The 56,429-nt window shown below is 48.1% G+C and carries 61 protein-coding genes (1 of these 61 cut by a window edge); 43 read left to right on the top strand and 18 right to left on the bottom strand.

Going from position 1 to position 56,429, the window contains the following annotated elements; all coding sequences use genetic code 11:
• The 26 genes from map to ACUUHJ_RS27225 form a co-directional block, all read left to right on the top strand.
• Positions 1-64 carry the 3' portion of a type I methionyl aminopeptidase gene (gene map / locus ACUUHJ_RS27350; protein ID WP_289674665.1) on the top strand. 680 nt of this gene lie to the left of the window's left edge, so only the last 64 of its 744 coding nucleotides appear in the window; the start codon falls outside the window, past its left edge; the stop codon is at positions 62-64.
• A gap of 123 nt (positions 65-187) precedes the next feature.
• Positions 188-745: a DNA-3-methyladenine glycosylase I gene (locus tag ACUUHJ_RS27345; RefSeq protein WP_015893337.1), complete on the top strand. Its 558-nt coding sequence runs from the start codon at positions 188-190 to the stop codon at positions 743-745.
• A gap of 28 nt (positions 746-773) precedes the next feature.
• Positions 774-1,250, top strand: a complete 477-nt coding sequence (locus ACUUHJ_RS27340) for a DinB family protein (protein WP_016741321.1) — start codon at positions 774-776, stop codon at positions 1,248-1,250.
• Positions 1,251-1,624: 374 nt separating this feature from the next.
• Positions 1,625-1,963 (top strand): sigma factor-like helix-turn-helix DNA-binding protein, encoded by a 339-nt coding sequence (locus ACUUHJ_RS27335; protein WP_289674664.1) that lies wholly within the window; start codon positions 1,625-1,627, stop codon positions 1,961-1,963.
• The gene (locus ACUUHJ_RS27330) at positions 1,909-2,136 is read left to right on the top strand and encodes a hypothetical protein (protein WP_088909490.1); all 228 of its coding nucleotides are present in this window, start codon (positions 1,909-1,911) and stop codon (positions 2,134-2,136) included. Before ACUUHJ_RS27335 ends, ACUUHJ_RS27330 begins: the two co-directional genes overlap by 55 nt.
• Entirely contained in the window at positions 2,133-2,330 is a 198-nt protein-coding gene (locus ACUUHJ_RS27325; protein WP_017251814.1) for a hypothetical protein, read from the top strand. The genes ACUUHJ_RS27330 and ACUUHJ_RS27325 overlap by 4 nt, the downstream gene beginning before the upstream one ends.
• A gap of 257 nt (positions 2,331-2,587) precedes the next feature.
• Positions 2,588-3,241 carry a hypothetical protein gene (locus ACUUHJ_RS27320; protein ID WP_289674662.1) on the top strand — a complete coding sequence of 218 codons (654 nt, stop codon included), beginning with the start codon at positions 2,588-2,590 and terminating at the stop codon, positions 3,239-3,241.
• Positions 3,242-3,612: 371 nt separating this feature from the next.
• Positions 3,613-4,110, top strand: coding sequence for a hypothetical protein (locus ACUUHJ_RS27315; protein WP_472300531.1), 498 nt, complete (start codon positions 3,613-3,615; stop codon positions 4,108-4,110).
• Positions 4,110-4,301, top strand: a complete 192-nt coding sequence (locus tag ACUUHJ_RS27310) for a hypothetical protein (protein WP_289674660.1) — start codon at positions 4,110-4,112, stop codon at positions 4,299-4,301. Before ACUUHJ_RS27315 ends, ACUUHJ_RS27310 begins: the two co-directional genes overlap by 1 nt.
• A gap of 2 nt (positions 4,302-4,303) precedes the next feature.
• Positions 4,304-5,641, top strand: coding sequence for a phage tail sheath subtilisin-like domain-containing protein (locus tag ACUUHJ_RS27305; protein ID WP_289674659.1), 1,338 nt, complete (start codon positions 4,304-4,306; stop codon positions 5,639-5,641).
• The gene (locus tag ACUUHJ_RS27300) at positions 5,642-6,094 is read left to right on the top strand and encodes a hypothetical protein (RefSeq protein ID WP_016741306.1); all 453 of its coding nucleotides are present in this window, start codon (positions 5,642-5,644) and stop codon (positions 6,092-6,094) included.
• A 14-nt stretch (positions 6,095-6,108) separates the two neighbouring features.
• On the top strand, positions 6,109-6,495 hold the full coding sequence (locus ACUUHJ_RS27295; protein ID WP_472300530.1) for a phage tail assembly chaperone: 387 nt from the start codon (positions 6,109-6,111) through the stop codon (positions 6,493-6,495).
• A 227-nt stretch (positions 6,496-6,722) separates the two neighbouring features.
• Positions 6,723-8,939, top strand: a complete 2,217-nt coding sequence (locus tag ACUUHJ_RS27290; protein WP_472300529.1) for a hypothetical protein — start codon at positions 6,723-6,725, stop codon at positions 8,937-8,939.
• Complete coding sequence (locus ACUUHJ_RS27285) at positions 8,936-9,526, top strand: hypothetical protein (RefSeq protein ID WP_472300528.1); 591 nt, start codon at positions 8,936-8,938, stop codon at positions 9,524-9,526. The genes ACUUHJ_RS27290 and ACUUHJ_RS27285 overlap by 4 nt, the downstream gene beginning before the upstream one ends.
• A gap of 13 nt (positions 9,527-9,539) precedes the next feature.
• Entirely contained in the window at positions 9,540-10,493 is a 954-nt protein-coding gene (locus ACUUHJ_RS27280) for an XkdQ/YqbQ family protein (RefSeq protein ID WP_472300527.1), read from the top strand.
• Positions 10,494-10,496: 3 nt separating this feature from the next.
• Positions 10,497-10,745, top strand: a complete 249-nt coding sequence (locus tag ACUUHJ_RS27275; RefSeq protein ID WP_064202087.1) for a hypothetical protein — start codon at positions 10,497-10,499, stop codon at positions 10,743-10,745.
• Entirely contained in the window at positions 10,745-11,179 is a 435-nt protein-coding gene (locus ACUUHJ_RS27270; protein WP_472300526.1) for a DUF2634 domain-containing protein, read from the top strand. Before ACUUHJ_RS27275 ends, ACUUHJ_RS27270 begins: the two co-directional genes overlap by 1 nt.
• Positions 11,167-11,982: a baseplate J/gp47 family protein gene (locus ACUUHJ_RS27265; protein WP_472300525.1), complete on the top strand. Its 816-nt coding sequence runs from the start codon at positions 11,167-11,169 to the stop codon at positions 11,980-11,982. Before ACUUHJ_RS27270 ends, ACUUHJ_RS27265 begins: the two co-directional genes overlap by 13 nt.
• Positions 11,979-12,551: a hypothetical protein gene (locus ACUUHJ_RS27260; protein ID WP_472300524.1), complete on the top strand. Its 573-nt coding sequence runs from the start codon at positions 11,979-11,981 to the stop codon at positions 12,549-12,551. The genes ACUUHJ_RS27265 and ACUUHJ_RS27260 overlap by 4 nt, the downstream gene beginning before the upstream one ends.
• On the top strand, positions 12,548-12,865 hold the full coding sequence (locus ACUUHJ_RS27255; RefSeq protein WP_472300523.1) for a hypothetical protein: 318 nt from the start codon (positions 12,548-12,550) through the stop codon (positions 12,863-12,865). Before ACUUHJ_RS27260 ends, ACUUHJ_RS27255 begins: the two co-directional genes overlap by 4 nt.
• A complete protein-coding gene (locus tag ACUUHJ_RS27250; protein WP_472300521.1) occupies positions 12,866-13,138 on the top strand; it encodes a hypothetical protein in 273 nt (90 codons plus the stop codon).
• 62 nt (positions 13,139-13,200) lie between these two features.
• Positions 13,201-16,692 carry a hypothetical protein gene (locus ACUUHJ_RS27245; RefSeq protein WP_472300519.1) on the top strand — a complete coding sequence of 1,164 codons (3,492 nt, stop codon included), beginning with the start codon at positions 13,201-13,203 and terminating at the stop codon, positions 16,690-16,692.
• Positions 16,692-16,886 (top strand): hypothetical protein, encoded by a 195-nt coding sequence (locus ACUUHJ_RS27240; RefSeq protein WP_472300517.1) that lies wholly within the window; start codon positions 16,692-16,694, stop codon positions 16,884-16,886. Before ACUUHJ_RS27245 ends, ACUUHJ_RS27240 begins: the two co-directional genes overlap by 1 nt.
• The gene (locus ACUUHJ_RS27235; RefSeq protein WP_472300515.1) at positions 16,886-17,023 is read left to right on the top strand and encodes an XkdX family protein; all 138 of its coding nucleotides are present in this window, start codon (positions 16,886-16,888) and stop codon (positions 17,021-17,023) included. The genes ACUUHJ_RS27240 and ACUUHJ_RS27235 overlap by 1 nt, the downstream gene beginning before the upstream one ends.
• Before the next feature lie 92 nt (positions 17,024-17,115).
• Positions 17,116-17,571, top strand: a complete 456-nt coding sequence (locus ACUUHJ_RS27230; protein ID WP_472300514.1) for a phage holin family protein — start codon at positions 17,116-17,118, stop codon at positions 17,569-17,571.
• 6 nt (positions 17,572-17,577) lie between these two features.
• A complete protein-coding gene (locus tag ACUUHJ_RS27225) occupies positions 17,578-18,414 on the top strand; it encodes an N-acetylmuramoyl-L-alanine amidase (protein WP_472300513.1) in 837 nt (278 codons plus the stop codon).
• Between the two features lie 60 nt (positions 18,415-18,474).
• Here ACUUHJ_RS27225 and ACUUHJ_RS27220 read toward each other — a convergent pair whose 3' ends face one another.
• On the bottom strand, positions 18,475-18,978 hold the full coding sequence (locus ACUUHJ_RS27220; RefSeq protein WP_472300512.1) for a S4 domain-containing protein: 504 nt from the start codon (positions 18,976-18,978) through the stop codon (positions 18,475-18,477).
• Between the two features lie 489 nt (positions 18,979-19,467).
• Here ACUUHJ_RS27220 and ACUUHJ_RS27215 point away from each other — a divergent pair, with 489 nt between their 5' ends.
• On the top strand, positions 19,468-20,610 hold the full coding sequence (locus ACUUHJ_RS27215) for a sensor histidine kinase (protein ID WP_354142405.1): 1,143 nt from the start codon (positions 19,468-19,470) through the stop codon (positions 20,608-20,610).
• 95 nt (positions 20,611-20,705) lie between these two features.
• Here ACUUHJ_RS27215 and ACUUHJ_RS27210 read toward each other — a convergent pair whose 3' ends face one another.
• From ACUUHJ_RS27210 to ACUUHJ_RS27180, 7 genes are all read right to left on the bottom strand, one after another.
• On the bottom strand, positions 20,706-21,746 hold the full coding sequence (locus ACUUHJ_RS27210) for an acyltransferase family protein (protein WP_472300511.1): 1,041 nt from the start codon (positions 21,744-21,746) through the stop codon (positions 20,706-20,708).
• Between the two features lie 181 nt (positions 21,747-21,927).
• Positions 21,928-22,236: a hypothetical protein gene (locus ACUUHJ_RS27205; protein ID WP_016741286.1), complete on the bottom strand. Its 309-nt coding sequence runs from the start codon at positions 22,234-22,236 to the stop codon at positions 21,928-21,930.
• 84 nt (positions 22,237-22,320) lie between these two features.
• Entirely contained in the window at positions 22,321-22,527 is a 207-nt protein-coding gene (locus ACUUHJ_RS27200; protein ID WP_016741285.1) for a cold-shock protein, read from the bottom strand.
• A 152-nt stretch (positions 22,528-22,679) separates the two neighbouring features.
• Positions 22,680-25,568 (bottom strand): ATP-binding protein, encoded by a 2,889-nt coding sequence (locus ACUUHJ_RS27195; protein WP_472300510.1) that lies wholly within the window; start codon positions 25,566-25,568, stop codon positions 22,680-22,682.
• Positions 25,565-25,927: a response regulator transcription factor gene (locus tag ACUUHJ_RS27190; protein WP_015893307.1), complete on the bottom strand. Its 363-nt coding sequence runs from the start codon at positions 25,925-25,927 to the stop codon at positions 25,565-25,567. The genes ACUUHJ_RS27195 and ACUUHJ_RS27190 overlap by 4 nt, the downstream gene beginning before the upstream one ends.
• Before the next feature lie 12 nt (positions 25,928-25,939).
• Positions 25,940-27,562: a response regulator gene (locus ACUUHJ_RS27185; RefSeq protein WP_289674643.1), complete on the bottom strand. Its 1,623-nt coding sequence runs from the start codon at positions 27,560-27,562 to the stop codon at positions 25,940-25,942.
• A 110-nt stretch (positions 27,563-27,672) separates the two neighbouring features.
• Positions 27,673-28,152: a hypothetical protein gene (locus ACUUHJ_RS27180; protein ID WP_289674642.1), complete on the bottom strand. Its 480-nt coding sequence runs from the start codon at positions 28,150-28,152 to the stop codon at positions 27,673-27,675.
• 78 nt (positions 28,153-28,230) lie between these two features.
• On the opposite strand from ACUUHJ_RS27180, the gene ACUUHJ_RS27175 reads away from it, so the two are divergent.
• The gene (locus ACUUHJ_RS27175; protein WP_016741281.1) at positions 28,231-28,434 is read left to right on the top strand and encodes a YwbE family protein; all 204 of its coding nucleotides are present in this window, start codon (positions 28,231-28,233) and stop codon (positions 28,432-28,434) included.
• A 52-nt stretch (positions 28,435-28,486) separates the two neighbouring features.
• Here ACUUHJ_RS27175 and ACUUHJ_RS27170 read toward each other — a convergent pair whose 3' ends face one another.
• From ACUUHJ_RS27170 to ACUUHJ_RS27160, 3 genes are all read right to left on the bottom strand, one after another.
• Positions 28,487-28,912, bottom strand: coding sequence for an NUDIX domain-containing protein (locus tag ACUUHJ_RS27170; RefSeq protein ID WP_289674641.1), 426 nt, complete (start codon positions 28,910-28,912; stop codon positions 28,487-28,489).
• A 114-nt stretch (positions 28,913-29,026) separates the two neighbouring features.
• The gene (locus ACUUHJ_RS27165; protein ID WP_015893303.1) at positions 29,027-29,584 is read right to left on the bottom strand and encodes a cysteine hydrolase family protein; all 558 of its coding nucleotides are present in this window, start codon (positions 29,582-29,584) and stop codon (positions 29,027-29,029) included.
• Positions 29,585-29,798: 214 nt separating this feature from the next.
• Positions 29,799-30,347, bottom strand: coding sequence for a GbsR/MarR family transcriptional regulator (locus ACUUHJ_RS27160; RefSeq protein WP_064202104.1), 549 nt, complete (start codon positions 30,345-30,347; stop codon positions 29,799-29,801).
• A gap of 259 nt (positions 30,348-30,606) precedes the next feature.
• Here ACUUHJ_RS27160 and ACUUHJ_RS27155 point away from each other — a divergent pair, with 259 nt between their 5' ends.
• The 3 genes from ACUUHJ_RS27155 to ACUUHJ_RS27145 are packed head-to-tail and all read left to right on the top strand — an operon-like array spanning position 30,607 to position 33,619.
• Positions 30,607-31,833, top strand: a complete 1,227-nt coding sequence (locus ACUUHJ_RS27155) for a quaternary amine ABC transporter ATP-binding protein (RefSeq protein ID WP_289674640.1) — start codon at positions 30,607-30,609, stop codon at positions 31,831-31,833.
• Positions 31,830-32,675 (top strand): ABC transporter permease, encoded by an 846-nt coding sequence (locus tag ACUUHJ_RS27150; protein ID WP_289674638.1) that lies wholly within the window; start codon positions 31,830-31,832, stop codon positions 32,673-32,675. The genes ACUUHJ_RS27155 and ACUUHJ_RS27150 overlap by 4 nt, the downstream gene beginning before the upstream one ends.
• A 17-nt stretch (positions 32,676-32,692) precedes the next feature.
• Complete coding sequence (locus ACUUHJ_RS27145; RefSeq protein WP_015893299.1) at positions 32,693-33,619, top strand: glycine betaine ABC transporter substrate-binding protein; 927 nt, start codon at positions 32,693-32,695, stop codon at positions 33,617-33,619.
• A gap of 56 nt (positions 33,620-33,675) precedes the next feature.
• Here ACUUHJ_RS27145 and ACUUHJ_RS27140 read toward each other — a convergent pair whose 3' ends face one another.
• The 3 genes from ACUUHJ_RS27140 to ACUUHJ_RS27130 all read right to left on the bottom strand — a co-directional run bounded on the left by ACUUHJ_RS27140 (position 33,676) and on the right by ACUUHJ_RS27130 (position 37,613).
• Positions 33,676-35,097 (bottom strand): DUF1254 domain-containing protein, encoded by a 1,422-nt coding sequence (locus ACUUHJ_RS27140; protein WP_472300507.1) that lies wholly within the window; start codon positions 35,095-35,097, stop codon positions 33,676-33,678.
• Positions 35,098-35,191: 94 nt separating this feature from the next.
• Positions 35,192-36,676 carry an amidase gene (locus tag ACUUHJ_RS27135; RefSeq protein ID WP_472300506.1) on the bottom strand — a complete coding sequence of 495 codons (1,485 nt, stop codon included), beginning with the start codon at positions 36,674-36,676 and terminating at the stop codon, positions 35,192-35,194.
• Between the two features lie 79 nt (positions 36,677-36,755).
• A complete protein-coding gene (locus ACUUHJ_RS27130; protein WP_289674635.1) occupies positions 36,756-37,613 on the bottom strand; it encodes a helix-turn-helix domain-containing protein in 858 nt (285 codons plus the stop codon).
• Between the two features lie 124 nt (positions 37,614-37,737).
• Between ACUUHJ_RS27130 and ACUUHJ_RS27125 the strand changes: the two genes are divergently transcribed.
• A complete protein-coding gene (locus tag ACUUHJ_RS27125; protein ID WP_289674634.1) occupies positions 37,738-38,349 on the top strand; it encodes a DedA family protein in 612 nt (203 codons plus the stop codon).
• A gap of 10 nt (positions 38,350-38,359) precedes the next feature.
• Here ACUUHJ_RS27125 and ACUUHJ_RS27120 read toward each other — a convergent pair whose 3' ends face one another.
• Positions 38,360-39,901 carry a vWA domain-containing protein gene (locus ACUUHJ_RS27120; RefSeq protein WP_472300504.1) on the bottom strand — a complete coding sequence of 514 codons (1,542 nt, stop codon included), beginning with the start codon at positions 39,899-39,901 and terminating at the stop codon, positions 38,360-38,362.
• 376 nt (positions 39,902-40,277) lie between these two features.
• Here ACUUHJ_RS27120 and ACUUHJ_RS27115 point away from each other — a divergent pair, with 376 nt between their 5' ends.
• The 3 genes from ACUUHJ_RS27115 to ACUUHJ_RS27105 all read left to right on the top strand — a co-directional run bounded on the left by ACUUHJ_RS27115 (position 40,278) and on the right by ACUUHJ_RS27105 (position 44,470).
• Positions 40,278-41,342 carry an AAA family ATPase gene (locus ACUUHJ_RS27115; protein ID WP_472300502.1) on the top strand — a complete coding sequence of 355 codons (1,065 nt, stop codon included), beginning with the start codon at positions 40,278-40,280 and terminating at the stop codon, positions 41,340-41,342.
• Positions 41,343-41,345: 3 nt separating this feature from the next.
• Positions 41,346-43,145 (top strand): vWA domain-containing protein, encoded by a 1,800-nt coding sequence (locus tag ACUUHJ_RS27110; protein WP_472300501.1) that lies wholly within the window; start codon positions 41,346-41,348, stop codon positions 43,143-43,145.
• An 89-nt stretch (positions 43,146-43,234) separates the two neighbouring features.
• Positions 43,235-44,470 carry a chromate transporter gene (locus ACUUHJ_RS27105; protein ID WP_472300500.1) on the top strand — a complete coding sequence of 412 codons (1,236 nt, stop codon included), beginning with the start codon at positions 43,235-43,237 and terminating at the stop codon, positions 44,468-44,470.
• Positions 44,471-44,577: 107 nt separating this feature from the next.
• On the opposite strand, the gene ACUUHJ_RS27100 is transcribed toward ACUUHJ_RS27105, so the two are convergent.
• Entirely contained in the window at positions 44,578-45,867 is a 1,290-nt protein-coding gene (locus tag ACUUHJ_RS27100) for an IS3 family transposase (RefSeq protein ID WP_289673973.1), read from the bottom strand.
• A 443-nt stretch (positions 45,868-46,310) separates the two neighbouring features.
• Between ACUUHJ_RS27100 and ACUUHJ_RS27095 the strand changes: the two genes are divergently transcribed.
• A complete protein-coding gene (locus tag ACUUHJ_RS27095; protein ID WP_472300499.1) occupies positions 46,311-46,910 on the top strand; it encodes a TetR/AcrR family transcriptional regulator in 600 nt (199 codons plus the stop codon).
• Between the two features lie 65 nt (positions 46,911-46,975).
• Positions 46,976-48,205 (top strand): MFS transporter, encoded by a 1,230-nt coding sequence (locus tag ACUUHJ_RS27090; RefSeq protein ID WP_472300498.1) that lies wholly within the window; start codon positions 46,976-46,978, stop codon positions 48,203-48,205.
• A gap of 42 nt (positions 48,206-48,247) precedes the next feature.
• Here ACUUHJ_RS27090 and ACUUHJ_RS27085 read toward each other — a convergent pair whose 3' ends face one another.
• Positions 48,248-49,426 (bottom strand): oxalate decarboxylase family bicupin, encoded by a 1,179-nt coding sequence (locus ACUUHJ_RS27085; RefSeq protein ID WP_472300497.1) that lies wholly within the window; start codon positions 49,424-49,426, stop codon positions 48,248-48,250.
• Positions 49,427-49,579: 153 nt separating this feature from the next.
• Between ACUUHJ_RS27085 and ACUUHJ_RS27080 the strand changes: the two genes are divergently transcribed.
• The gene (locus tag ACUUHJ_RS27080; protein WP_472300496.1) at positions 49,580-50,341 is read left to right on the top strand and encodes a DUF4241 domain-containing protein; all 762 of its coding nucleotides are present in this window, start codon (positions 49,580-49,582) and stop codon (positions 50,339-50,341) included.
• 69 nt (positions 50,342-50,410) lie between these two features.
• On the opposite strand, the gene ACUUHJ_RS27075 is transcribed toward ACUUHJ_RS27080, so the two are convergent.
• Entirely contained in the window at positions 50,411-50,974 is a 564-nt protein-coding gene (locus tag ACUUHJ_RS27075; RefSeq protein WP_173627283.1) for a hypothetical protein, read from the bottom strand.
• Positions 50,975-51,131: 157 nt separating this feature from the next.
• Here ACUUHJ_RS27075 and ACUUHJ_RS27070 point away from each other — a divergent pair, with 157 nt between their 5' ends.
• The 5 genes from ACUUHJ_RS27070 (at position 51,132) to ACUUHJ_RS27050 (ending at position 56,284) form a co-directional block, all read left to right on the top strand.
• Entirely contained in the window at positions 51,132-51,728 is a 597-nt protein-coding gene (locus tag ACUUHJ_RS27070; protein ID WP_472300495.1) for a TetR/AcrR family transcriptional regulator, read from the top strand.
• 185 nt (positions 51,729-51,913) lie between these two features.
• Positions 51,914-54,196 (top strand): DEAD/DEAH box helicase, encoded by a 2,283-nt coding sequence (locus tag ACUUHJ_RS27065; RefSeq protein ID WP_289674620.1) that lies wholly within the window; start codon positions 51,914-51,916, stop codon positions 54,194-54,196.
• On the top strand, positions 54,186-55,562 hold the full coding sequence (locus ACUUHJ_RS27060; protein WP_472300493.1) for a ribonuclease H-like domain-containing protein: 1,377 nt from the start codon (positions 54,186-54,188) through the stop codon (positions 55,560-55,562). Before ACUUHJ_RS27065 ends, ACUUHJ_RS27060 begins: the two co-directional genes overlap by 11 nt.
• Before the next feature lie 18 nt (positions 55,563-55,580).
• Positions 55,581-56,039 (top strand): hypothetical protein, encoded by a 459-nt coding sequence (locus ACUUHJ_RS27055; protein ID WP_472300492.1) that lies wholly within the window; start codon positions 55,581-55,583, stop codon positions 56,037-56,039.
• A 17-nt stretch (positions 56,040-56,056) separates the two neighbouring features.
• Positions 56,057-56,284 carry a hypothetical protein gene (locus tag ACUUHJ_RS27050; RefSeq protein ID WP_472300491.1) on the top strand — a complete coding sequence of 76 codons (228 nt, stop codon included), beginning with the start codon at positions 56,057-56,059 and terminating at the stop codon, positions 56,282-56,284.
• Positions 56,285-56,429: the final 145 nt, after the last annotated feature.

Genomic DNA, 56,429 nt, shown 5'->3' with positions numbered 1-56,429 from the left:
CGTAGCTCAATACGAGCACACCATCGTTGTAACGAAGGGGAAGCCAATTATTTTAACTGCTTGATTGCAGAGAGACCTCGGATGGATGAGGTCTTTTTTTGTGAAGAAAAACTTGCAGAATACCCAATGATTGTATATTCTTTACATAAGAATATATGTTCGTATTTGGTAGAGGAGGATTCTTTCCATGAATCGGTGCGGCTGGGTGAATCAGGACCCTATTTATATGGATTATCACGATCACGAGTGGGGAGTTCCTGTCTATGAGGATCGGTTGCTCTTTGAATATTTGAATTTGGAAGGCGCACAGGCCGGACTGAGCTGGTACACGATCCTGAAGAAGCGGGAAAATTATCGAAGAGCGTTTGATAACTTTGAGGCGGAGAAAATCGTTCAATACGACGAAGCCAAAATCGAGCAATTGCTAACAGACGAAGGCATCGTTCGAAACAGGCTGAAGATTCGCGGCGTCGTGAAGAACGCCCACGCCTATTTGCGGGTTGTGGAGGAGTTTGGGTCTTTTAGCAGCTATCTTTGGTCGTTTGTAGGCGGGAAGCCGATTCATAATCATTTTCAGGAAATGAAGGATGTCCCTGCTTCTACCGAAATTAGCGACAAAATGAGCAAGGACTTGAAAAAGCGCGGTTTTACTTTTGTCGGTTCAACCATTTGTTACGCCTTTATGCAAGCAGTTGGCATGGTCAATGATCACGTAGCGACTTGTGATCTCTATCAAAAAAATTAGACGGAGCTTACGGGGAGGGAAACATGGCATGAACGAAAATGATCTCTTAATCTTAAACTTTGAGGAAGTAAGGCGTAGAAGCATCAAGGTGTGGAAGGCAATTCCTACAGAAATGCTGAACTGGAAGCCTGACGATAAAGCGTTCACATGCGGAGAAATGATTCGTCATGTCATGGAGGGTGAGTTTTTGTATCACCAGATTTTGATCCAACGGGGAAGCGCTGCCCTGTCTGACATCCCCAATCCGTATGAAACCAAAGAGTTTTCAACCGTAGAAGAAGATTTGGCCTTTGCGAAGCCGTATCGAGAAGAGTTTCTCCGCTTCGTCAGAGGGTTGTCCAAGAGCGATTTGGAGAGTGTCCGTATTGATCGATCCGATGTAGGCTATGTCCGCACACTTGGAGACATGCTTCTCCGAATCGCCTATCATGAGTCGGTACATACCGGTCAACTGCTGGATTATATGAGAACGATGGGCGTTGAACGACCGAATATTTGGGATTAAAAAAGTGCGAAAGATAGCAGGCTAGCTCTTCTGTTGTGAATGAGAGAGGAGCTTGCTTTTTTATTTTTATCGTGTTTGTTGTGTGATGGACAGATAAAGCTCGAAAAGTATGGTAATTTTGTACTTTTATCGAGTGGGAACATCCGTTGTGTAAGGATAATTTCATACTTCTACACAAGCACGATCTCCAATGGGGATCGTGTTTTTGACGTTTTATTTGGAATTTATGCAGAAGTTTAACCGGAGAAATCATCTCCAAAAATCTGGTAGAAAGAACTTGAACTTATTACCATAGTATGAGATACTTGTACCACAAAGAGAACGAGTGTTCCTATTTTCGGTTGGATGTTCGAAAAAGACAGAAGGTGAAGCATATGACAGATGAGCAGTTAAAAGAGCATTGCAGAAAGGTGCTCAAAAGGATTGCTTGGCGATTGCAATACGCCGCCAAGAAGCGTTTGTGCAGGGAGACGGTGATCAAAGAAGGGATGCGGGGAACGGAAACGATCGAGGACAATCTGTCCGACCTGTATGTTCAGGAGGTGTTGATGCAGCTCCCAGAAAAAGCCCGGATCATTATCAAGCATGTCGTTATTCAAGGAATGACAGAAGAACAGGTAGCCCAAAAACTGAAAATGACCAGACAAGGAGTGAGTAAATGCAAAAACAAATATTTGCGCCAATTGGCCGAGAAGCTGACTCGTTCAGCTTGATCCTCCAAAAAGCACAGTCAGGGGATAATCGGGCCGTACTGACGATCCTCGACTTTTTGCTTCCTGACATGGAGTACCTTGCTTCCTTTATCAAACTACCTCGCGAAGAGAGCATGCAAGAAATGAAAACGGCGATGCTCGAAGCGATCCGCAGTGGAGAAGTGATGCTATGATGACGATTGATTACGTTCAGGTTCTCGCGGTTGTCGTGTGCTTCCTTGCGCTAATCGTCACGTTTAAGCAGGTGGATTTGCAGATTCGGATCAATAATCTGTTCAACCTGCAATTAAAGGCAAACAAAGAGAAAAAGAAAGAGCAGCTGGAACAAAAAAAGGAGACCCCGACTGACGATCGGAATCCCCATTAATTGCTTGGGGCAAAGAATACAACTGGTGAGTATCCTCTTTGCCCCTTTCCATTATACAAGAAAATGACGATGCAAAGGAGATACGTACGAAATGATAGAAGCAGCATTAATCGGAGCAGTTGTATTATTGGTCGGAGTCATTATCGGACAGATCGGTTTGTCTCAAAGATTAAGAAAAGACGCAAGACTCAACGAAAACCGATAAGCAATAAGCAATCATACGGACTTCATAGATATGACCGAGGGGGAATAGTACCTTGATCAGCAAAGATGTTTTCATGGAAGCAGTATGCGAGGTGTGTCCGGCAACGTGCTGGGGAAAGAAATCACATTGCCAGATTCATGATAAGCACGTAGGAAAAATCGATTCTTGCCCGGAGTGGGACAAGTACATGCGGGATCAAGAGACAAAAGGGCAGCAAAAGACAGTATCCGCAAGAAAAGAAGGTTTTGCCCGGACGAGCGAGCAAGCACCCATTATAGATTTTCTACAAAAGGCGGAGGAAGAAATCCGCGACTACAATTACATGCAGATCGAGATCGTGCGTATCCAGCGTTTTTTGCGTGAAGCAGGGGAAGGAATGGTCGGACAGTACGGACTGGATGCAGGGATGCCGAAAGGAAAAGGCAGCAATGGTGATAAGACGCACGCAGAGGTTGTACGCCGGGAGCGGAAATGGAAGAGGCTACAAAATTTGCAGGATAAAATCGAGCGGATCAACAAAGCGGTTGAGACGATTCCTGGAGAGCAGGAACGCTTGGTAGTCGAAGCTTTGCTGGATGGCGACAAGAACAATTTGATTGCCAAAGAAATCGGTGTGTCCCGACAGCGGTATTATGAAATCAAGCGCAGTGCCGTGATGAAGATGGCATGGGCGATGTATGGAGATCAGGTACAGCAGACTGGATGATGAAAAACAGAGCCCGGCTTAATAGACGAGAAGCTGTCTGGAAGATGACAGCTTCTTTTCATTTTCACAAGTATGTTGAGGCTGACAAAGGTTGACACTTCCTGACACATCGGGTCATTTTCCCGGTTTTTCCTCCGGATCGGTTATACTTGAGTCAAGCGAAACAAGTAAGAGAGATACGAGCCATCCGATGAAGCTGTCGGGTGGCTTTTTATGTACGCCGACGACTCAAATGTCCGGCGAGCGGGGAAAACGGCAATTGACGCCACACGATGTTGCGAGTCAAAGCCAAAGGCACTCGCTCCCTGCTCGGCGGGTATTTGCCGTGGATATCTTGCCAAATGAAGTGAAATAGTGGGGGGAAGAGACATGTGACGAAGACAGACCAGAATACCGCAAGTATGGGAGGTGGAAGCTGGATGGATCGTGAGCTAGCTGTTCTCAGTGAACTGGTGAAGGAAGCGTATCCAGAGCTGTCTACTGTTGTGAATGTGGACGATTGGATGGCGCAGCGATTCCAACCGCCTATCGCGTTTCTTTTAACGCAAGGGGTCCGTGAAGAAGGAAGAAGCCTCACTTCCTATCAGGTGGTCTCAGAAGCAGCCATCGTCCTCCACTATCCAAAGGTAGCGGGCGTCTACCAGCCGTTTTCAGCCGAACCGCTGCGTGAGCTTCTTCGCCAAAGGCAGTTCAGTTATCAAGGTAAGACGTCTGGATTGTCCATCGAGATCGATAGCTCCACCTTGCGTATTTGGCGGGATAAAAAGGACCGGACGGAAATCGCGTTCCAGTTCACCTACAACGTGGCGGTGCAGAGAGCAGTCACAGAAAAAATCAACGAATTTGATGTAGAGGGGGTCCGATCATAGTGGCACGAAAAGAACAACAAGCACAGGCCTCAGAGCTTGTGCAAACCAAACAAGAGTGGATCAAGAGCGCCGCTTACCTTGGAGCCGAACGGTTCGAGGTAGCAGGTGCTCTTTTTTCGGAAGCAGATGATCAACTACTGGCAGAAGGACAAGTGAAGAGCCGACTGACCAAATACAAAGGCGGGGTGTAAGCATGACCATTCAACGTGAACGTCCGGGTGTAACGGTCGAACTGATCGCAAAAGCAAAAGAACGTGTAGTACCGAAGAGCGGTGTCGTACTGGTACCGTATCAAGCGGAGTGGGGGGCGCCAGATGAGCTGGTCAAGCTGGGGAGCTTTGAGGAGCGACTTGCCCAGACATTTGGCAAGGTCGATACTGTAGAGCTGGCAGCAGAAGGTGGCGCGACGATTCTCGCGTACCGCATGACGAATGGCACAGCTACAAAAGCAGCGTATGAGCAAGCCGATGCAATCAGAGTCGAGGCTCTGTATCCGGGGTTGGTAGGTAACGAGCTGAAGGTTACGATCACGGTCTCGACGTCCGAGCCAGGTAAAAAAGAACTTCAGGTAACAGGTCCGCTGCAAACGGAGAAGTTTTCGTTTGCGGATGCAAATGAGCTGGCAGCGAAAACGAGCCAATCCAACTATGTGCGTGTGAAAAAGCTGGGTGAGACTGCCGTTACAATCGTGCCGGAAACAGCGCTAACAGGAGCGAAAAGTGGCACGGTAGCGCTTACCTCAGCTGACTCTACTAAGCTGTTCATGGCTGTGTCCGGAGCTGATTTTGACACGATGTATCTGCCTTTTGACGATGCGGCTGTACAAGCGGCAGCAAAGCAATTCATGAGCGATCGTCGCACACAAAACAAGAAGCTCAGCACGCTGGTAATCGGTGGAAAGGCGGCGGACGACGAGAACATGGCGAAGCACATCGAGCGCTCTGTGGCGCAAAATGCTCGTTTTGTCGTGAACAGTGCTATCGCTGGCCAGCACAACAACGGAAAAGTATACGGCAGCCTGGAGTGGGCCGCATGGGTAGCGGGTATGATCGCCGCGACACCTGCGCATGAATCGCTGACGGCCGTCGTCGTTCCATTGAAAAAAGCGCTCAAGGATTGGGGCCACACGGATATTTTGAGTGCGCTCGGTTCTGGAACGCTGATCGCAACTCGCGACGGAGACGTGTACATCATCGAGAGCGCCGTCAATACGCTGGCTGTTCTGGGTACACATGAGCGCGAGGACTACGGCAAAATCCGTGTCAGCATGACGCTGGATCAGATCGTCAACGACATCAGCCAAGTCGGCAAGAAATACAAAGGTAAGCTCGGCAACAACGATTTGGGCGGCGCGGTGTTTGTCTCTGCGGTCAACGCGTACATGACCGTCCGCGAGCAGCAGGGCGCGATTGATACGGGCTGGACATTTACGGATAAAAAGAATGGCATCGGGGATCGCCGTGGCTTCCTCTTGTCTGCGAAACCGCTTGATGCCATCGAATACTTTGACATTGACTGGGAGGTGCTGTAATTGGCTATTGCACGCGATATTAAACTGAAGAACTGCCAAATTTACGATGAAAACGGAGACCCGATCTTCGGTACCTTGGAAGGTAAAATGGTTCTCAAGGTAGAGTACGGCGACACGAATCGCCTGCAAAAAGGAAAAATCCAAACCGTCAACGACTGGCATGTAGAAGTGACATTGAAAATTACCGCAACCAACGCTGCGTTGAAATACTACTGCGTCGATCAATTGACGCAAGGCAAGACCCCAGTCCTCCCATTCCTGATCGGCGAGACGCTGGACAAGGAAGCCGGCAACTCTGAGCGCGTCCGCATTTCCAACATCGTGCTGAACCCAGATGAGATTACGCTGTGGGAAGCCAAAGCAGACGGCAACGATCATGCGACCTACGATCTGAAAGGGATTTCCATCGAGAAGCCAGACTACCTGGATGAATTGCCAACCTACACGGAATAGGAGAGTGCTTAAATATGAACAAAAACAAACTCGAGAAATTTTTAGCCAAGGCTAATGAACAAGCTCCGCGAAGAGAAATCACCGTCAACATCGATGGTGACGAGTGGAAGGTACGCCAATTGAATTTGTCCGAGCTGCGTGATTGCGAACGCATGGCTGACAAAGGAGAGAAAACGGATTGGTTCCTGTACAACGATGCTCGTTTGGTGAAGGCGACCGAGCACGAATTCCCTTGGAATCAGGAAGAGCTCAAGAAAGCGTACAAGGTTGGCACCAAGTATGAGCTCGTCGAGAAAATTTTCCGCGACAACCCAGAAGGCTACACCAAGCTACTCAATGCGGTCCGTGAAGTCAATGCAGCCCAAACGGAAGAAGAAGCCATTGAAGAAGCAAAAAACTAATCCGATCTGACGGCGAGGCCTGGCATATTTGCCGCGCTTTTCTAAAAGGCAGAGGCCGCCCGTCGGATCTACTCGAGTACGAAGTCGATTTGTACAAGCAGAAGCTGTTTATTTTTGCTTGTCAGTTGATTGAGGCAGAGGATGAGGAAAGGGCTGGGGGGTAGATCTCCCGGCTTTTTTCGGGTTCTGCTGGGTGTAGACATCTGGGAGGACAAGGAGGTGAAAGAATGGCAGGAACAATGATGGAAACGTTTGATGCTTATAGTGGAGTAGTAGGTAAGTATGACGATTTCGCAAAAGGACTCCAGGGCTCACTAACTCCTTTGATCGAAAAGGCTCTTGGAACAACGCTGAGTTCGGTTGCCCAAGAAGCTCAGGCGACAGAAAGAGAACGCACACTTTTTGAAGCTGGTGGCAAAGGTAAGGAGCAACTCCTGAAGATAGAAGAGACTTCCATAACCATACGTGAGCTCAACCCTGATATAAAGAAAGATCAAGCATACAGCCTCATGGCCAAAGCTGAACTTGTGCATGCAACCAATGGTTTAAAGTATGCAGAAAAAGCAGGCATGCTGAAATACACGACGCGGTTTACGGAAGATGACATCATGAAAATGATGAGCTCCATTGAGATTTCTACTGGTGATGAAAGTACCGTTAGGCAGTCAAATGCCGTTCAGTATTTAAGCAACAAGGGAGGGGGAGCCGCGACTGGAAAATTTGTGGAGTCTATGGCTCACTTCAACCTACAGAATGGCAATTTGCTGAATACGCCTGAAAAAATGGCCGCTACCTTTGTCTCAGTTGGGAACCTTTTGAATGATTTTAAAACGTATGGTGCATTGTATGAGAATGCAATGAAGATGTCGGATAATGGTGATCTCGCCGCAATCCTTGAGAAGCATTACAAGGCTCAAAATAAGAAGGATGCAAAGGCCAAGGCCGCCCAGGATATAGCAACGCTGAATAGAAGTCTCGCAACAGGGGAGAAAGAAACAATAAATATCGCCCTTGGAAAACTCCTGATGACTTTTTCTAGCATCCAGGATCAAACGTTACAACAACGTGCATTCGATACTTTGACAGGCGATGCCGGAGTTGACGTGGCGAAGGGTCTGCGAGAAGTAAAAGATACGGCTACAGGGGCTTTTGTGCCGGAAATGGGGAAAGAGAGCGCATATAAAGTCGGGAATGAAGCGGTGAATGCGCATCAACTGTCTGCTCAGAACGATGCTTATTATAAAACTGGGCAGGCACAAGCGATGGCGAGAAACGAGGCCATGGAGATCGCGACTCTGTACGCAGAACAAATGTCTGAGATAAATACAGGGATTTCGGAAGCAGCTGAAGGAGTAATGAGTTCATTTAACTCTTTGGACGAGTCGATAAAAGGTACTGCGATTTTTGTCGGAGGATTACTACTCCTCGGGAATGCTTTGAACATTCATACGACGTCACAACTGAAAAAATTCAGAGATCTTCGGACAACCATAGAAAAGTTTCCTCAAGGAGCGACTGGCGGAAAAGACTGCTGTTGTTGCTGCGATGGCACACAAAGATCTTCTTCTAAAAAGAAATCAAAGAAAAAAAGTTCTCCGGATCGCTCTCCAACAGGAGAAAAATCTGCTTCGAATAGTGGTGGTCCCCAAGGAAAAGCCGGGAAAACAAAAAACAATGCCCCAACAACTTCTACGGCAGGAAAAAAACAACCGGACGCCGGTGGCGGTAATCCGCAAAAAGAAGCAGAGAAAACGGACGGCAAAAACAAAAATCAAAACAGTGCGCCAACTCCCTCTTCTGCAGGAAATCAACCCGGACCAGATAGTGGCGGCAATCATGGTGAGACTGGTAAAGCTGCCAGCAAAGGTGGTTGGAAACATATGCTGAAAGGAGGACTCAGAAGGGTTCCTCTTCTGGGAACTTTACTAGGCGTCACAGCTATTGCAGGCTCAGCGAACAAGCTGGATACTGCAGCACAAGTGGGGGCAGAAGCACTTGGTGGCTGGGGAGGGGCAGCAGCGGGAGCGGCTACTGGAGCAGTTATTGGTTCGGTGTTACCTGGGATTGGTACAGCAATCGGAGGGATAGTTGGTGGCTTTATTGGTGGCATGGGTGGATCAGCGGCGGGTGGTGCCCTATACGATGGGATCAAGTCGTGGTGGCAGAACAAGACTCCTGGGCCATCTGCAGCTATGCAACCAGCAATTCAAGCAGGTCCTGCTGCTCCGAATCACTCGCCTGTTGGCAACTCAACTGGGAATCCGCAGCCTGTCTCCATTTCTATTCCGCAAGTTTCGATTCCGCTGCACGTACAAGGCGTACTGCAAGATATCCCAACCATGTTAAAAATGCTCAGCGATCCATCTGTCGCGCAGAGAATCAAGGACATTATCGAGCGATCCCTGCTGGATGCAATAGAGACGAGGGGAGGGGTAACGAGATGATCCGTCTACAAGGAAAATATAGGCTGACGTTTCCGGTTACACCTGCGGAAATCCAGTTTCGTGGCTACGGCAACGACATCGAAAGCTCGACATCGATTACGTTATTGTCCGGCAATCGCATCTCTTCCAGACGTCCGAAGTCGATCTCCTTTGATTTCTTTCTACCCGGAGACAGTACAGCTCCTTACGTCGAGGTGCAAGGCTATCAAGGGCCCAGACAGTGGCTTGCTGGATTGGATCGCTTAACGGGCTCGGAGGCACTTTTGACTATAGACGAGCTTGATTTGGCGTGGAATGTGCTCATCGGGCCATGCGACGGAAAATTCCAAGGAAAAAACGTCGATTTTCATGGCTCGATTGAGCTACCGTTGTTTGTCAAAGATGAATTCATTACGTGGAGCAATCAGACGCAGCTTTTATCCCCGGGTGCGGTCATCACGCGACAGCAGCCAGCTCGTCCGAACACCAGCGGGAAGGTAGCCAAAAAGACGAAGAAACAACAATCGGTCCCCAAAATAGACAGCAGAAAATCCGAGGACAGGCGAATGATGATTCACGAAAAGCTGGAAAGAGAAAACAGAATGTAACGGAGTGGATGGAATGAGAGTCATTTACGGAAAAGAACAGACCCGCTATGACCTGATCCCGGCTGTTACCGAGCTTTCCTGGTCCTCGGCCAGGGGACAAATCGCCCAAAATTGTGATGTGAAAGTCAAGGGAGGCCCGCCGCTACAAACGGCGGGTTTTTTGATGCTCTTTGCAGGTGCGGAGTTAAAAGAATCCCAGCAGCTTTTCCATGGCCCGCTCGTTCGTTTTGACCGGGATGATCGAACGGGCGATTTATCCGCAACAGCATACGAGCTTGGCTGGTATTTGCAAAAAAACGAAGTCTCCAGACTCAAGCTGGACGGGGACGCAGGGACAGAGCTTGCGCGAATCATTAAGTCGGCAGGTATCCATTTTAGCTGCCCGGCATTCGGTTTTACGGTCAAAGAGAGGATCTCGTCCCAATCGTATACGTCTCTCTTTACATCACTGACAGAGCAGGCGTATGAAAAAACTGGCATCCGCTATTTTGTGCAATACCAGCGAGACAAGCTGACGGTACTCCCCGAGGGGAAAAACAGCATCATCCCGATGTTCAAGGCGAGCTTGCTCACAAGCAGCTCGACGGGTGAGAGCATCGAGGATGTATACACCGTCGTGACAGTAGAGCGATACCGAGATGATCGAGTCGTGAGCAGTGCAACGAAATCTAACGATAGCCTGGTCAAACAAATCGGGAGCATGCAAAAAGTCATCGACGCAGGAGAGGACAAAAACGTAGCTGGATTGGCAGCTAAGCAGCTTGCAGAGTTGTCCAAAATCCCAAAGACAAGATTCATTTCGGTCAAGCACGAGGATGAAAATGCTGCGAGACTTCGCGCAGGCTGGCTAATCAAAATCATGGAAAAGGACAATAAATCCATCACGGATTGGATCGTCACCAACTGCCAAGCGCGTTGGCAAGGCGGTCAATACACAATGGATCTCCAATTGGAAAGGAGGATGTAAGGGATGCATTCAGTTATCGCAAAACTGCGAGGGCATGCACAAGACGGCATCGAGAACACCCAAGGGGAATTTGGCAAGCTTTTGTCGCTCTCGCCCTTGTCTGTAAAGCTGGACGAGGATCCGACACCCTTGGAGCCGTATGAGCTGTCTGTACTGCGGTCTGCCCGATTGTTGCAAGAAGATGTGGGTAAAAAAGTAGCCCTGTTGCGATGCAACAACGAACAATACCTCCTGCTTGGGGTGGTGGAGTAATGTTTCCAGAGCTGAACGGAGACGAAACACAACTGGTTCAATCTCAAGATAACCCGATTCCATGGACATACAAATTCGACTGGACCACAAAGCAATTACAGCAAGGGCCTGATGGTCGCTATTTGCGGACGACTACCTATGCGGAGTATCTGGAAGAGACAGCAAAGAAGATCCTGAATACGCGTCGTTTCCGGTACGAGATTTACTCCGAAAGATACGGAGTAGACCTCCTATATGAGACAGGAAGGATGCGCTCGGGCATTTCATTGCCAGCGATTAAGACGCATGCACAAGAGGCACTAGAGGCTCAAAGTGAGATAGAGCGTGCGGAAGTGGTAGACATTCGGTTTGAGGAAAACCGGGTCATTTTTTTACTTGAAATTGAGGGTATGAGAGGGACAACTAGGACGGAGGTGAATACATGGCAACGTTAGACAAACCAGAAATGCCGATTCTCAGGGAAACCCCGGATCAGATTTATCAGCGGATGGCTAATCGGATGGACCAGATAGCGCAAAAGCGTGGAGAGACGCCACCAGCGACGGAAGAGGGAGAAATCTTTTATGACCTCGGCTATCCGATTGCAGAGGAAATCAGCGATCAGCAGCAGTTATTTGAGTACGGCTTTCTCCAACGGTTTCTCCCTTGGGCGGATGGAGAGTTTTTGGATGCCACAGGCGTATTTTTCGGCTTATCTCGCAATGAGGCGGAGACAGACGACGCATATCGGCAGCGCTTAATTGATCGAGCTCGTACAGAAGAGGGAGACGGCAGACGCCAAGACTACGAGCGGTGGGCGCGAAATGTAGATGGGGTAGGAGGAGCAGTTGCTATCGAGAAGGAGCGGCATGACCTATCTATCGACGTGTATATCACAGACCTGACAGGCAACCCTGCGGGGCAGGAACTGGCTAAGAGTGTACGGACGAAACTGGAAGACAAACGCAGGGCCTTGCATGACTTGCAGGTGTTACCCGCGAAAGTGTATCCGGTGACTATCGCTTTAAAACTTACTTTGAGACCAGATGCGGAAATCGAGAAGGTCAAAGACCAAATTACTAAGCAAATCAAAACCTACCTAAAAGGGCGTTCTCAGATCGTGTATCAGCAGATCGGAGCGCTCTTTTTCGTGGATGGGGTAATAGATTTCACAGGCTACACCTTAAACGGCGCGGAATTGAATGTGACTGTTCCTGCTGACTCTGTCTCGACACTAACGATGGCGGTGACAGCATGATTCCAGAACGCTATCGGCGGATGCTGCCGCCGCAATGGTACGAGAATAAAGTGGCGGAATATCACTTTGAAGGTGCAGGGAAAGTTGTAGATGCTTTCAATTTGCAGCGTGAGGACATCCTACAGCAGTTTAGCCCATGGTCAGCTACCTGGGGGCTAGATGTTTGGGATTGGATTTATTTCGGGAGAAAGCAACTGCTGAGTGTGGAGGAACGGCGAAAGAATATCCAGCAAAAGCACTGGTCATATCTTGGATTTACCCCAAGCGTGCTGCGTGCAATTGGTTTGAGTTCCTCGTCATTCAAGCATGTCCAGATGGTCGAGGATTACGGCAAAAAGGTGATTCGGTACGTCTACCCGATTGAGGACCGATTCGATACAAGGAATGCTGTTCAAGCTGTTGAGAGAATCAGGCCAGTTCATTGTAATGGAGTCGCTTTTGAGCCAGTTGTTTCGGAGAAGATCGTGCTGCGAGATGTCTTAGTCGTCGGGATTAAGGAGTACCACAAGGTCAGTGAATTTCGTGTAGGGATGACACCAATCAAGCGTTACGAGGAGGTCGTGAAATGATCCTGCCAAGCTATCTTCAAACCGTCCGGAATGACCTGCTGGCTAGGGTGTCGGGCGGCGACATTTTGATAAACGGCTCAGTTTCAGTGCCTGTACAGGCTGTGGAGATTGCTTCGCATCCGATTGCAGGCATTCAAGACGGGATTGCATTACAAGTATCTGCCCAACATGTCGCCAGCGTCCCAGTAATCACGAGCGCAAAGTTGAGGACCAGAACTGGAGCGATCGTTGCTGAGAAGACAGGAAACATTGAAATGAACGGGGCGCAGTTCATAAACCTAGCCTTTGTTATCGAAGCGAGAGGAGGGGTGTAAGTGTCTTATGTAGCGAAAACGGACTGGAAACACGATGATCCGGTTACCGAACACGACATTAACCGTTGGGAGCGAGGTATTGCGGATGCTCACGCAGAGCTAGCTGTACTGATGGCAGATGTATCAAACCTGAAAGTACGAGTGAATACAATCGAATCCACCTTGCCTGACGGTTTTGTACACAATAATTTTAATGATGACCTGTCTACTATCAGCTCAGTCAGGGTGATTCGGGGCTACTACAATGAAGCTCAGAGTCGATTGGAGGTTTAGGTGGTAGAAACAGGAATGGGGCGCAATAACGGCCATTTGTGGAAGGAAAGGGGGAATGACGAATGGCATCAACAACGGTAGTAAACGCAGCGTACGATACATCGGGCAATGGCGGTCGTAAACTGGTGCGTCTTGCAAACGGATGGCTGATCGCTGGCGCGAGGTCATCTAGCTCGACTATTTCGACGCTTTTCGTCTATGTCTCAAAAGACAACGGGGCTACATGGGTCTTGTTAGGGAATACGTCGGTTATCGTTGGCGACTTTTCACTCGTTTCATATGGTACGAACCTTGTTATTCTCTTCAACAATTCTGATTCTGGCGTCAGTCTTTATAAATTCGATTGCGCGACATGGATTTTAGGGACGCATATTTCTCATACAACTGTCACAATGCAAAACCTCGATACAGGGCAAACGGCGATTAATAAAGTCTCCATCGCGATCAACACAGACGGTACCGAACTCCACGCAGCATGGTCATCAAAAAACAGTACCTACCCCAACTCGTTCAACATCCGTTACGTCAAGGGAACCATCGATGGCAGCGGAAATGTGACGTGGGGTAGTGTGACGCAGGTGACAGTAGATAATGTATCAGGCGCCAATCATACGACCCCGTCGATTGCTGTCGATCCATCAGGTAATTATAAGATTGTATGGCGGTATGAATATGGCGCTACTTATTATATTTACGCTTCTGGTCAAGGTGTAACAAATCCGACTGTATACTACGGAGGGTCTTACGTTCAATCCAACCCTTGCGTAGAAGTAGACGGGAACTCCGTGATTCATGTGACGTGGCAGGGGATGGATGGTACTGATCCTTCGTTTACAAATATCCGATATTCCAAATCTACAGACGGTGGGACAACATGGACACCGCCTATTAAGTTGACAACTGGCAATCAGTATCATCAAGCATATCCTATGATTTCAAGGGACAATAAAAACAACCTCTATGTAATCTTCTACGGTGTAGACAATACGATAAGTACTTTCTACAATATCAGAATGGTTACTTTTAAGGGTGCGTGGGGTCCTATATCCACCCTAACGAACTTAACTGTGGGTGGTGCACACTACCCAAATATCATGGAGAAAGAAATTAACTCCCAAATAGGTTGGGTATATAAGGACGTTCAAGCAGGTGCTATAAAATTCGACTCCATTGTTCTCAATCAAGTACCGACGATCACGCTCACCACACCTTCCAACAATCAGACATTGGCGGAAGGCAGTGTGTACAAGCTGGAGGGCACTGTAACTGATGTAGAGGCTGGGAGCGCACTATTCGTCAAATACTCCGTAGCTGGCGGACCAACTCAGACAATCGTCCTTGGCACATCCGACGGTTCAAATCCGAAGCTATTTAGCAAGATGCTGACCTATTCACAAGGTCGTTTCTGGGATGGTCAGACGGATGTATCCGGTTTGCTACCAGCAGAAGCGTCATCGATTCAGGTTTGGGCGAATGACGGGACGGACGATTCAGCTAAGCAGATGAGGAACTTCAAACTTCAACAAGAGGACGGAAAGATTTACGTACCCATCAATGTGGTATCTTCTGGGTACCTTGTTTCAAAAATGGCAAGACCTACGAGACTTGCCAATGGAAAAATGGCGGGATTGGCTAGGGATTCTAATAAGTGGTACTTGTATCAGTCGCTTGATAACGGAGTAACGTGGTCTCTGGCTTTTTCCTTCAATTTCACATCAATCCAAGGCGTTTCTTTGTCCGCGTATGGAAACTTCATTTACTTAGCGGTTGCTTTCAACAACCAGTATGTAAGGATTTATGCCTATGATAACTTCACCTATGCAGGAGAAGTGTTGGTCGAGTCTGGACAAAACGCCATTGCTTCTGTGAGTACCATTGTAAGTCCAGATGGAACTAAATTGTTGTGGTCAGATACTACAAAAAATGTCACCTATCCCGACAGCTTCAACGTTCGCGCTGGTTCCATCCCAATCAACACCGATGGAACCTTGGGCACACCAAGCGCAACGGTGCAGGTAACATCAATCAATGCTTCTGGATATGACCACACATCTCCTAGTTTGTGTTTTGACAAAAACGGACGACCTGTAATAGCTTATGTGTTCGCATCGGTACATGTGCAAGGGAGATTGTTCAATGGAATTAGCTGGGGGGATTCATTTTCTATTTATAATAGTGTTTCTCACACGCAGGCATCTCCAGAAGTCATCAAATCACCAAATGGAAAACTACACGCCGTATGGCAGGGTATTGATTTTACGAGTCCCGAAATGATTCGATATTCCAATTCCGTTGATGGACCTGCATGGGCGACACCTAAAATACTTGTTGCAGGCAAAAACCCCAGCATCACGTCGGACAAAAACGGCAAATTAACGATCACGTACGAAGATGGTGGATACATCAAGCGGATTGAGTCCAGCAACGAATTCACATCATTCAGCGGTCCGTTTGTAGACGGCGTAGGCACCAATCCAGCAACGTTCTATGACCAGTCGTTTACAACTGATTTCAGCATTCCTCCAACGATCTACCAGACAACAGATGCAGTCAAGTATCGTGGAGTGTTTAATCTCAATAAGCGTCCTGTCGTCACACTTAACACGCCTGACAATCAAACTCTGAAAGAAAACACGACACTCAAGGTATCCGGTCATACTGTAGACGAGGACGCAGGAAACGTCATCACCGTATGGTACAAAGTGAATAATGGACCTGCTCAGGCTGCTGCATCCAGCATATCGGATGGTAGCACGCCTATTTTGTTTGATAAGACGCTAACCTACAAAAACAAGCGGATTTACCTTGGCACAACTGATCTTACTGGGATAGACCTTGCCGAGAATACTGACCACATCCTTACAGTTTGGGCAGAGGACAATAAACAGGGTAAGAGTTTGGAGGTCACCCGCAAGTTCCGAGTTGTCTGGAACCGCCCACCAGTTATTGATGGCGAGAATAAAGATATGGGCGTCTTCATGCAGCCTCCAAAAGTGAACTACTCTGCCACCGATCCAGAGGGCAACGCTTTCACCTTTACCGAGTATCTGAACGGCAAGCAAATCAGGTCGTTTGCAGGCGTAGCCGGACAACAATACACAGTCGAAATTAGCCATGACGCTTGGATTCGATTGGATTTGGACGTACAGCATCAAATCAAGATCGTTGCCACAGATAGCGCAGGTATCTCATCCGAACGGATTTACACATTCACCCGAACAGAGACCCATCTCGAATTTATGCTAGAGTACGGAAATCCTGATATTAAAGCAGACTTTACACTAGATGGGATGCCCTTGCGTGTCCTGGTGACACTTGAAAGATACTTACCAGAAGGCTCGTCCATTGAAAGTGTAAAAGTCTGCAATAACTACTTAGATGAAGTACCTACATGGGAAGATTGCACAGGGGCAGTAAAGGGAAATCGAGGCTACTTGTTTACCAATAAGGTTAAAACTGCTCCCGAATGGGCTATTAATCTATGGGTAACAATCGCCAAAGGAACAGCTAAGGAACGTGTACTTGTAAATGGTTATGGGGGTGCGTTCGATTAATGAAGATGCAAAATAAAGAGGCTATCTCAGCGATTAGAGAACAGCAGCAAACAGATCCAGTTATGACAATGGGACAGGAGCTCTCTTCACTTAAAATTAGCAACATCCAAAAGGATGCGTTAATCCAAACAATGGGAGAGCAGCTAGCCCAAGTTAAGCTTGAGCTCATCCAATTAAAAGGAGGTGCTAACTGATGGCATTTTGGGAGTTGGCATTTAGCATGAATTGGGTCACAGCAGAAAAGCTGCGGCTAGCAGTAAAAACAACATCCAATCCTTTTGGAGAAATCTCGGCAAAGGAATTCAAGCAAATTACCAATCAAGATTTTTAAGCTCCTACTATTTCATACACAGCGAATTGGAGTCAGCCCCGTACCTAGCGGGGCTATTTTTGTCCCCAAAAGGGGCGAGGAGGTACGAACCTATGAAACCCCTACACAACCTAGACACCATCGCAACCCCAGCAAACGCCTGGGCGACAACAGCAGGTGCAATCGTGTCGCCCGCCTTTCATTATCTATACGGCACCAACCGCCAAGACATCCTCATCGTCCTCTTCTTCCTAATCGCCCTCGACTGGATCACCGGCATCTCCGCCGCCAAAAAAGACCAATCCTACTCCTCCGACTACGGCCTATCCCGAATCCCCCGCACCTTATTCCTCATGGCTCTACCAGCCGTAGCCAATCTCTTAGACCGCGTCATGGGCACCCCGGGCTTCTTATTCTACGGCGTCACCTTCGGCCTCATCTACCACACGTGGACAAGCCTGACAGCCAATGCCCACCGCGCGGGCTGGCCGATGCCCAAATCCGTCGAGAAATTAGTCAGCGCCGAAATCAAGGCAAAGGCAGAGCGTGCCAAACGAAAGGAGTCCTAGTAAACAATGAATATCACCGAGATGCTTCTGACCAACGTAAATTCTCGCCCCAAAAAGAAGATCGTTCCAAAAGGAGTCGTCATCCACTGGACGGCCAACGAGCGCAGCGGGGCAAATGCCACCGCAAACCGAAACTATTTCAACAAACCAACGACAGTAGCGAGCGCACACTACATCGTGGACGACAAGCAAATCATTCGCTGCCTGCCCGAGGACGAGATGGGCTACCACGTCGGGGCGCAGACTTATTCACAGGCCGCCTTGAACAAATTGAGCAACTATCCGAACAACTGCACGATTGGGATTGAAATGTGCGTCAATGCAAATGGAAGCTTTGCGAAAATGTACGAGCAAACAGTGGCGCTGACCGCGGATATCTTGAAGCGACATGGCTGGGGAGTCGAGCACCTGTGGCGTCATTACGACATTACGGGGAAAAACTGCCCAGCCTTTTTTGTCGTCAATACGACCGCACAAACCTATACAGGAATGCCAGCGAAGGACGCTTGGGCAAAGTTTCAACAGGATGTCCACAGGTTTCTCACAGCTTATCCACAAAAACCACAGCCTGATGTGGATAAGTGCACGGTTGAGCTGACACTTACTTCTACAGGCAAACTAATCGATGATGTATCCTATGTACCCATCCGTATGATTACGGAAGCAGTCGGTGGAGCAGTGGAATGGGAGCCTTCCACGCAAAAAGTGACCGTGAACGGACAGGAAGTCTCCTATGTAAACGACCAGGGAACTGCTTTTGCGAAAACAAGAGAGCTTGCCGCCTTACTTGGCCTGCAAGTGGAGTGGGACGAGCTGAGAAAAGCAGTCGTATTGAAGAAATAAAAGAAAAGCCGCAGATTCCGTCTGCGACTTTTCCTATACATACTTTTCCCATACATACTTTTACCCAATCCGAATCTGAATGATATCTGCTGCACTCAAGACAACACTTGGCTTCGTCTCCTGCTCATTTAGGCGAATTTGCCCTTCCTTGATCTTGCGGGCAATCTGGCTGCGGCTCCAGCCTTCTATCTGTTCGGACAGCAGCTTGTCGAGGCGGAAGCGGGCCTCTGTACTCTCTATACGAATCGTCACTTCCTGAACGCCCTTTTCCTGGTATTCAAGCAAGGGGAGGATAGGGAGCGGCGCGATCTCTTCACTGAACTCCGTATCTGGCACCTCTCGATGATCTGTAAAGGCTTTATAAATGGCCAACTTTTCGTTCCATGTATGATTTTTTTCGCATTTATAGATAGCGAAGCGATAGATGTTTTTGCCGTTAGCGTTGTGGCGGCGGATGTTGGTATCGAAAAAGAGAACGGTTCGCCCGCAATTGCTGCAATATCGCTGGACTGGCTGATTTTCATGATTTTCACGTAATACCCACGTATGCTCGATGGTATGCATGGTCCTTCACCTCGTATAAAAAGTGAAAGGAACGCACCTGCTATTTGGATGTCCTGTAGGGCAGGCCTGTTTTTGAACACAAAAAAACGGAGATTCCCCATAGCGAACCTCCGTTAGGATATACACCTACAGATTTCGTTACGTTCCTTTGTAATGGGAAAAAAGGGCAGACTGCACCTGTACGAAAAACCGTTTGTTTTCCGAAGGGCAAGCTATCCAGTTTTTTAGGCCATTACAAAGTAGTTGTTGGCATACGTAGTTACCGTACCTTTCCATCCAAATAGACGTGACACCAATATACCAGATAATGGGTCAGTTTCCAAGGGGAATTGTATTGTTGACGACAGGAGGACGAGTGGTTTTGACAAGTAGCTCCTTTCCCCTTACTATTCTTTTTTGCTAAAGTAGTAAAAATATTTAGTTAATTAACAGTAATGATAGTATAATGGGCTGGAAGGGGAGTTTGCCTATAATTCGGAGTGGGGATAGATGCCGATGGATGACTTGGCAGTATATTTGGACGAGCACGAGGCAGCGATCGTAAAAGAATTCAAGCGACGAATTGCCGTTTCGGACAGTGATCAATACAAGGGATTGATCCATCTGAATGGCCAAGCACTGTATCGTATGGTTATTGAATATTTTCGTTCGGAAATCACTCTTGAGGATATTAAAGAATTGGCTTACAAGGTCGCATATGAACGAAACCGGGCAGAGACCAACATTGGCGATTTTGTTTCCAACGTGTGCATGGGCCGGGAAATGGTTATCGATCTTCTCCAAAAAGGTCCGTTTACGCCTGCCACTTTAATGCCTGCCCTATTGAAAATAAACGAATGCTTTGATGTCTTTTTGGTACACGCTGTTTTCAAATACACTGACCTCAAAGACAACGATTTAGAAGAGAAGAAGCTATTTATCGAGCGTTCTCACAAAGACAGGCTCACGATTCTAGGGCAAATGGCATCCAGCTTCGTCCATGAATTCCGGAATCCGCTTACTTCCATTATGGGATTCTCGCGTTTGTTAAAAGAAGATTACCCGAACCTCCCTTACGTAGAGATTATTGAAAATGAGCTGCGGCAATTGAATTACCGGGTTTCGCAGTTTTTGCTGGTCTCGAAAAAGGGAGCGGTCTATAAGCAAATGGAGGTTTTTAGCGTATGGGAGTTGTTCGATGAGATTCTGTCCTTCCTCTATCCGAATATCGTTGACGTAAATGTGGATATCCAATGCAGTATCGATCCTACCTTTCAACTAAAAGGCTACAAGGATGAGATGAAGCAGGTGTTTATCAATATCATTTCGAATGCGCTGGATGCGTTACATAAAAAAACAGGCGATAAGGAGATCGTCATCGAGGTGTCCCAAACGCCTGACAGCTCCTTGATTACCGTGTCCAACAATGGATCGCCAATTCCACCTGACCTGCTCTCGGTTATTTTTGAACCGTTTTTCACGACGAAGGAGCTCGGTACTGGAATTGGCTTATATGTCTGCAAAGAAATCATTGAGCGGCATGGAGGAACGATTACGTGCGAATCTACTGATCTGCAAACGAAGTTTTCCATGCAATTTAAGCCCTGCGACACATGTACAAGTGGCTCGATGTCGATGAGCCATCATATCTAACGCTACAAAAAAAAAACGACCTATTCCTGAAGGCGCGCTCGAGAACAGACGTGCACCATGAATAGGTCATTTTTTGTGAAAAAAGACGTGACTGTTTATTTGCTAGCGTGAAGCGGCCTACGTGTTTGTCGTATGGTTTTGGAGATACGCTCCAGTTTGTTTACCATCCAGACCAGCATAAGCGCCAACAGACAACTACACCCGATAATCAGGAGTAAGTACAGCAGCGAGTACAACGTGTTTTCAAACAGCCAAGCGACCTCGCCGTATTTCGCAAACAAATAATCTTTGAACATGATCAAAAAAGCAGAGTGAAACAAGAAAATAAAATACGTCAGCCCTTTTCGAAACTTGATGTGCAAACGATCGACGCGTTCCAAAAAGAAGACCATGAGCACGAGAAACGACAAAAGCGTGGCGAAGACAAAAGTCAAATGCACAGCCACATACAGCTTGTTTGAGATAACAAAAAACAGCGCAGCCGCAGTAGAAACACCCGTCATCAGTGTCAGGATCGAGCGGTTGTTTCGCAAAAAGGAAAGGATCGATTCACGGTACCAATACAACACGTGCCCCATGTACAGGGTAAAAATCCAGCTCGGAAGCATATGACGCGTGGTGAGCCCGAACCAGCCCTGATGGATGAAGTTGATGTAGACGTACTGAATACCGAGCAGAATCCAAATGACATACAAAATGTTGCGCTTCGTGATCACATTACGAGACAGATAGGCAAAAACGTAATACTGACAAATCATAAACACAAAGTACAGATGGTCACCCGATTTGCCTAAAACAATGTTCGTAAAGTCTTGGGTAGTATGAGGCATCCCTTTTTTCAACAAGTAATGGTACAGGACACCAGATACTAAATAAGGGACAAAAATATACAGAAGCTTCCCTGAAAAAAACTCGCGAGCAGTAGGGCTCTTGGCTTCAAAAGAATAAGCAGTCAAATAACCGGTGGCGATCGTCAACAGGACAGTGCCGTAACGACTGATCTGATTGAGGGCCACGATCCAGAACGGATCTGTAAACGAAAGTGCAGAAGCCGTGAAATGACCGACTACAACGAGAAAACTTGAGAAGAGCTGGATGTAAAACAGAGATTTCAAGATTTTTGAATCTGTATACATTTCGATATTCTCCATTTCATCGTTTGTCGGCTGACGTTGTCGCTCAAACAATAAACTGTGAATGGTTTTATGATAATAAAGTTTTCTTTGATTCGTATTTGGACAGGGGAGGGGGATTCCGGAAAAAAGAAGAAAGCCACACCCGCGCGTGTAGCTTTCGCACGAGAATGGCCTTCATACATTATTTCGGATTCTTTTTCATTTCATCAATGGTCTCACTGACCACAAACGCCAAATCGTCATTGCCAAACAGTGACAATACACCGAGGAGAGTCGCATCAGGAATGTCCTCAGCTTCTTCTTTGGGAACGGTATTGTCCAGCATTTGAGCGAGTAACGTATTTTCCCCTTGAGCGGGATAAGCGCGGCGGTATAATTCGCGTGCATCGAGACCGTGATTCACACACCATTGGGCAAAAACGAGAATCATCATGCCCTCATCGCGCTGGTAGGCTTGAATCACTTGATCTTCCATCTCTTTTCGGTTCATGGGCATACTCCTCTAACATTCGTACGTCATGAGCCTATTGTAGAGAAGAGGAAGAATACCCGCAAGAAAAAAGAAAAGAAGGGCTCAAGAGTTTCGTTTGCTGCTGTGATTGGTTAGGACCGGTAGCATGCGCGTGTCTTTTACCATACGGGCATGGCAAAAAGGGCAGCTCGGGCTCTTATCAAAGGAAAAGTTATCTCTCATCCAGCACGTACAGCCCTCGTTACTGCACGTCCATACATCTGTTTCCTCTTCTTCGATTGGAACGACTGCTTTTTTTGAGAAATACACATGAACTCCTCCTTTGCAGGGCAAAAGTGCACAAAGTAACCTCTATTAATGTGTGATGGAAAGCGCATGAATATACCAAGATTTTCTTTGGCAGAAGATAAAAAAAGAGGCCACGCTTTCATCGACGCAGCCTCTTTTGTCCATTGCCATCTCTACTGTTCGTCGGGAATGTAGATCTGTCCCGTTCCTTCATGATTCGTGATGGCCAGCAAAATCGCTTTAGACAAGGTATCTGGATGATAAGGCTTGATCAGATAGCCAGTTGCTCCCAAATCAAATGCCTTTTTCTTTTCCTCAAAAGCACTGGAGATCACGATCGGAATGGTCCGTAAATCCGGGTTTTTGCGTATTTCCTCAATGACCTTCCAACCACTCTCGCCGTCCTTCAGGATAAGGTCAAGCACGACAGCATCCGGTCGCAACTCCTCGATTGCCGCTACTGCCTCAGACGCTGTAGAGAAGGAATTAACTCGGAAACCAGAGCTCGTTAACTCATCACGCAACAGCTCGGTTAAGTTCAAATCGTCCTCGATAACCACGACGTTTCCATTGCATTGACCAGTTGGAGAGACTGCCTCCTCCGTCCCGGCAAGATAGCCAGAGGATAAAACGTGCTCAGCCAGTGGAAGAGTAACCGTAAATGTACTGCCCTTGCCCGATTCGGACATAACAGCAACTTCACCATGATGCATATGGACGATCTCCCGAACAATGGCGAGACCCAGACCTGTACCGCCGATCGCGCGGCGATCCGAGTTATCTACACGGTAAAATTTGGTAAATAGGTGAGGGATGGCTTCGGAAGGAATGCCTAGCCCTTCATCTTGGACCTCCACGAGCAAGCGGTTCCCATCTTGTCGACAACTCACCCGGACATGGCCGCCATGCGGAGAGTACTTGACGGCATTACTGATCAGATTCACAAATACTTGACGCAGCTTGGCTTGGTCGCCATAAACAACGGTTTGCTCCGTTTGCAAATCGAGTTCGAATCTGTGGAGAGGGGATTGAACTTGATAAATTCCGAAAATATCCTGAATCACTTGATCAACCGCAACGTTCTCTAATTCATAAGACTGTCTCCCGGATTCCATGCGTTGCAAATCCAAGAAATCGTTGATTAGCGCGGTCAGGCGGGTCGCTTCTTGATAAATGGTCGCTAAGTACCGTTGTTGACGCTCGGGCTTGAGCTCCTTTTTTAACAGCAGCTCCGCAAAACCGAGCACACTGGCGAGAGGGGTACGCAGCTCATGACTGACCGTACTGACGAATTCCGATTTCATTTGGTCAATCTCGTATTCTTTGGTGAAATCACGGTAAACGAGCAAGGTACTCCATTTCTCCTGATTCCGGAACAGAGGCTCTGCATAGAGCTGAATATAACGTACTTGCGGTCCGGTCATCTGAAATACAATACTGCCTGAAGGAATGGTACCTTCATCTAAAACGACAGCTCTGACATACTGAATCAGCCGTTCGGGCTCTGAGGTTCGACTTTGCAGATGGGAGACAAACTGTTCCAAGTCAAATCCTTGCGAAGCGAGCTGGTTGTCGTAGGTCAATAGCTCACAGAAATTCCGGTTTACTTGCAGGGTTTCTCCATGAAGGTCGATGAGCTGAATGCCTTCTTGTACAGAATCGAGCATGTCCTGAGTCATTTTGCGCTGTCGCTCCGTCTCTTCAAACATCGCGAGCTTATCGAATGCCAAGGAAATCTGCTTGGCGATTCCGATGATGACTCGTAGCTCCTGATTCGTGAATTTTCGACTGATACGGGAGAGGATGATACATGCAACGATTGTTTGCTGGGCATCGAACACCGGGAGGTAAAGCTCAAATGTTTGTGACATTTCCTCCGTGTAGCCGCGCTCAGCGTCAGTACTTTCACGCATCAGGACATATGGCAGGCCCGTTTCTCTGATTCGCACGAACGGACCATCATCCAATCCTTTGCGCAATTGCTCCAGACCGTTCTGGGAAACGCCAAAGCTAGCTGCATCCCTGTCAGTGTTCAACATGACGATGACACCTTTATCGGCATCCATGACTTCAGTTATATTGCGAATGATACTGGACAGCAGCTCGCTTTTATCCAACGTATTCGACAAAGAGAGGATGAAGCGGTTTTTCTTTTCCAAATACCGTTCATTTTCCTCCATCTTGCCCAGTGCTTCTTGCAACTCTTCCTGCTGCATCATCAGTTCATCCTGCTGGGCTTGCAGCTCTTCGTTTTGCGCCATGAGAACTTCTTCTTTGGCTTGAATTTGCCTGATCAAATAGTCGAGGGAGCGGGAGAGCCTGCCGATTTCGTCAATCCTGTTCAAATCCTGCATAAGAGGCGTACCGCCATTGGCAAACTTCTCAGCATCTTCGGATAGACGAACCAACGGCCTGCCGATATCCCGTGTGGTTTGAATGGTGACTATCACCATGATCACCAGCACCATCAACACGTACACGATAAACCAGGTGCTTTGCTGAGACAGCTCCTGGAACAGTATTTGGTTTTTCGTATACAAAAGCTGATCGTGCTCTTCCTGATACCGCACGGCGTATGTAAGCAGGTTGTTCACTTCCTGATTCACGCCACTGGACGAAGCTTTTCGCAGGGATTCATAGTCTCCGTTCTTTGCATAGCTCGAAAAAGTAGGAAACCCATTGGCGAAAAAGTTCGTGAAGAATGATTCAACCGATGCGACTAGCTTTTGTTCCTCTTGATTGAGCGGCAGCTTTTTGAATGCTTCTACCGCTTGTTCCAGCTTCTTTTTCTCAAGGAATAGCTCATTGTACTCATATGGGCTCAAAAAAGCGTAATAACCCCTTGCGCGAAAAAAGATCTGGTTCGTGTGCTCAGCGATCTCTGCGACTAAATCTTGTTTTTGTTTGGCAGTGTGTATCGCCGTCTGATATTCGGTGAATGCGCTGTTATTCAAATAATGAATGATGCCTGCGCCCGCAATCATCAGTGTCAGAAAGAGAAGCATCATCGCCATGAAGCGACGCGTGATACTTTTTCTGATAAAAGCCCAGAACCCCGTCATGCGAGCATTTCCTCCACTTTCCGGACGAGATCCATCGGGCTAAAGGGCTTCGGCATGAAGTCATCAGCACCAGCTTCACGCATTTTCTCCTGTTCGGCATGTTGACTTTTTGCCGAGAGGATCAAGACCTTGACTGCCTTTTTATCGTCCATCTGTTTGAGCTGCTGCAATACTTCAAAGCCTGTCAGCTTTGGCATCATATAATCTAAAATAATTAAGTCGTACTCATTTTGACCGATTTTTTGCAGGGCTTCCTCTCCATCGCAAGCGATATCGAGCTCGTGTCCCTCGTCTTCGAGCGTGTCGCCGATCAACATGCGCAACACAGCTTCGTCTTCGGCCAGCATAATGGTTGCCATCTTGCTACCTCCTTACAGCATTCGCTTAACCAGTCGCGTAATGCGAGCCTCCAGTTCGCGTGTACGGAATGGCTTGGTCATATAGTCGTCAGCTCCGAGCTGAAGCGCGCGGACTATGTCTTGCTCTTCCGTACGACCTGTTAGCATAATCACCGTATATTTCTTGGCATTCGGCAAATTCCGGATTTTCCGGAGAACCTCGAGGCCATCCATCTGTGGCATCATCCCGTCTAAAATGACCAGATAAGGCTCTTGTCCCTGATGCCAGGTGGAGCCAAAGAAAGCTGCTCCTTCTTCGAAAGTCTGGATGTCGACGTGCATCCAACCGTTAAAACTGGTTTGGATGGAATCGGCAAGCATCACACGAATCATCGGATCGTCATCGATTATCGCGACCTTCAGTTTTACCTTAGGGGAGTCATGTGTCTCTGTGATTTGAGCGGTTTCAATCCGGCGCCGCCCTGCATTTTTGGCTGCATACAAAGCAGTGTCTGCAGCTTCTACCCAATACGTATACGGTCTATGAGGATCATCTACTTGTACGATGCCACCGGAAAAGCTCAAAGAAAACGTTCCTTCAGGAGCATCGAACGTAAGCGAACAAAAAGCAGAGAGCATTTGTTCCAGGCGTATCTTTCCTGTCTGTACAGTCGTACGCGGCATCAACAGGATAAATTCCTCTCCGCCGTATCGGAATAATACATCCTGTTTTTCCGTGCTCTGCCCGATGAAAGCAGCAAAACGAGTCAGCACCTCGTCCCCGATCAGATGACCGTATGTATCATTGACCCCTTTGAAAAAATCGATATCTAAAAATGCCAATGAGAAGGGGGTGTTGGTTCGTTGGGCATCAGAAAGAAGCCGTTGGTATGTATCAACAAAAGAATTGCGATTGTTGACACCCGTTAGCTCGTCCAAAAACAAAATGCTGTTCATCCAGCGCTTCCGGCGAAGCTGGCGTTCAAGGCGTACAACCAGCTCTTCCATATCAAGCGGTTTGCACATGACGTCATCTGCGCCCAAACGATAGGCATTCAGACGGGTCTCCCGTCCGCAATCGATGCTGATAATGGTCGTAGGCACATATTGCTTCTTTATTTTTTCGCTAATCGTCTGTATCACTTGGAAGCCGCCCGTTTCCGGGATGTTCAAATCCAGAATGAAGCAGTCGGGGTTCATGTCGTGAAAATAGTCGAGAGCCATATGAGGATAGACCGTTGCGATGACAGACCAATTGTGGTTTTCTAAATATTCCTTTAGATACATAAGCAGGGTGACGTCATCGTCCAGGATGAGGACCAAAGGCTGTTGCTCACAAGGGGATTCCCGTTGGAGAGTGGGGTTCTCGATAAAAACTTCCTGTTCCGGCCGTTGTTCGTAACACAAGCTGATCAACTCGTGCAAAAACAATCGCCATTCACCGAGTGACCAATCCTTGGCCGGCATGTCATCCATTCGATCCAGGAGGATCTGAGACAGATCAGACAAGTCGGTCAAGCCAATTGTCCCGGATGTCCCCTTCAACGAATGGAGAAAGCGATATAGCTCTTCATGAGAGACGGGGGACTTCTGGGTATACCACGTCTCAATCTGTTTGTGAATATTCGTAAGAAGTGCATCTCTGTACTTGATCATGTCGTACGCCCCCCTGAGTTGGGATGGCGCAAGCGGTCGGATCACCTGCGCCCATTTGATCAAAACGTCTACGATTTGGTATGGTACATGTAGCAGGGAGGAGGAAGGGCTTATTGTTGAACGGAAAATCCTTCTTCAATCAGATACTGCTCCGCTTCTACGTACGATTCAAAGGAAGCTTCCAGGTTCATCCCGTGGTATACGTTCCACAACGCGTCTTCCTGTTGCAGCAAGAGCGTGCGGTTTTGCTTGTCGACCCATGTTTGCTCCAATTGTTCAGCTTCACCAGTCGCTTTTGGAGCTGGTTCACGTTTCACAGAGAGGGACTGGATCGAAGCCTCGACTACCTTGCGCAGCTCGTCCGCAGAGAAATCACGGATGTTGACATAACCCTTGTCGTCTTTTTGGTAGCCCTTCAAAAACGCCGCAAACACAAACCCGTTGCCGTTCGGATGCAGATGATAGACCACTGTCTTTTTATCATGAAGGCTTTCCTCATAATGAAAATTAACCCGTTTCAGGGAGACGTCATTCCGAGTCAGTTGTGGAAAAGATTCAATGATCGCTAGTTTTTCTTCAAAAGTAAGCATGGATTCCTCCGGTGAGATAGATTTGTTTGTAGATTATATCATAGGTGGGACATAGAACGAAAAAAGGAGAAGGGAAAAATGAACGGAAAAAATCGAAAAGACATCACAGCGGGTCTTGAGGTCGAGATTGTATTGAAACAGGACCAACGCACAGGCAAGCGCACCCGTGGAATCGTCAAGGATATCCTGACGAACTCTAGTACCCATCCGCATGGAATCAAGGTCCGTTTGACGGATGGACAAGTGGGGAGAGTGCAAGAGATCATCCGAAAAGGGGAGTAATCTTCTTCAGAAAAAACGGACAGACCCCATGGGCAACTGTCCGTTTTGCTTTTCATGAACGGTTCCGGTTTTGCAAATGCTCAATAGCTGGTACGGCGAAGCAAGCCAGACTCGATGGAAGTGCATCGAGTGAAAACCAGCGCATGTCTCCAATCGCCCCGCCTTCCTCTAAATTGCGTGCTTCTCCACCCAGGACCGTGACTTCGTAAATGACCGACACCCAATGCTCGGCACTTTCCGGGCGGATGGTTTCTGCGGTGCACAGCAGGGACTTTACCTCGACATCGAGATTGACTTCTTCTTTGATTTCCCGGATGACACTTGTCTCCAGTTGTTCATAGGGATCAACTTTTCCCCCGGGAATGCTCCATGTATTCTTCTCTGGATCTCTGTTTCGTAAAACCAGCAAAATCTCATTCTTGTCGTTTAGGATGACAGCTCCTACGCCCAATCTTGGTATAGCGATAGTAGTCGACATGGTTTCTCCTTCGATAGGCAGATTCGTTTCTTCTATTATAGCAAGATCAAATCGTAATCAGGACAAAACAAGAAACCGCCTGAAGAGACGGTTTCGAGAAATTCAGCAAAAACGTTAGCGGTAAGAATCATGGGTAGGGGCGAAGATATCCTCGGTTGATTCCCGCACCAAAATAAATGGCTCAATATTCCCCAATCCATGCAAGCATGTATTATGATGGGCGATGATTTGTTCCGCTGACAGTACCTGATTGTCCGATGTAGAATGCCCGTCTTTGACGAGCGTCACATCATAGCCGAGTGTCGTTGCTTTGCGGCAGGCGCTGTCGATACAATACTCGGTTTTGCACCCTGTGATAACAAGGTGGTTAATTCCGAGCGCTTGTAGCTTTTCGTGCAGGTCTGTTCCGTGAAACGAGTCAGTCGCTAATTTTTGAATCACTGTTTCTGATGGTAAAGGTGCGATCTCAGGGTGGATGGCAAAGTCGTCTGAACCGACTTCCCCGACATCCGCATCCTGAACGTACAGGACAGGAATCCCCTTGCTATAGGCGTCTTCTCTTACTTTTTTCAATGTTTGGACAAGTGTAGACGGCTGAAAAACAGGACCAAGTTGTCCTTCTATAATACCTACTTGCGCATCAATAATCAGTAGAGCTGTTTTCCGAATCAATCCATTTCCTCCTAGGTGAAAGGGGGTTAGCGTTGGTGTTCCCCTTTTTTGTTGTTTGGTACACGCACAGCTTTATAAGAACGTTGATTCCTGTCCTTTTTCATGACTGACCACTCCTTTCATCATAGAAGAGCGTGAATTCGCTCTGGATAATTGTACCACAAAAAGACTCGTTCCTATTGTCAGGAACGAGTCTTTTTCGATTGTGTACTTCTTATGATTCATTTTCCTTTTTCGGTACAAACTGAAAGATATCATGTGATTCGAAGGAGTCGATCAAACGGGACAGCCACAGATAATACTCCAACCCATTTTCAATACGCTTGATACTGAGGTCCACACGCTCGCTGATTTCTTCGGAAAGCTCTTCGGATTGCTGGAGCGCGCGAAGCTCAAGGAGCGACTTTTTCAAGGCGTGTGCATTATGTTCACAGGCGTGACGCCACTTCACGGAAAAGAGGTCGATGAAGTTCTGGTACCAATCCAGATTGACCTCGTAATGATCCTTCCGTGTCCCTTTTTTCCATATCTTTTCTACCATATTTAAGTCCATCAATGTGCGGACGCCAGTGCTCATACTGGTTTTGCTCATGCCCAGTGCTTCGCCCATCTCATCGAGTGTCATTGATTTGTCCTGAAAGAGCAATGTGCCATACAGCAGTCCCGTTGACATGGTGATTCCATACAGATCCATGTTGCGAGCAAGCGTTTCAATCACGCGTTCCTGAGCTTTTTCGAGGATTTTTTCCTGATTGGTATCCATTTTGAAAAAAGCAGCTCCTCTATCATAGTAACCTGACTAGAATTGTACGTCTCCAACTGCAAAAAGTAAATGGAGATGTTGTACAGTATATACGCGATAAACTGAGAATACAGGAAGTAAAGTACGTAAAGTTTTTTCTGAACGCTGAAAATGACGGATTATCATGCCTCACCCAGTTTGAGGTAAAAAAAATGGCTGGTTACAATTGTAAGGGTAAAGAACAGTCCGGATGCCGGGCGTAATAGTTGGAGGTGACCATATGCCCAAGATCAAAGTAGAGAATTTGACCAAAATCTTTGGACGCCAACCCCAACGCGCATTGTCCCAGGTGAAGCAGGGGAAGACCAAGCAAGAAATCTTGAAGGAAACGGGTCTTACCCTTGGGGTGAATCAAGCGAGTTTTGAGGTGCATGCAGGCGAAATTTTTGTCATCATGGGGCTTTCGGGAAGCGGGAAGTCGACCTTGGTTCGATTATTGAACCGGTTGATTGAACCTACAGAAGGCAAGATCCTGATTGACGGTACGGATATCGTCAGTATGAACACCGAGCAGTTACAGGATGTAAGAAGAAAGAAGCTGGGTATGGTATTTCAAAAGTTCGCTTTGTTCCCGCATAGGACAGTACTTGAAAATGCGGAGTACGGTCTGGAGATTCAAGGGATGCCAAAGGCCGAACGTGAGGCAAAAGCGAAAAAGTCACTCGCACTCGTCGGACTCAGTGGGTGGGAAGCAAGCTACCCGGATCAGCTGAGTGGCGGGATGCAGCAGCGTGTGGGCCTAGCCCGTGCACTCGCGAATGAACCCGATGTGCTGTTGATGGATGAGGCGTTCAGTGCCTTGGACCCGTTGATTCGCAAGGACATGCAGGATGAGCTGTTGGAACTGCAGAGCACCATGCAGAAGACCATTATTTTCATTACGCATGACCTTGACGAAGCATTGAAGATCGGGGATCGAATCGCTCTGATGAAAGACGGTGCGATCGTGCAGATCGGCTCGCCAGAAGAAATCATGACCAATCCAGCAAACGAATACGTAGAACGCTTCGTAGAGGATGTGGATCGTTCTAAGGTGTTGTCCGCTGAAAAAGTCATGAAACGAGCAGAGACGATCACACTGGACAGAGGGCCTCGCGTCGCACTCCAAATGATGCGTGAGCGCGGTGTATCAAGTCTGTACGTGGTGGACAAACGAAAAACATTACTGGGTGTGCTGACGGCAGACGCGGTAAATGGAGCCAAGGAAGCAGGACAGTCGCTGGAATCCGTGCTGCGAACAGAGGTACCAACAGTCGGACCGCAGACACTTCTCAATGAGATGTTTGACCTTGTTGCGTTTTCAGATATTCCTGTGGCGGTTATCGGGGAACAAAACCGTCTGTTGGGCGTGATTGTAAAAGGAGCCGTCCTGGGCGGATTGGCAGGAAAAGTAAATCAACAAGTTCCAGAGTCAACGATTGAAGAGGGGCAGGTGAATCCATCATGAGTCAAAATCAATTTTTTCCGAAGCTGCCGCTCGACAGTTGGGTAGAATCGATTGTAGATGGACTAGAAAAGAATTTGGGCTTCTTGTTCGACTTCCTATCAGCTGGAATCGGTGGAACCGTTGACTTGTTTTCGTGGATTCTAACAGGAATCCCGTTTTGGGCCCTGATCATTTTGTTTACGCTGCTGGCGTACCGTGCTGGCAAAGTGGCAATTGCTCTTTTTACCTTCATTGGACTTCTTCTGATTCAGAATTTGGGTTATTGGGAGCACTCAATGGAAACACTTGCGTTGGTATTGACGGCAGGGCTGATCTCGGTGATTATCGGGATTCCCGTCGGTATCTGGTGCGCGAAGAATGATTCTGTGCAAAAGGTCGTCACACCGATGCTTGATTTTATGCAGACGATGCCGGCGTTTGTGTACTTGATTCCAGCTATCTTTTTCTTTGGACTCGGTAAAGTACCGGGGGTTATCGCTTCTGTCATTTTTGCGATGCCACCGACGATTCGTCTGACCAACCTGGGAATTCGCCAAGTTCCTGCTGATCTGATCGAGGCTTCTGAAGCGTTCGGTTCTACCTACTGGCAAAAGCTGACGAAGGTACAGCTGCCGATTGCCAAGACGACAATGATGGCCGGGATTAACCAGAGCATTATGCTCGCTTTGTCCATGGTCGTGATTGCCTCCATGATTGGAGCGAAAGGCTTGGGAGCGGACGTGTATCGTGCCGTAACACAGATCAAGATCGGTGAAGGTTTTGAGGCGGGTCTGGCCATCGTTATTTTGGCGATTCTGCTGGATCGTCTCACGCAAAGTGTTGGAAAGAGAAAAAACGCGTAGGAGGGGTTTTCATGAAAATGAAAAAAGGCGCCTTGAAAGGGCTGGCAGTCGCACTCGGACTCAGTATGGTAATGGCAGGATGTTCAAACGCGGGAACACCGCAGGGAAATCAGCCTGCCGAGGGCAATACGGGTACGTCTGCACCGAATAGCGTTGGAGCACAAGTGGATCATAAAATTATCGGAATCGATCCTGGCGCTGGTCTGATGAAAGCGACGGAAAAAGCCATGAAAGACTACGATCTGAAAGATTGGGAACTGGTGGAGGGCTCCAGTGCAGCGATGACAGCAGCTCTGACGCAAGCCTACAAAGACAAAAAGCCAATTATCGTGACTGGCTGGACACCTCACTGGATGTTCTCTAAATTCCAAATGAAATACCTCGACGACCCGAAAGGCACTTTCGGGAAGGATGAGCAAATTCATACCATCGTGCGCAAAGGACTGAAGGAGGAGCAACCAAGTGCGTATGCGTTCCTCGACAAGTTTTCGTGGACACCTGCGGACATGGAAAAAGTGATGCTCGATATCGAGAGCGGCAAAAAGCCGGAAGAGGCAGCAGCCGAATGGGTGAAAAACAATGAGGCTACCGTCAACAAGTGGGTAGAAGGCATCCAGCCTGCAGAAGGTAAAAAATTGACGCTCGCCTATGTCGCGTGGGATTCGGAGATCGCCAGCACGAACGTGGTGAAAACGGTCCTGGAGCAAAAGCTGAAATACAAAGTGGAGCTTAGCCAAGTAGAAGCTGGACCAATGTGGGTCGGTGTATCGAACGGCGATGTGGATGGAATGGTAGCAGCTTGGCTGCCAACGACGCACGCAGACTACATGGAAAAGCTGGGGAAAGACGTAGAGGATCTCGGTCCGAACCTGCAAGGAACCAAGCTGGGATTGGCTGTTCCAACCTACATGGAGATTAACTCCATTGAAGATTTGAAGAAGTAACAGACTCAATACAGAAGGCACCGCTCACGATGGGGCGGTGCCTTTTTGCGTTTGTGTTACGGTAATGGGGTGCTTTCCATGACAGCGGGCCAAGTGTGCTGTTTGTCCAGCGTTGCAGGCTCTGGTGCGAATACCCGCAAAACGAGATTGAACTCACCCTCAGGGAGAGGCAGCCAGTTTCCTTCGTTACCTTTGGGCGGTTGCTGTTGCAAATACAGATCGAGGGAGCCATCGGGATTGTACGCAAGCGTTCCTGTATTGCTGCAAACCGATGCGCGATCAGCCGCTGTTTTGGCTAAAAACAACTGGTTGTCATAGACGTTGATCGACCAGAAAGCAGACGTCTTGGGAAGCTGTTCCTTTGTAAAATGCAACGTGTAGCTTTTGGTTCCCGAAAGTGGTTTTCCGGAGCCATCTGTCAATGCGCGATAATAAGCTTCCTCGCTCGGCACATTAGCCCCAATACCAGAATAGGCGATAAAGGAACGAGCGAGAAACTGGTTTCCATACGTGCCGATGGGGGAAAAGGAGCCCCAGCCATTACGGAAGGTGGCGTAGCTGGGAAAGCCATTTTGTACGATGGACGGAGCATCCTGTAAAGCACGCTGTAGGCCCGCAAGTTTGGCTGGACCGAGTGCGGAAGGATCAAATCCTTTTTGGACATCGATCCCGATTTGTGCGAACTGATCGAGCAAGACGCGATCACATTCGGGGGGAGGATTGCTCTGGATCCATTTCGTCATCACTTGGAAAAAAGAAAGGGTCGACAACACATCAGGGGGAAGCGCTTCGGGAACATGTGCCGTCTGCAATTTTGGGTGGACAGGGGCAATCGCGATTTGTTTTTCAAACGAGACTGCCTGCGGCAAATCAGCCTCATCCTTTACCTCGACACGACCAATGAGCCAGACGGTATTCGTAGGGGCATAGATCACAGGGATATGGGCTGGGGTAGGCCCTTTCCATTGTGGGCTTGCAATGATATATTGTCCGGCCTGCTGCTTGGTGGAACGATTGGAGACATTGCGAAACGTATTCGTGTATGCATCCAGGATTTGCACGGTATAATAGCGGTTTTGCGGATTGGCGGGGACAGTCAAGCGGACGGGTGTCTCCGACAAATCCAGCCATGCGCTCATATACAATGTATCGGAGTTCGGCGTCACGATATCCCGATAAGCTGGGGAAGCGAGTGTGTCCGCATAGTAAAACTGGTTGATCGGCGCCCGATTTTTGACCATGGCTTCCATCGTTTTGGCGGACATCACTAACGGATAGCCGTAGATGTATGCTTGAATGCCAAGCGAATAGGCAAGCCTCTCTTGTGATTGAAGAAACGTCTTCGATTGGAGGAGATGGGACTGTTGAACAGCTGGAGCGTTTGTTGTCGCTTTTGCAAAGGACAGGCCGGACAGGTGAAGCGTCATGCAAAGCATGGAAACGATCAGTGTCAGGCGCCTTTTTAATAACGGAAGCATAAAGCCCCTCCTCATTACCAGAAATGGGGTTCGCACTGGTAGTTTTCTTCACAAGAAAGGGGCTTTATGCAAATTGGACTGGAATATTTTATTCTTAATGCGGCTCCACAGAAATGGCAGGCGCTCGCCATTTTGGGCAGGTCGCATACAATGTCGATGCTCTCTGTAGCAATTCCCTATCACGCCATCGCTTGCCCACACACTGTATGCCAATAGGGAGACCTTGCTCATCAAAACCAATCGGCATCGTTACGACCGGACTTCCGGTTACATTAAACAGATTCGTATAAAAAGTCGTAGCGGCCCAGTAGTTTTGCGGGTTCTCGTCTACGTACAGTGGTTTGGTGTAAAGCGGCTTGTAGCCCCACATTTTCGACTTTTCCATATGTGGAAAAGCTGTTGTGCAACTAACCGGACACAAAAACACGTCACAGTCTGCCATAAATTGCTCGAAGCTGCGAATGAGCTGCTCCCGAATGGTTAAGACACGCATGTAGTTTTTGAACGTCAGCGGGATGAGCATGGTAGCCGTGGGAAGCTCGCGACAAATCGGCATCGTCATGAGATGAGCCAAACCGCGAATGAGTGGGGGTGTCGTAGAGTTTAACTCCGCGTCGATCATTTTCCCCCATGTTTCCCAAGCTTTGCGTACATCCAAAGGTGGTGCCGTGACTTGTTCTACATGCATACCTTGTTGCTCCAGCACTTTGACAAAGCGACGCAACTGATTGCGGATAGCTCGGCTCGTCGGGTAGCCGGGCAGCTCCTCCATCCAGCGAATGTGCAGGGGCTGCTCTTTGAGGGGAGGCGGCAACACTTGTGGTCCATGAGGCAGGCCAGCGTTGCCGTTTCCACCGCTAATGATGGAAAAGGCCACTTCCAGATCCTCGATTGATCGAGCGACGGGGCCATAGCAAGCAAGATGACGTGAGGAAGTGTAATCAGCGGTTCCTTCAAAACCGGGCATGTGTCCTCTTGACGGAACGGCTCCTTCTGTTGGCTTCAAGCTAAATACGCCGCAGAAATGAGCCGGAACACGCAACGAACCACCAATGTCACTGCCGATATCCAAATAGGAAAGCCCGGTAGCAACTGCGGCTGCCGATCCTCCGCTGCTCCCGCCTGTTGATCTCTCCAGATTCCATGGATTATTCGTCCGACCGTAAATATCATTGTTTGTTTGCATGTCCATCAGAAGCGGAGGGACATTCGTTTTGCCCAGGATGGTGGCTCCTGCCTGCTTCAGTCTGCTAACAACTGCTGAGTCGTGTTGCGGAATGTAGTCTTTGAGAGGTGGGAAACCAGAAGTAGTGGCGAGTCCTGCTGTGGCAAAAGAATCTTTGATTGTGATGGGTACCCCGTGAAGAGGCCCGCGATAGATGCCTTCCCCTATTTCTTTATCTGCTTGTTTGGCGGCTTCGAAAGCAGCTTTTTCATCATAGGCGACGATGGCGTTCACTTTGCCATTGAGGGAGTTGATTCGTTTAAAGATATGCCGGGTTGCTTCCTCGGCGCTTATTTTTCGCTCGCGAATCCAGGTGCCCAGCTCCGTTGCTGTCAAATAGGTCAGTTCATTCATTCGATTCACTCCTTTTCACACATCCAGCGTACGACAGGAAAAGGAGGAAAACTTGATCGAAAATGCGAACCGTTCCCGACTATTCTCGGGCTAGAACGGGTATATAAATGAAACAAAGAGAATCAGGATGGTCATTTCCGAGAAAGCGGTGATCGTAATATTCAAAATCGTATCGGGCATAAAGCTGGTCGGATGCGGATGCGTGTGTCATCCAGCTCCCGTATATGTATTGATACGTCAGCTTGAGATTTTGCACCGATCCTTTGTGAGGGAACACAAGATAACTTGATGCAGGCAATGTGAGCATTTCCAGACTGTCGATGTCAGCATGTTCCGATGCGGGCAGACTGGCGAAATACGTAAAGCTCAGCTCCAGCCCAAATGTATCTGGGTAGCGAAGGACACCATAACGCTTTTGCGTTGGCTGCCACCCCACTTGTTGCCCTAAGCGGCTCCAGCAACCGGTAATATCACGAACCGAAAAACTAAGGGAGTAGCAGCCTGCCAGGTCCAGTGCTTCGTGGGCAGGGACATAGAAGGGCTCAATCGACTGTCGCTGAATATTTTCTAAATACGGCAGCTCCATGCGCTCCAACATCATGTATCGCGGCATCTTACCAGATCGGCGAAGAGCAGAAGGAGGCAGGCCAAAGCGTTTGGTAAAGGCGCGAGTAAAGGCTTCGTGGGAATCAAAGCCATAGGTAAAGGCGACTTCTGTCACGCTCTTTTGTTCGAGCGACAGTGCTTTGGCAGCCTCCGTCAAGCGCCTCTTCGAAATGTACTGACCGACCGTTTCTCCTGTCACGTGAAAAAACAAGCGTTGAAAATGGTACTTGGAATATCCGGCGGCTGATGCCACTTCATCGAGAGTGACTTTTTCCGTTAACTGCTTCTCGATAAACGAGAGGGCATACGTTATTTGCTCCATATAGTTCATGACGTCACCTGAAAAAGGAAATATGATCTTTTTTAGGATACCATATGCCTTGACCTGATTTTTTTGTAAAAAAGCCAGAATGCCAAAGAATAGGGAGAGAATACAATGAAGTAGGACAACATTATTGGAGGTAGCCGTGGAGCAGCATTTGGATCTTTTTTTGATGAAATATGGATATGTCGGCATCTTTTTTTCGCTCACGCTTGGTGTTGTGGGGCTCCCCATACCCGATGAGGTACTGATGACGTACGCCGGTTATGCGGTTTCTCGCGGTGTCTTGCACATGCCGTTAACAATACTGAGCGCTTTTTTGGGAGCGGCAGTAGGGATTACGGTCAGCTATACCATCGCGTGGAAGTGGGGGCTGCCGTTGCTTATGAAGGTTGGACCGTACTTGCATATTACGCCGAAAAAAATAGAGTCAACCCAAAAGCTGTTTGCCAAGTACGGTCCATACCTGTTGCTTATTGGCTATTTTTTGCCTGGCGTCCGCCATATTACCGCCTATTTGGCAGGAGTCTCTACGATGGGGTTTCGACGATTCGCTTTATTTGCTTACGCCGGCGCATTCCTGTGGAGTGTCACTTTTTTACTGTTGGGACGGGCGCTTGAGAAAGAGTGGCTCAAGGTCGTCGTTTATATACGTCATTATGGCATTACATTTTTGCTAATCGGTTCGGCGGTTGGCATGATGGTTTATATTTGGATGAGATACAGGCGTGACACCAAAGCATAGGAACAAGCAATTAGTTCCTTTTGATCGCCATGCTATCTTTTACCAAGCGGACAAATTCTAACTGTTCCTCTCCAGTGGCTGTGGCTTCCGCCAGTTTGAGTACATCGGCAAGGGAGCTTCTTTCGGCATGCGGACTCTCTCGCAATATTTCCCCGTATTCTGCTACAGCAGCAAGGAACGTCACATCAGGAGACAAGGTATTTTGCACCTTCACGGGCTCAGAGATTTCCTCTACTTTTTGGGAAGAGGCATGATGATAGCGCACGCGAACCGTCCCGAGCTCTTCATGGACAGGGGAAGCTAGCTTCACTTCATAAAGAGCGGTCACGCTATGGCCAGCTCCGATCTCGCCCGCATCTGTCTTGTCGTTGCGAAAATCTTCGTCGCGGACATCGCGGTTCTCATAACCGATCAAGCGATACGAGTCTACCTTCTTAGGGTCGAATTCCACCTGAATTTTTACGTCCCGGGCGATCGTTTGGAGGGTGCCTGTCAAAGATTCCGTAAAAATGCGGCGTGCCTCGGAAAACGTATCGATGTAGGCGTAGCTGCCTTCTCCTTTATTCGCTAATTGCTCCATCATGACATCATTATAATTACCCATGCCGAAGCCAAAGGAGCTCAAGTAAATGTCTTTTCGCGCATAGTCCTCGATCGAACGCAAAATTCCCTCAGCTCCTGTTTCTCCTACATTGGCCACGCCATCGGAGCATAAAATCACCCTGTTAATGGCAGTAGGCTTGAAGGAACGGGCTGCCATTTCATAACCGAGCACCAGTCCTTGTTCCGCATTGGTGGAGCCTTCGGGTTGCAGTTCATCGATGGCTGATAAAATCGCCTGTTTGTCTTCGGTAGAGGTTGGAGGCAAAAGAACGCGTCCCTCTGATCCATAGACGACGATCCCTACTGAATCTGTAGGTTGGAGTTGACCGACAAGAACATGTAAGCTTTTTTTCACCAGCTCTAGTCGGTTTTCCTGATTCATCGAGCCAGATACATCAATGACAAAGACGAGATGAGCGGGCTTCCGCTCTTTTGGGCTTAATTCCTTTCCTTTGATCCCGATGCGCACTATTTGAAGATTTTTTTGAAACGGAGAGGGGCCACTATCGGCCTGAATCGCAAATGTCTGATTGGTCGGCGCCGGATACGAAGTGGGGAAGAAGTTGATGAATTCCTCCACCCGAACGGCCTCTGCTGGCGGGAGATTCCCGTCTTTTATAAAATGGCGCATTATGGTGTAGGAGGCGGTGTCCACATCTGCGGCAAAAGTAGACAGGCGGTCCTTCGCCGTAGAGACAAATTGGTTGGTGCCGTAATCTTTGAAGTACATGTCCTTGGGGAGGGGATCGCCCGATTTTTTCAGGGCGTAATCAGCTAGTTGGCTGGGAGGACTTGGACTGGAGGCTACCTGATTGTTTTGGCCTTGCTCAACAGATGCTGCTGGTTTGTCTCCACTTTCGCTTCTTGATACGAACTGCTCGCTCGAGCTGCATCCGATCAAGGATGTGACCAATAGGGTGATGCCACTGGCTTTCATGATTTTTCTCATCTTTTGTGATTCCCCCTTTGCCTATGTGACGTGGTAAAAAAAGGAATGTTACATAAGGAGGAGAAGTAGGCTTGTTCGCAACAAGAGCTTCACCCGCAACAACAGCCAGGATCAAGTCTGTTGCACCCGTTGCCCCTGTTCCCCCTCCATTCGCTCCCGTGGCTCCCGTTGGTCCTGTGAGACTAGCAATAAACGATGCTGTTAATACGGGATTCAGCTTATTGTTTAGCAGGATCCCTTTCTTTCTTGCTCCTTATTCAATCTTCTTGTAATATTAGGAAATATTTGTGGTGTGACGGTCGCTCTAGTCAATGGAAATCCATCATGGAAAGAGGTAGATTGCTGCAAAAATCAATCAAACAAGAGAGGTTATGAAATGAATCTAGCCATTCAAGTAACGCAAAATCAACTGATGGATGTACTGCTAAACGTTGCAGTAGCTCGTCCCGTATTTATTTGGGGCGCACCGGGTATCGGCAAGTCGTCTCTCGTCGAGGCGTTTGCCGAGCAGGTGGGCCTACCTTGCGTATCGTTATTGGGTAGTCAGCTGGCACCTGAGGATATTATTGGTGTCCCGCAGATCGTAGATGGGAAAAGCAGATTTTGCCCACCTGCACAAATTGCGCGAGAAGAGCCGTACTGCTTGTTTCTTGACGAATTGAATGCATGCTCGCAAGAAGTGCAAAAGGCGTTTTACAGTCTCATTCATGAGCGGAGAATCGGGGATTACCATCTGCCAGAAGGTTCCATTGTGATTGGAGCAGGTAACCGCGCGCAGGATAGCGCGATTGTCAAACCGATGTCGTCTGCTCTGATCAACCGAATGTTCCATGTTCAATTGCTCGTTTCGTATGAACAATGGATGAATTGGGCGTACAGCAACGGCATCCATTCCTACGTGCTGCAATTTTTGGAGGTGCGCCCGGACTATTTGTGGTCGCAGCCACCGAAGAGCGAGGAACCGTTTTCTACTCCGCGTTCCTGGCACATGCTCTCTGATGCCCTGAACGAATTCGGTGAGAACTTGACGACAGAGATGGTGGGGATACTGGCCTACGGATGCTTGACGCCCCAGCATGCGGCTCAATTTCGGGCTTTTCACAAGAACATTCAGGGCAAATACCAGCTCAACCGTATTTTGGAGGGAGAGGCTTCTTTCCCGACGGCTCCAGAGGATCGAGACGTACTGTATTTTCTGGCGGATTCTTTCCGTTCGCAGATCAAAAAAGAACTGCCAGCGGATAAAGTCTCCGTGGGGGAACAGCATAAACGGTTTGCACACCGAGCGAAAGCTCTCTTGAAGGAGCTCTCATCCATCTCACTGGAAATGGCGCAAATGGTAGTGGCGCGGCACGAGGATGGCGACGGATTGCCAGACTGGTTCGTTGTGGAGGTCATTCGTGATTTACCGCGATTGGCCATGGACAGGAAGGGCAAATAGCCAATGGCCAGAGGAGTTCAAAACGACCCGGCGAAGCAAAACTACGAACAGGCCGTCCATTTTTTGAGTCATCACCCGATGTTTGGTCCGCTGTCATCGCGAGCGCACTTTATTCGTTCCGAGCGAAGTATTTGTCCGGATAATGGTTGGGTAGTTGTGACCCGGGAAGGCAGCTTGTACGCGCATCCGAAGCGCAGAGGGGAAGTCGGGGAATGGATTTATGTTCTCGCACATGCGCTGTTGCATTTAGGCTTCGGACATTTTGTGGAAAAAGAGCAGCCGATTTTGTGGAACATCGCATGCGATTGTTATATTACGCGTTTTTTAAGAGACATGAAGCTGGGGAAGCCTCCTGCTGAAATGGCCTTTGAGCTGGATAAATCGGGAAAGAGCGAAGAAGAACTGTATGACTGGTTCGTGGAGCATGGGGTGCCGGAGCATTTGAAGCTGTTTGGAACGGGCGGGGAAAAACAGGCAGATATGCTTCTCGCGGATAAATATGCTCGGTACACCTACAACCGAGATGTGAAGTGGGAGCGTCTCTTGGGGATCGGCCTGGCGCAAGCGGTGCAAAGTGCTGTCAGCGTAGCGGGCGGCTATTCCGATGCTCTCGGGAATGAAGAGAACCAGCTGTCCGAGGCACAAAAGGCCAAACGCTGGTTCATCAATCATTATCCATTGCTGGCTTCCTTAGCGAGTCATTTCACGATTATCGAGGATTCACAGATCTGTCAGCGGCTGCAAATCTCGGTGGCAGCCATTGATGTAACAGCCAACGAAATCTTCATCAATCCTGCGGCTGGCTTGGATGAAGAGGAATGCAAATTCGTGATGGCACACGAGCTCTTGCACGCAGGGCTTCGCCATCATGAGCGATGCCAAGGCCGCGATCCGTATTACTGGAATGTTAGCTGCGATTACGTGATCAATCAATGGCTGATGGAGCTTGGTGTCGGACGTTTTCCGCAAATTGGCGGACTGTACGACCCAGACTTGAAGGGACTTTCGGCAGAGGCCATCTACGATCGAATCGTGACGGACATGCGTACGTATCGCAAGCTTTACACTTTACGAGGAATCGGCATGGGCGATATTCTGGATGGCAACGATCCGCGTTTTTGGGAAAAGGGTCCGGGAACGACGCTGGATGACTTTTATCGCAGTGCGATGTCGCAAGGCTTGATTTACCACCAGGAGCGGGGACGAGGACTTTTGCCTGCGGGTTTGGTAGAAGAGATTCGCGCCTTGGGGCAACCGCCGATCCCATGGGATGTTCAGCTTGCCCGTTGGTTCGACGAGCATTTTCCGCCGTTGGAAAAGAGTCGCACGTTTGCAAGGGCAAGCCGCAGACAGTCCTCTACACCCGACATTGCCCGTCCTGCCTGGAGCTTTCGGGAAACGGATCGGCTGGCACGCACGTTTGGCGTCGTGATCGATACATCCGGCTCGATGGATACCAAGCTGCTCGGAAAAGCATTGGGGGCAATCGCGAGCTACAGTGAAGCGCGAGATGTTCCGTATGCGCGCGTGGTCTTTTGTGATGCGCAGGCGCATGATGCGGGCTACCTTTCTCCCGAGGACATTGCAGGTCGCGTCAAAGTAAAAGGACGCGGAGGAACGATTCTGCAGCCGGGTATTGACATGCTGGAGAGAGCAACCGATTTTCCGAAGGACGGACCGATTTTGATCATTACCGATGGGGAATGTGATCGGATCAAAGTAACTCGTAGTCATGCCATCATGCTGCCGAAGGGGAGTAACCTGCCGTTCGTGGCGCGAGGACCGGTATTTCGGATGGAATAGCAGTGTTGAAGAAGGCTCCGTATCGATGCGGAGCCTTTTTCACGATCTTTTTACAAGGAAAGGGTAGGAAAAGCGATAAAATAGTTTGTATGATGAAGCGGAAAGCAAAAGAGGTGTACAGCGAATTGAAGAATAATCTTCGAGAAGAAGCAGGGCACCAAAAAAGTAGTTGGAAGTCTGTGATGGAAGTTCTGCTCGTTTCTGCCAAGCTGGGTGTGATCTCATTCGGCGGTCCCATCGCGCATCTCGGTTATTTTCACAATGAATACATTCGACGTAGAAAATGGATGGATGAGCAAAGCTACGCAGACTTGGTTGCTCTTTGTCAGTTCCTCCCTGGCCCCGCAAGCAGCCAGGTGGGAATCGGAATTGGCATCATGCGAGCCGGATTATGGGGAGGGGTTGCTGCGTGGATCGGCTTCACTCTGCCGTCAGTTTTGGCGCTCCTGATATTTGCGTTCACGTTACAGGGAGTGGACAGTGGCAGTGCTTCTTGGATTCACGGTCTAAAATTAGTAGCTGTCGCGATTGTCGCTCATGCCGTATGGGGGATGGGACAAAAGCTGGCCCCGGATCGAACACGGGTGACGATTGCGATCACCGCTGCTGCCATCACGTTGTTGTGGCATTCTGCATGGAGTCAGGTCACAGTCATGATTCTAGCGGGAATAACAGGATTGCTTTTCTTCCGGCAGCCAAACGTTTCGGATTTCCCTGAATTTCGTGTGCCGATCAGTCGTGCACTAGCCATTGCGTGCTGGATCGTTTTCTTCGGACTTTTGCTTGTGCTACCCATCCTCCGAGAGAGTACAGGCGTACCCTTACTTGCGTTGTTTGAAAGCTTTTACCGTGCAGGCTCACTTGTTTTTGGCGGAGGTCATGTCGTATTGCCTTTGCTAGAGAGGGAAGTGATCCCGACAGGCTGGGTAACGCAAGAAGCTTTTCTGACAGGCTACGGGGCTACACAAGCAGTACCGGGTCCATTATTTACATTTGCCGCTTATTTGGGAGCATTGATTGCAGGAGGAGTCGGTGCAATAGTGGCTACTATAGCCATTTTTCTACCGGCCTTTTTACTCGTCATCGGCGCATTGCCGTTTTGGAATTCCTTAAGGAGAAATTCCAAAATCCAGGGATTGCTGGTAGGTGTGAATGCAGCAGTCGTCGGTATTTTACTCGCAGCCTTGTACGATCCGATTTGGACAAGTACCATTCTTGCCCCGATGGATTTTATCGTAGCGGCTATTTTGTTTATCATGCTGGAGCACTGGAAGCTGCCGCCATGGCTCGTCGTGGTTACGGGGGCTTTATACGGTCTATTGTAAAAGGTCTCAAATGAACCAATAAAGCTGGTGAGAAGAAAAAGCACAGAGCTCGTAGACTGAACTACTCCCCTAGAAATAGACAGTATTTAAAAAGAGCCTGTTGCAAATTAAGCAGCAATGAGATGATTCCTGGTTTCATCAGGAGTCATCTTTTTTAATGTCCACTGATAACGCTCTGAATTGTAATAGGTTACATATTCGTTGACGCGTTGACGCAACTCTTGAAGTGAAACACAGTCCTTATATTCGAGTTCGTCTTTCATATGACCGAAGAACGATTCCATTGAAGCGTTGTCCCAGCAGTTACCTTTGCGAGACATCGACTGCTTAAAACCAGCCTCAGCAATAAGGCGCCTCGTTGTAAGATGAGTGTAGTGCATTCCTTGATCCGAATGAAAAATAGCATCAGGATGGACGTTACCGTCCAATCGTTTGATTAATAAGTCTAGTGTCCGTTTCACTAGTGATAACTCCAATGTCGAAGACAGATAGTGTGCCAAAATCTGTTTGGTCGCCCCATCTTTTACGCAAGACAAATATGCCCATTGACCAGTACCATAGCGCAAATAAGTAATGTCAGTAAGTAGAACCTTCTCGGGTATACCTTGATCAAACTGACGTTTAAGTAGGTTTGGGCATGTGCGGTGTTCCTGAGTAGCCTTGGCCATTTTTCGATACGGATTCGCTTTCCGAATAAGAGTGACTAGCTTAAACTTTTGCATAAGACGACGAATCTTTTTATGATTCATCACGACACCGTTCATTCGCTCCAATCTCATTTTAATGACCAGCACTCCTGCTCTCCCTTTTCGAGTTTCGAAATGCTCCTTGATGAGCAGGAAGTCTCGTTCGTCGGCTTCTTCTCGAATTTGTCGCTGTTCCTCAGCACTACACCAGCGATAATAGCCACTTGAGCTCACTTCAGCAATCTGGCATAGATAACGGGTTACACGCTTCAAGCCATGTTTACGAAGAACTATGCTAATAAGCTGAAAGCGCTCGGGAGACGATAACGTCTTATTGGTTTGTCTTTCGAGCGCTTCTAGCTTTTTTAAAAGTTCGTTCTCTGCTTCCAGAAGCCTAATTCGTGCTTCAGCACGTCTCAGTTTTTCTTTTGCTGATAATTCTCCCTCTGACTTTCTACCGGTGCTCCCCTTGCCTCTGCGCTCCTCAATTAATCCAGCTTCACCAAAAGTCGTACATACTTTTCTCCATCGATGTAAGCATTTTTTTGGTGTATGACGACCCATTATTTCTAAGGGGAAACCTGCCTGAAGAAATATCTCAATCGGCGTTTGTCCCTCTCGATATGCCTGTACAGCGGTAAATTTGAACATAGGAGAATACGTGATGTTTTTCCCTGTTACTCGAAGTACATTTTGATTTTTTTCTAACATATGTATCTCATGTTCCGTAAAACTTATTCTGTTTTTACTCATCTAACATATCCCCACTCATTTCTCGTTAATGATGATTAAAACACAAAAAACCGTTAGACGGTCACTTTTTTCAAAGTGTCCATCTAACGGGTAGTAGTTCAGACCTTGACAACGCCTGCCCAGTCGGAACTTCAAAAAGGGGACCCGCTTGTCGAACACTTCATCCTTGAGAAACTTCCGCCCGTAGGGTGGCTTTGGCTCGACGGTCCCCTTTTTGAAGTGGAGACGGCCAGTGAATCCCCCAGCTGGCGTGTCAGAGTCGAAGAGACCTGTGCTTTTTCTTCTCCTCCACTATGTTGACTCAAGCCAAAATGCCCTTTAGGTTTGCCAACTATCTTTGTAACCCTTATAATACTGAATAAAAGTTCAGTATTGTTGGATGGGAAGTTGGTGAAGAACCGTTGAATAAAAAGAAGCAGCAAACAGAGCAGACCAAGAAGAAGATAGCGGATGCGTCCAGAATCTTATTTATGCAAAAAGGCTACAAGGCCACATCAATAGAAGATATAGTGAAAGCTACTGGGTACAGCGGCGGCAACATTTATTATCATTTCAAGAGCAAGGAAGGGCTGTTTTTACATCTAATTGAAGCTTGGAACCGCGAATGGGAAGAGCAATGGCTGGCCAAGGAACAGCTCTATACGAGCTCGATCGATAAATTGTATGGAATGGCTGAACATTTTGCGACCGATTTTATGAACCATCCGCTGACCAAGGCTGCTGATGAATTTTTCGACATGTTGGAGAAGCCTTCGGATGTGGAGGAGCGTATCAACGAAATGATCCAAGGCTATATTGACTTTAATCAACAGTTGCTCCAGAAGGGGATCGATAACGGCGAATTTGAAATCACGAATGTAACCGGAGTCGCCATTATCTTGGACAGTCTGATGTTTGGTTTAAATCAACATTCGCGCCGAATGGAACGAGAGGAAGCGCTGGAAACTTTTCGGTTAGCGATGGATGTGTTTTTATTTGGAATTGCCAAACCGTCCCGCTAGCTTTTTTTACGCGACTATCTAGAATGGATATTCAGTATTTAGGTAACGGATTGGAGGGATAGGAAATGGCTTTATTATTAAAAAATCAGGGAGCCTTATTGATTCTGATGTTCAATATTTTCCTTGTCTTTACGGGGATCGGGCTTGTTATACCGATTATGCCAAAGTACATGGAGAGTTTGGGAATTACCGGGGGGACTATCGGTCTGTTAGTTGCAGCCTTTTCGCTGACGCAGCTTCTTTTTTCCCCCATTGCCGGGCGATGGGCCGATTCGTTCGGAAGAAAAAAGATCATTGTGATCGGCTTGGTCGTATTTGCTATTTCGGAAGTGATGTTTGGAATAGCGAATTCTCCAGTCCTGCTGTTTGTTTCTAGGTTGTTAGGCGGGATTAGTGCCGCACTGATTATGCCGGCCGTAATGGCGTACTCAGCAGATATTACAACGAATGAAGAACGAGCGGCCGGTATGGGATATATTACGGCAGCGATTACTACTGGTTTTATTATCGGTCCAGGCATTGGAGGATACATTGCGGAATTTGGTATTCGCGTACCTTTTTATTCGGCAGGAATTGCGGGATTGATTGCTGCGTGCATCACGTTGTTGATTCTCAAAGAATCGAAACCTACGGAAGAATCATTAGCTGACTCTTCTTCAAGTGAAAAACAACGAAGCAGTCTTCTCTCCCAGTTAATGTACTCCTATCGAGAGCCTTATTTTTTCAGTTTGATCATTGTGTTTGTCATGTCTTTCGGACTGGCTAATTTTGAAACGATCTTTTCCTTGTTTGTCGACCACAAGTTTGGATTTGAGCCGAAAGATATCGCGTTTATCATTACATTTGGGTCAATAGCAGGCGCAGTGGTTCAGCTTACTGCCTTTAGCTGGATCATGAATCGCTTTGGCGAGAAAAGGGTCATTTCGATCTGTCTGCTCTTTGCTGGATTGTTTATTATCCTGACGCTTTTTGTTCACGGATTTTGGATGATTTTTGCCGTTACCTTTATCGTATTTCTGGCGATCGATATTTTGCGACCGGCCATCAGTACCCAAATGTCGATGCTTGCAAAGGATCAACAGGGGTATGTTGCTGGCCTTAACTCAGCCTTTACCAGTCTTGGCAATATCGCAGGTCCTATCGTAGCTGGCTTTTTATTCGATATCGATATCAACTATCCATACGGGCTAGCGTGTCTGATTTTGCTTATCTGTTTCGTCTTATCATTAGGAGTGAAAAACCGCAACCTGAAGGATGTCAAAACGGCTTCCAGTCAAGCATCCATTCACGGATGAGGAAACACGAAGACCAGTCCATTGGGGCTGGCCTTTTTGTATTCACCGGACATAGCCATATCCAGGATATTTGACTACTGGCCATTTATCCTTGCGCAGGGCATCCAGCAATTCAGGACCTACACACAGGTTGGAAGCGACAAGTTCATGCGGGGTGAGTGCCATCCATTGATTCAGCGACACATCGACAAAGCGGTCGCTCTTGAACATTTCCAAAAACCACACTGTTTCCGTCCCGGTATTTTGGATATAATGCCCCGTCGCAAAAGGAACGTAACCGACATCACCTGCTTGGTAATCAAAGGTTCGAGCGTTTCCATTTCCGGTAAAAACGGTCATGCGTGCTTGGCCTGAAATGTAATATTGCCACTCGTCGTTATTGGGATGCCAATGTAGCTCTCTCATGGCACCGGGACGTAGCTCTACGAGTGCTGCCGCGATTGCTTTGGAGATCGGAAAGTTGCGTGAATCGACGATGCGCACACTGCCGCCAGGTGTGATCAGTGGGCGTTGCGCAAGTAGGCGGTGGGTAAAGGGAAGGGGGACGGTTCCGTAAGGGGATTCCACTTCATCTGCTTCGATGGAACCCGGAACCTCGTCTTGATAAATGTACACTTGCTCGCAAGGAATGTCGGCAAAGGCAGATTCAGGTACACCAAAATTCGCGGAAAGCACATCTGTTGGCGTATGAGCAAACCAATCGGAGATCGATAGCGTATTCAGATCGGAAAAATGCCCATCGTCGAAAACGAGCAAAAACTCGCAGCCTTCCTCAAGTCCCTGAATCGAGTGGGGGATGCCGGGAGGGAAATACCACAGATCGCCTTTGCCGATATCTGCGATAAAATTCCGTCCGCGTTGGTCAACGGACGTAATTCGTGCACGACCGAGTAGCATGTAAGCCCATTCCGCCTGCTGATGCCAGTGCAGCTCGCGCACACCGCCTGGCGTCAGGCTCATGTTTACACCCGCAAGTGTAGTGGCGATTGGCAGCTCGTGAATGGTGACTTCCCGGGACCAACCACCATGATTTAACGTCATGAAGGCATCTGAAAAGGAAAATTTCAGATTGGGCAGCAAGCCTGCATCTGTGATGGGAGGAACGAGCATATTCGGATTTTGCCGATCACGCATGACATTCCGCGGGCCGAGATCGACCCATCCGGTCCCGTCTCTCCTCATCGGTTGAGGAATTTGATTCCCTTTGTCTGGCGGATTCATTCGGGGCAACCTCCTTGTCGTACTTCATCCACTAACCATGCCTATGCATCGACTTGCCCGTTATGCATCCAAGCCGTTCTATCGTTTCTATGGGTGATTCTGTATAATTTTAGGAGTGATTGACAAATTGACAATAGTAGGATGGGAATAAAGATGAATAAGATTCCAAACGAGCAATGGTTAGCACGATATGAGCAAAAAAAACAGATGTTAGAGCCCCAAGTTGATTTACACGCCTACTTCACATCAACGGAGATCAGTGGGAAACCAATCAACTTGCTTTCTTTGGGGGATATTACGATCCCCACTGGAGACATCATCGTTCGTGATCCGCTTGCGTATCTGGAGAGAAATAGTGCCCCGTATTTTCGGAAAGTCCCTACAGGAACCTTCCCATTAACCGTTTGTGTGGTAACAGTCGAAGAAGATCATTATCGCTATGCAGCTGCTAAGGTGGAGTTCACAGATAAAACTCCTCAAAAATTTACAGAAGCCCTCATCGGAGACGAGAATCTCGAAAATCTAGAGGAAGGTGAATATTTTGGCTTTAACGTAGATGCAGGCCTTGCTACTGTGGTAGATGTCAAAACGAGAGATGCTTATCTGGATTTTTATGATAGCTGGAAAAAGGAGAATCCAGACGGCAATATTTACGATGGATATTTTGCAGATGTTTTTGCACAAAGTTACAAAGACCATCCAAAATATCAAAGAAGCGCTGGAGATTATATCAATTGGAGGATACCAGGCATCGATTTATCGATTCCGATGATTCAGACGGGATTTGGAGACGGAGCCTATCCTGTCTATTTTGGGATAGATGAAAACGGTCAAATCTGCCAGATGGTGATTCAATTTATTTGCATTGAGCTTGCATTTGGAGAGGATGACAGTGAAGACGAGGATCATGCATAAATAAAGGAGCCCATGAGAGATTCTTGTAACACGAATCACTCATGGGCATTGTTTGGGCAAGAAAGCCTCTCACCAATCCTTTTTGGAAACGGTGCCTTGCTTATCTTTCTTTGGAAAAAGAAAATAGCTGGCTGTAAACAACAGATCAACCCCCAGAACAACGGTCCATAGCCGGAGAATTTGCCATAAAGCGGCAGTTCGTTCTGCATCATCGATAAAGTAGATGGTCCCCGCTAAGAGAGCCGCCCCAATTACATAGGAGAAGAGATGCCTAAACCAGCTTTTGGCGTAATATTTGGCATACTCCATGCCGTACAACTTGGGTTTAGGCGTACCTTGCTTCGTGACGTATTGCTGAAATTTTTCATCCGCCCATTGAATCATGCTTTTCCCAAACGCAAGCGATACCCCGATATAAACGGCAGCAAGCGCATGCGGAATCGTTGCGGTAGCTCCACGATACAAATCCACGCTCGTGACGACGAGCAAAACCACATCAACAATAGGCGTCAGGGCGAGAAGAAAAAGCCCAGCCTTTTTTTGTTTGAGCACATACCTTGTGAAAAGGCCAAGTACAATGACCACCCAAAATGCGATTTCGCATGCGACAATCATCCATGCAACAAAATTCACTATACAAGTCCCCTTTTCGGAAGTTTCTTCTCCTGCATGAGGAGTTTTTTTATCATACATCTGTGCTAGCAAAAAGAATTTTACCATCGGCTCTTAAATAATACAACTGTATTGTTAAGGGTTGCTTGCCTTTTGCAAAGCTTGTTAAAATACAGCTATGCCAAAAATAATCGATCATGAGAAAAGAAGAGAACAAATAGCAGAAGCAACGTGGCGTGTCATTGTCGAGCAAGGAATGGAGGGGGCGACGGTAAGGGGCATTGCAAAAGAAGCAGGAATTTCATTAGGTGCTCTGCGACATTACTTCGCAACACAGGATGAACTGCTGATGTATGCTATGCAGCTCGTAAAAGAAAGGGCGACAGCTCGGATTGCTGAAATCGCCGCCAATGAAGAATGGGCACCAAAAGAGAGAGTCACGAAAATTTTTCTAGAGCTTCTCCCTACGAATCAAGAAAAGATGGTTGAAATGGAAGTGTGGTTTGCTTTTACGGTGTACTTCCGACACAAGAGAGAAGGCTTTGATGCACAGCACGACGGGATCTATGCCAGCGTCCGCAAGCTGTTGGACTCTGCTGATCAAATGAATCTATTACGCAAAGGGCTAGACAAAGAGATGGAAACAGAGAAGCTCTATGCCGTCATCGATGGTCTGGCGCTGCATGCCTATCTCGAACCACAGCGTGTCGATGGGGAACGGATTACGAAAGTGTTGGAGCATCATCTTGCATCCTTGTTTCATGAAAGGACGTAACACATACAAATATTTTCATAAAAAAAGCAATCGGATCAAGGAGAGGTTGATCTGATTGCTTTTTTTCGTCGGCACGCACATTGTGGGAATACTGCCTTAAACTCGACTTTAGCATATGTGGATCTTTATTCCATGTTTACATGCCGAACGTCCATTCGTAAAATGGTAGCAAGAAGGTGACGAAAATGAATGTGAAAAAAAATATCGCAGCCATATTGGATCACATAAAAACAGACGAACGATTTCGGGATAACATTGCGCATTGGAGGGTCATTCCTGCCCGTGAAGCAAAGTCCGTTCCATTTCCAAGTGAGCTGGACGGACGAATTCGAGATGCCCTAACGAATAGAGGCATTCCCTCTTTATACACGCATCAAGAAACGTCTTTTCGCCATGTGCGCGCAGGTAAACACATCGTTGCGGTTACGCCCACAGCCTCTGGTAAAAGCATGTGCTATCATTTGCCGATCCTCCAGACGTTATCGGAAGACACCCAAGCACGGGCTCTTTACTTGTTCCCCACCAAGGCTTTGGCGCAGGATCAAAAGTCCGAGCTGCACGAGCTGATTACGGAAATGGGACTCTCCATCAAATCCGAAACGTATGATGGTGATACACCTGCAAATATCCGGCAGATGGTACGCAAGGCAGGAAATATCGTCATCACCAACCCAGACATGCTGCACTCCGCTATTTTGCCCCATCACACCAAGTGGGTGTCCTTTTTCGAGCATCTCAAATACATCGTCATTGACGAGCTGCATACATATCGTGGCGTTTTTGGCAGCCATGTCGCCAACGTCATTCGGCGATTGAAGCGCATTTGCGCTTTTTATGGGAGCCACCCGCAATTTATTTGCACATCAGCGACCATCGCCAACCCGAAGCAATTGGCCGAAGCCCTGACAGAAGAAGAGGTAGAGCTGGTCAACAACAATGGTGCTCCGTCTGGCATCAAGCATTTCCTTTTCTACAACCCGCCTGTGGTTAACAAGCAGCTCAATATTAGACGCAGTGCCACTTTGGAGGCGCGAGACATTACTGAGCAGTTTTTGACTAATGGCATTCAGACGATTCTGTTTGCGAGAAGCCGTGTACGTGTAGAGATTTTGCTCACGTATTTGCAGGAGCTGATTCGCCGCAAGCTTGGGCCAAAAACGATCCAAGGGTATCGTGGCGGCTATTTGCCGAGCCAGCGCAGAGAGATCGAACGCGGCTTGCGCAATGGCGACATTATGGGCGTGGTCAGCACCAATGCCCTGGAGCTTGGGGTAGACATCGGACAGCTTCAGGCATGTGTCATTACTGGCTATCCTGGCTCGGTCGCAAGCACATGGCAGCAGGCAGGACGGGCAGGAAGACGGCAGGGGGAATCCGTCGTCGTTATGGTCGGCAGCTCCACGCCATTGGATCAGTATGTGATCGCCAATCCGGAGTACTTTTTCGACCGCAGTCCGGAAACAGCCCGGATCAATCCCGATAACCTGATTATTTTGGTGGACCATCTCAAATGTGCAGCATACGAGCTGCCGTTTCGGGAGGGAGATACATTCGGACGTGCGGAAATCGTGGAAATTCTGGAATTCTTGACCGAGGAGCAGGTCCTTCATTACTCTCGGGGCAAGTGGTTCTGGATGAACGATTCATTCCCGGCCCATAACATCAGTCTGCGGTCAGCTTCGCAAGAAAATGTCGTGATCATCGACATCAGTGAACGGGGAAATGAGCGTGTCATCGGGGAAATGGACCGTTTTAGCTCCATGACGCTTTTGCATGACGAGGCCATTTACCTGCATCAGGGGACGCAATTCCAGGTGGAAAAGCTGGACTACGAGGAAAAGAAGGCGTATGTCCGGGAAGTGCAGGTCGATTATTACACGGACGCCAATCTGGCTGTTTCGCTGAAGGTTTTAGAGCAAGATCAGTCCCGTCGTCATGCGCAGAGCACGTTGGCTTATGGAGAAGTGGCTGTGAATGCGATGGCGACGATCTTTAAGAAAATTAAGTTTGAGACGCATGAAAACATTGGCTCGGGACCGATTCATTTGCCGGAAGAGGAGCTGCATACAAATGCGGCGTGGATCGGCTTTTCTGAAGCGTTGCTCGGTGAGATCGGGACTGAGGATGTGGAGCGTGGCTTGGTCGGTTTGGCGCATGTGTTGCAGCACGTTGCTCCGCTGTTTGTCATGTGCGACCCGATGGACCTGCACGTGATACCGCAACGAAAGGCTGTTCATTCTCAGGAGCCGACGATTTTTCTGTACGACCGTTATCCGGGAGGCATCGGCTTGAGCGAGCAAGTGTATAAGGAAATGGAGACGATTTTGACCCAAGCAGAGCGGATGATTGTCTCTTGCCCTTGTGAGTCAGGCTGTCCATCTTGTGTTGGAGCGACAGATGACGGCAGCAAGGGGCTAGCCATGACCTTACTGAGAATCGCTCAGGGGGGAAGTACTTATGTCTCTTAAATCCAAGCTGCAACGGATGAAGGGACATCTCTCGCTGGAAACGGACAAAGCGGTAGCGCCAGCAGTCGAACCGGAAACGCCCATTCGCAAGAAAGAGCCAGAGGAAGAGACGAGGGCGGCTGTACCAGCGGAAAGCAATGCCGAGCTACAGATACCTTTTGCCGACAAGTGGAAGGAAATGCAGGCATCGCCCTACATCTGGGATGACGAGTACGTCATGATTCGCGAGGTTCGCTATCCGATCGATCAGCAGCATGGTGCTTACACCTTTTCCGAGTTGCATGAGGCGATCCGTATGTGGGAAGCGGCTGGTCGAGAGCATCCGCTGTCCGCTGCGGGCAGGAAGCCAGAAGACTTACTGTTTTTCGATACGGAGACGACAGGGCTGTCAGGGGGGGCAGGCAATGCGATTTTTCTTTTGGGGTACAGTCGTTTCGAGGGGGAGCACGTTGTGGTGCGCCAGCATTTTCTCCCGGGCCCGCATGCAGAGGTGACTTTGTACCAATCGTTTTTGGAGCAAGCACAGAAGTCCTCGCATCTGGTGACCTTTAACGGAAAGTCCTTTGACTGGCCGCAGGTGCGGACGAGGCATACACTGGTGCGCGATCAAGTGCCTGCTTTGCCTACCTTTGGTCATTTTGACCTTTTGCACGGGGCGAGGAGACTGTGGAGGGCGGAGCTGGAATCGTGCCGATTGGGAATCATCGAGCAGGAAAAGCTGGATGTATTTCGCGAGGATGATTTGCCCGGTTATTTGGCACCGGTGCGGTATTTCGACTTTTTGCATGCCCAAGACCCTGATGTCATCGAAGGCGTGCTACGGCATAACGAGACGGACGTCCTGTCTCTGATCACGATGTATATTCACATGACACGGCTATTGGTAGGGCAAGGGAGTGCAACGGTATCCTTCGAGGAAAGCTACGAAATTGCCAGATGGTACGACGCGCTTGGAGATCAAGGGGCCGCTATGGCAGGCTATCGCCTCGTCGCAGACAGTGAGCATGCGTGGAGTAACCGGGCCAAGCTCGCCATCGGTCATTTGTACAAAAAGCAAAAGGATTGGTACAAAGCCCTATCCGTTTGGGAGTCGTGCATTCAGTCCACCGGATATGTCCCGGAAGAGGTGTATATTGAGGCTGCCAAGCTGTATGAACACCAGCTGAAGGATTGGGAGAAGGCTTTACATTATACGAAGCAAGCGTATGAGCAGTGGAAGAAGCGCGGAAGTCTGTTGCGAAACAGGTCCAAGGCCGACGCTGAGGCGTATCAAAAGCGAATCGATCGGTTGGAGGGGAAGCTTCGCGGAAACGAAGCGGAAGAAGAGAGCTTGTTGTCGGGATTTTTAGATTGGGAGGATGAGTAACCATCTGGGGGGATTGGGATGAGGCACATTGTCTTGCTTCTGATGGTGTTTCTACTTCTGGGTGGTTGCTCCGCTAATGATGACTGGGTGCATACGTTTACGGGGGAGAGCGATAATTGGATCGTGGTCATGGAGATCAAGCCAATTGAGAGTGAACACACGACAGTTGCCTACCCATTTTATTTGTCAAAGAAAATGGAGAATCAAGTAACGAAGCTGTATGCCGAAGCCGATCTAGTCAACGGGAGTAGGGCTAGCAACCTCAATCAAATTGATCTGGAAGAGATCAATGAAAAGAAGCAGCTACTGCTTTTTCAGGAGTACCCGAATCTCCTCTCACCCGATTTTCCTGGAAAAGATACGCCGAAAGAGCAGCTCGAATACTACTTCTCAGATTTGAAAATGAATCTAAAATGGACAGACGAACGGGGAGAGCATCAAGAACAAATCATGCTGAAATTAAAAACAGCTCCCTGAATATGGGAGGATGAAAAATGATTTTCAAAGACCTACAGCATGCTTGGAACCCAAGTCCAGAGGAAATTAGAGCATGGGCATACAGTAATGAAAAGATCCCTGAGCAAGATTGGGAGTTGGCAGTAACGAGTTTTGAGACCATACCGATGATTTGTGCATTTATTGACGATGAAAAATGCACGCACACTTCTTTTTTTCTTAGTAGTCTCTACGTTTTTACTGGGATATCGTTCGGTCAGGAGTAACGGAAGACATAGTTAGTTTATATGAGTTAGTAGATCATGTAACCAAAACTGCTAAATCAGAACAACTGAAAAACTGGGACGAACGTTCTAAGCACCTGATCAAGCACCCAAAAGAATATGATTACGACTATTGGGGGCTAGGGTC

It is taken from the genome of Brevibacillus schisleri (assembly GCF_055685845.1).
Note: the sequence above shows the minus strand (reverse complement) of the source record. Positions and strands in the feature narration are given on the sequence as shown.

Bases quoted from the DNA above. Each gene is read 5' to 3' on its own strand.
- ACUUHJ_RS27345 (WP_015893337.1), top strand. From the start codon at position 188: ATGAATCGGTGCGGCTGGGTGAATCAGGACCCTATTTATATGGATTAT.
- ACUUHJ_RS27340 (WP_016741321.1), top strand. From the start codon at position 774: ATGAACGAAAATGATCTCTTAATCTTAAACTTTGAGGAAGTAAGGCGT.
- ACUUHJ_RS27335 (WP_289674664.1), top strand. From the start codon at position 1,625: ATGACAGATGAGCAGTTAAAAGAGCATTGCAGAAAGGTGCTCAAAAGG.
- ACUUHJ_RS27330 (WP_088909490.1), top strand. From the start codon at position 1,909: ATGCAAAAACAAATATTTGCGCCAATTGGCCGAGAAGCTGACTCGTTC.
- ACUUHJ_RS27325 (WP_017251814.1), top strand. From the start codon at position 2,133: ATGATGACGATTGATTACGTTCAGGTTCTCGCGGTTGTCGTGTGCTTC.
- ACUUHJ_RS27305 (WP_289674659.1), top strand. From the start codon at position 4,304: ATGACCATTCAACGTGAACGTCCGGGTGTAACGGTCGAACTGATCGCA.
- ACUUHJ_RS27295 (WP_472300530.1), top strand. From the start codon at position 6,109: ATGAACAAAAACAAACTCGAGAAATTTTTAGCCAAGGCTAATGAACAA.
- ACUUHJ_RS27290 (WP_472300529.1), top strand. From the start codon at position 6,723: ATGGCAGGAACAATGATGGAAACGTTTGATGCTTATAGTGGAGTAGTA.
- ACUUHJ_RS27285 (WP_472300528.1), top strand. From the start codon at position 8,936: ATGATCCGTCTACAAGGAAAATATAGGCTGACGTTTCCGGTTACACCT.
- ACUUHJ_RS27280 (WP_472300527.1), top strand. From the start codon at position 9,540: ATGAGAGTCATTTACGGAAAAGAACAGACCCGCTATGACCTGATCCCG.
- ACUUHJ_RS27275 (WP_064202087.1), top strand. From the start codon at position 10,497: ATGCATTCAGTTATCGCAAAACTGCGAGGGCATGCACAAGACGGCATC.
- ACUUHJ_RS27270 (WP_472300526.1), top strand. From the start codon at position 10,745: ATGTTTCCAGAGCTGAACGGAGACGAAACACAACTGGTTCAATCTCAA.
- ACUUHJ_RS27265 (WP_472300525.1), top strand. From the start codon at position 11,167: ATGGCAACGTTAGACAAACCAGAAATGCCGATTCTCAGGGAAACCCCG.
- ACUUHJ_RS27260 (WP_472300524.1), top strand. From the start codon at position 11,979: ATGATTCCAGAACGCTATCGGCGGATGCTGCCGCCGCAATGGTACGAG.
- ACUUHJ_RS27255 (WP_472300523.1), top strand. From the start codon at position 12,548: ATGATCCTGCCAAGCTATCTTCAAACCGTCCGGAATGACCTGCTGGCT.
- ACUUHJ_RS27245 (WP_472300519.1), top strand. From the start codon at position 13,201: ATGGCATCAACAACGGTAGTAAACGCAGCGTACGATACATCGGGCAAT.
- ACUUHJ_RS27240 (WP_472300517.1), top strand. From the start codon at position 16,692: ATGAAGATGCAAAATAAAGAGGCTATCTCAGCGATTAGAGAACAGCAG.
- ACUUHJ_RS27235 (WP_472300515.1), top strand. From the start codon at position 16,886: ATGGCATTTTGGGAGTTGGCATTTAGCATGAATTGGGTCACAGCAGAA.
- ACUUHJ_RS27230 (WP_472300514.1), top strand. From the start codon at position 17,116: ATGAAACCCCTACACAACCTAGACACCATCGCAACCCCAGCAAACGCC.
- ACUUHJ_RS27225 (WP_472300513.1), top strand. From the start codon at position 17,578: ATGAATATCACCGAGATGCTTCTGACCAACGTAAATTCTCGCCCCAAA.
- ACUUHJ_RS27220 (WP_472300512.1), bottom strand. From the start codon at position 18,978: ATGCATACCATCGAGCATACGTGGGTATTACGTGAAAATCATGAAAAT.
- ACUUHJ_RS27215 (WP_354142405.1), top strand. From the start codon at position 19,468: ATGCCGATGGATGACTTGGCAGTATATTTGGACGAGCACGAGGCAGCG.
- ACUUHJ_RS27210 (WP_472300511.1), bottom strand. From the start codon at position 21,746: ATGTATACAGATTCAAAAATCTTGAAATCTCTGTTTTACATCCAGCTC.
- ACUUHJ_RS27205 (WP_016741286.1), bottom strand. From the start codon at position 22,236: ATGAACCGAAAAGAGATGGAAGATCAAGTGATTCAAGCCTACCAGCGC.
- ACUUHJ_RS27195 (WP_472300510.1), bottom strand. From the start codon at position 25,568: ATGACGGGGTTCTGGGCTTTTATCAGAAAAAGTATCACGCGTCGCTTC.
- ACUUHJ_RS27190 (WP_015893307.1), bottom strand. From the start codon at position 25,927: ATGGCAACCATTATGCTGGCCGAAGACGAAGCTGTGTTGCGCATGTTG.
- ACUUHJ_RS27185 (WP_289674643.1), bottom strand. From the start codon at position 27,562: ATGATCAAGTACAGAGATGCACTTCTTACGAATATTCACAAACAGATT.
- ACUUHJ_RS27180 (WP_289674642.1), bottom strand. From the start codon at position 28,152: ATGCTTACTTTTGAAGAAAAACTAGCGATCATTGAATCTTTTCCACAA.
- ACUUHJ_RS27175 (WP_016741281.1), top strand. From the start codon at position 28,231: ATGAACGGAAAAAATCGAAAAGACATCACAGCGGGTCTTGAGGTCGAG.
- ACUUHJ_RS27170 (WP_289674641.1), bottom strand. From the start codon at position 28,912: ATGTCGACTACTATCGCTATACCAAGATTGGGCGTAGGAGCTGTCATC.
- ACUUHJ_RS27160 (WP_064202104.1), bottom strand. From the start codon at position 30,347: ATGGATACCAATCAGGAAAAAATCCTCGAAAAAGCTCAGGAACGCGTG.
- ACUUHJ_RS27155 (WP_289674640.1), top strand. From the start codon at position 30,607: ATGCCCAAGATCAAAGTAGAGAATTTGACCAAAATCTTTGGACGCCAA.
- ACUUHJ_RS27150 (WP_289674638.1), top strand. From the start codon at position 31,830: ATGAGTCAAAATCAATTTTTTCCGAAGCTGCCGCTCGACAGTTGGGTA.
- ACUUHJ_RS27145 (WP_015893299.1), top strand. From the start codon at position 32,693: ATGAAAAAAGGCGCCTTGAAAGGGCTGGCAGTCGCACTCGGACTCAGT.
- ACUUHJ_RS27140 (WP_472300507.1), bottom strand. From the start codon at position 35,097: ATGCTTCCGTTATTAAAAAGGCGCCTGACACTGATCGTTTCCATGCTT.
- ACUUHJ_RS27135 (WP_472300506.1), bottom strand. From the start codon at position 36,676: ATGAATGAACTGACCTATTTGACAGCAACGGAGCTGGGCACCTGGATT.
- ACUUHJ_RS27130 (WP_289674635.1), bottom strand. From the start codon at position 37,613: ATGAACTATATGGAGCAAATAACGTATGCCCTCTCGTTTATCGAGAAG.
- ACUUHJ_RS27120 (WP_472300504.1), bottom strand. From the start codon at position 39,901: ATGAGAAAAATCATGAAAGCCAGTGGCATCACCCTATTGGTCACATCC.
- ACUUHJ_RS27115 (WP_472300502.1), top strand. From the start codon at position 40,278: ATGAATCTAGCCATTCAAGTAACGCAAAATCAACTGATGGATGTACTG.
- ACUUHJ_RS27110 (WP_472300501.1), top strand. From the start codon at position 41,346: ATGGCCAGAGGAGTTCAAAACGACCCGGCGAAGCAAAACTACGAACAG.
- ACUUHJ_RS27105 (WP_472300500.1), top strand. From the start codon at position 43,235: ATGATGAAGCGGAAAGCAAAAGAGGTGTACAGCGAATTGAAGAATAAT.
- ACUUHJ_RS27100 (WP_289673973.1), bottom strand. From the start codon at position 45,867: ATGTTAGAAAAAAATCAAAATGTACTTCGAGTAACAGGGAAAAACATC.
- ACUUHJ_RS27090 (WP_472300498.1), top strand. From the start codon at position 46,976: ATGGCTTTATTATTAAAAAATCAGGGAGCCTTATTGATTCTGATGTTC.
- ACUUHJ_RS27085 (WP_472300497.1), bottom strand. From the start codon at position 49,426: ATGAATCCGCCAGACAAAGGGAATCAAATTCCTCAACCGATGAGGAGA.
- ACUUHJ_RS27080 (WP_472300496.1), top strand. From the start codon at position 49,580: ATGAATAAGATTCCAAACGAGCAATGGTTAGCACGATATGAGCAAAAA.
- ACUUHJ_RS27070 (WP_472300495.1), top strand. From the start codon at position 51,132: ATGCCAAAAATAATCGATCATGAGAAAAGAAGAGAACAAATAGCAGAA.
- ACUUHJ_RS27065 (WP_289674620.1), top strand. From the start codon at position 51,914: ATGAATGTGAAAAAAAATATCGCAGCCATATTGGATCACATAAAAACA.
- ACUUHJ_RS27060 (WP_472300493.1), top strand. From the start codon at position 54,186: ATGTCTCTTAAATCCAAGCTGCAACGGATGAAGGGACATCTCTCGCTG.
- ACUUHJ_RS27055 (WP_472300492.1), top strand. From the start codon at position 55,581: ATGAGGCACATTGTCTTGCTTCTGATGGTGTTTCTACTTCTGGGTGGT.
- ACUUHJ_RS27050 (WP_472300491.1), top strand. From the start codon at position 56,057: ATGATTTTCAAAGACCTACAGCATGCTTGGAACCCAAGTCCAGAGGAA.